The organism is Aliiglaciecola sp. NS0011-25 (assembly GCF_040370605.1).
Classification (GTDB): domain Bacteria; phylum Pseudomonadota; class Gammaproteobacteria; order Enterobacterales; family Alteromonadaceae; genus Aliiglaciecola; species Aliiglaciecola lipolytica_A.
The window spans coordinates 1-57,671 of record NZ_BAABWR010000011.1 but is presented as its reverse complement, the minus strand read 5'-3'; the positions used below and the strand labels follow the sequence as shown (position 1 = coordinate 57,671).

The window sequence follows — 57,671 nt, the reverse complement described above, 5'->3', positions numbered from 1 at the left end:
ATTGTCTTGTTGCGGCACATATCCACTGGTGTACGACATACCTCCACCGCGGGGGATAGTGATATATTTGTGTGCTGTAGCTGTTTTAACAACGTCAGCTAATTCGCTAGTAGAGCCTGGCTGAACAACGGCAATAGCAGGTTTTTCTTTAGTAAAAACATCTTGCGCATAGAGACTACAAGAATAGGAATCGGTTAAAACGTGTTCTTGACCAACAAATTTTACTAAGCTTTCTAAAACCTGTGATATATCACTTCTGCTATTCACTCTTCGTCTCCAAAAAAGTCTATTCAACTGAGCTAGTATGCGTGTTTGTTAGTGATGTTCAGTTTCAACCTGACACTATAAATCTATTGGTCGCATGCTAAATCTAATTAGTAAAGTACTATTAATATAACAATAAAGCAATGTGTTCAAGAGATTAAACCAGCGATAAAACTAGAATCGAAAAGTTAGGTGTCCATCTGCAGGCATAGTTCAACAAGCTAACTGATTCTTCCAACATAATCACATTAAACTTAAATAAATTTATCTAAATCATATCCTTAGGATTTCGTTGAGGTGCACAAATTGTGCTTTGTTAATGGCTTAAAATGAACCAAGACTAATTTATTTGAAGAAAAAGACCGAATGATATATATTTATATCTTTATTTTGTCGGTGTTATGTTATGAATCCAGATATAGATGTGGAAATTAGTGAAGTAGGCCCACGAGATGGTTTGCAAAGTATCAAACCAATTATGTCTACTAATGATAAAAAACGCTGGGTTAGTGCGTTAGCCGCGGCTGGCATTCCTGAAATTGAAGTCGGTTCATTCGTACCAGCGAGTATTCTTCCTCAGTTAGCTGATACCGCTGAAATAGTCGCTCATGCGCGCACAATTCCGGGCTTAAATGTGGCTGTGTTGGTCCCGAACTATCGGGGAGCTCAAGATGCAATAAAAGCCGGTGCACATAAAATAACTATTCCTTTGTCGGTGTCTGAAACCCATAGTTTAAAAAATGTACGCCGCACACACGCTCAAGTTATTCAAGAAGTTGCAAAAATTCGAGAACTGATTAATCAATCTGATAATCCGCAAAAACCGATACTGGAAGGTGGATTATCTACCGCCTTTGGTTGCACTTTAGAAGGAAATGTACCTGAGTCTAAAGTTTTCGAGATGGCTGAGAAATTAATTGAAGCTGGTTGTGACGAAGTGGGCTTATCGGATACCACAGGCTTCGGTACTCCGAATCAAGTGAAGCGATTAACCCTCGGGATTTGGGATCTAGTGGGCAAAGACAGACTTACAGGTATTCATTTGCACAATACTCGTGGTCAGGGACTCGCTAATGTGATGACCGCCCTCGAAGTCGGCTTGAAAACCATAGATTCTTCAATGGCAGGAATCGGCGGCTGTCCATTTGCTCCCGGTGCTTCAGGTAACATAATCACTGAAGACTTGGTTTTTCTACTTGAGGGTATGGGGTTAAAAACAGGAATCAACTATCAGCGTTTATTGTTAGCTCGAAAAATTCTGCGTGACAGTTTACCTGTTGAAGTTGATTTGTATGGCTTTACACCTGAAGCTGGATTGCCGAAGGGGTTTCAGATGGCCACAGCACAATATTAATTGATTTCACAATGTGTTTCTGCATGAAGTTGCAACTATGAAAATTAGTATAAAAAATGGAACTAGTTTCCAGCAAAATAGTGGCGAAACAATTCTTGATGCCAGTATCAATGCTGGCTATCCGATTAATCACAGTTGCCGGTCTGGTCGCTGTGGTTTTTGTAAGGTGCAATTACTTTCCGGCGAAACTTCTGCGTATCGTGCAGAGCAACTTTTACAGCAAGACAGAGATGACAATTGGATACTCTCATGTTGCCATACCGCGTTGACTGATATTGAAATTGATGCCGGTAATCTTACTCAAGTAATCATTCCTAAAGTTTGTTCGATTCCCTGTGCGATTGATGCAATTGAGTTGTTGAGCCCGACAATGTTAACGGTAACTTTACAGCTACCATTGATAGTTAAATTTATGTATCTAGCTGGGCAATACGTGGATGTATTTACATCAGAGGGACTATCAAGCAGCTATTGGTTGAGTAAAGCGAGTGTAGAGCAGCAAAAAATAGAACTACACATTGCGCACAATGAACTAGATCCTATGCATCAATATTGGTTTCATCAAGCCAAAGTCAAAGACCTTCTTAAACTTGAAGGACCTAAAGGTACCCACTTCTTGCGTGACACTGCCCATCGAGATCTGTTCTTTCTAGCGTTTGGGGCTGGTATTGCTGCTATTACAGCCATGCTAGAAGCCCATGCAAATTTAGCAAAAGACAAGCAAGCTGCAAGTATTACCGTGATTTGGCAAGGTCAACAGCCAGAAGATTTCTATTTTGATGTAGCGCAAATGGATAGTGATATTCGATTTATTCGCACGTTGTCTTCAGCTTGTCCCGCTTGGTCTGGTCAATTGGGTGAAGCGCAAGATGTTATGTTGGGTATGCAACCCCAAATGCACAATGCTGATGTGTATGCCACTGGTCCTGCTTTTAAGTTAGAGCATGCACAAAAAGTATTAAGCCAGCATGCTCTTAATCCTAGACGTTTTTTTTCACAGGCAACCTGTGAATAAGTTTGCGATCAATGTCGGTTTACTTCGGCCGTTCTTTCGTCCTAACCGAAAATGTTCACAGACTTCCAGACTTGCCCGATTCAGTAAAAAGCGCTTATTTCAGCAGTTGAAGAAATCCGAATATTAGTGCGCAAATATTGACAATTGTCATAGTGAAGTGAGTGAGTTAACGGTAGATTAAATCCATCTTGGCGCGATTATATCTGATTAAGTTTAGCTGTAATCCCATATACATCAAGCACTTGTGTTTGCAGTGCAGAGTCATACGAATTTACCCCTTCTTGTCTGAGTAAGGGTGAAGTTTAGTTTAGAAAATAGCAGAAGATATACACATAAAATCTTACTAATAATAATGTAACTTCGGAGAAAGCACTATGAAAAAAGCGAACATAAGCCTCATGATTAAGATGGCCTTGGGGGGCGTTTTAGCTTCCTCAGGTGTCGCTTTTGGGCAAGACAGTCAAACCTCTGATTTAAGCCTAGAAAAGATTACGGTGACGGCACAGCGGAAAGAGGAAAGTATCCAAAGCTCTCCTGTTTCCATTTCCGCACTGGGTCCCGAAGATATTGAACGACTACAAATTGATAATACAAAAGATCTAAGTCAGGTTATGCCCAATGTCATGATTAAGGGGGTTACTGGTGGTAGCGCCGGGATTACGCCTTTTATTCGTGGTGGAGGGGTGACCGATGGTGCACTTATTACTTCTGAGCCAGAAGTGGGTATCTACATTGATGATGTTTATCAACCTCGATCTGCGGCGTCTTTCATTGAATCCCTAGAACTAGAACGCATTGAAGTACTTCGTGGGCCGCAAGGAACACTTTACGGACGTAACAGCTCGTCAGGTGCCCTGAAAATTATTTCTCGGGTACCAGATGATTTATTCCGCTTTAAAAACGAAGTAGGGATTGGTAGCTGGAACGAAATATATGACAAATTTAGTATCAGTGGCCCGCTAAGTGATGACGAAAAGCTGCGCGGTGGCATTACCGGCATGCTGCGCAAGCGCGATGGTGGCCGCCAGTATAATGCAACATTAGATAAAGAGGTTGGTGAAGAAGACTACGCAGGTTTCCAGGGCGACTTATTTTATGAAGGTGAAACGTACACCGCAAGGTGGAAGTACTTTTATACCAATTATGAAAGTGACGGCCTATATGCATCCTCCCTTGACCCTTTTCAAGTTGATAATGAATACGACCAAATACCCTTTACCTCTGGCGAATTCGATACGGTTTTATCGCCTTTTGAATCCTCAACTGAAGATAAACAATATGGTACCAGTGTCCATCTAACCAAACAAATCAGTGATTCCATGAAGCTGTTATCGGTTACCTCATGGTCAAAGTTGCAGAATGATTGGTCTACTGGGTTCAGTGGCGGTGTGGCAAATGCGTTGTTAGGCATAGAAGGTGATGGTTACGTGGAATTATTTTCACGGGATTCCGTCAGTGATCAAAACAGTTTTAGCCAAGAGTTACAATTGCAGGGCGAGGCTTGGGAAAACCGAGTAAGTTATATTGCCGGTTTGTATTATTTTAACGAATCAGGCGAACAAATTGTCAATTCAACGGTTTTCTTCGCCCCTTCCTATGGCGATTTTGACATAGATACAAAAAGTTATGCGGTATTCGGTCAGGCTAATGTCAACTTAACAGACAAACTTGGTTTGATTGTTGGTGCCCGTTATACCCGAGATGAAAAATCCCTTGACGCTACCCTAGAAACAAGTCCGGTAAACCGTGAGGATACCTTCAAAAAATTCACGCCTAAAGTGGCCTTAAACTATCAAGCCAACGACGACTTGTTGCTTTACACAAGTTACACAGAAGGCTTCAAAGCTGGCGGATACAATAGTTTGGCGTCTACACCAGAAGGTCTTAATACGCCCTTTGAGATGCAAGTGATGGATGCTTATGAAGCGGGTTTGAAAAGTGAATGGTGGAACAACCGTTTACGTATCAATGTCGCCGGATTTTTCAATGAATATTCTAGTTTACAACAACAATCTGTAGACGAATTTGGTTCATTTATTACTGAAAATTACGATGCCGAGCATAAGGGTATCGAGGTCGAACTTAATGTTCGTTTAACCTCTAATTTGAATTTATGGGCTAACGGTGTTTCCCAAGATAGCGAATATACCGCTGTCAGTGTTAATGGCGTTTCGTCAAACGGTGGCTTGGTCGGCAACAAAATGACCAATGTGTTTGAGTTTCAATATGCAGCAGGATTGGACTATACACAAGACATTGGTGACGGAACCTTAATGTTAGGCACGAATGTTAATCATCGTGATGATTATTATTCAACAGCAGATAACTCAGAGATTGGTCATATAGAGCCAGTAACATTAATCGATGCTTACGCGGCTTACGCCTATGAACGCTGGAAATTCACTTTATCGGGTAAAAACCTTGGTAATGAAAAATACGCGTTTACCGGCTTTGGCTTTAGTTTGATTCAACCTCGTTTTATGGCCGACCCGATGACGTGGCGATTGAGTGTATCGTACGAATTATAGAAAAATCATCTGGAAAGGTTAGGACAATGTGAGAACCACATTGTCCCTTTATAACGCTTAAACACTCAACATCTAAATGTCTTTGATGTGGTGTTTGATGTAAGCACTTACTCTTTTTGAATAAAGGTGAAATTAATATGAAATCTACACAGATTATTGTGGCAGGTGCAGGCCCTGTAGGGACGGTTACCGCATATCGTCTAGCAAGTATGGGGTTTGATGTCATGTTGTGTGAAGCCGGCCCTAATTGTGCTGTTGATTTGCGCGCATCGACCTTCCATCCGCCTACTTTAGAAATGCTTGATGAGCTAGGCATGGCCGACGAACTAATCGAACGAGGACTGAAAGCGCCGATTTATCATTTCCGTGAACGGGCAACCGGAGAGGTTGTTGAATTTGATTTATCTGAATTAGAAGGTCAGGAAAAATTCCCTTACCGCTTGCAGTGCGAACAACATGTACTAGCCAGTATGGTTGCCGAAAAGTTAAATAATCATCCTAAAGCTGAAGTTCGATTTAGTCACCGAGTGGTCCACTTTGAACAGACCGACGATGGGGTTGAAGTGGCACTAGAAGGGCCTTTTTCGATTGAAAAAGTAAAAGCCAAATATTTGGTCGCCGCGGACGGTGGTAATTCAATTATTCGCAAATGGTTAGGCGTTGAATTTGAAGGCTTTACCTACCCTGAAAAGTTCTTAACCCTATCTACAAAAGTTGAGTTAAAAGACTACATCGATAACCTTGCTTACGTTAGTTACGTGTCCGATCCAAAAGAATGGATGGTACTGCTACGTGTGCCAAGTGTTTGGCGAATTTTGGTGCCTGCTAGTGAAGATCAACCAGACGAGTACTTATTGTCTGATGAGAAGAAAAACCAGGTATTCCGAGATTTAATCGGTCGTGATGATGTTGAGACTGAACATAGAACCATTTACCGGGTACATCAACGGGTAGCTAAAAAATTCAATCACGGACGAGTATGTTTGGTCGGTGATGCTTGTCATATGAACAATCCACTAGGTGGTTTTGGCATGAATAGCGGTATTCATGACGGTTGGAATTTAGCCGACAAAATCAAGTTAAACCTTACCGAAGGTCATGATGACGCTAATTTTGAATTATATGACGCTCAACGTCGTCCAGTAACCCATAGTTTTATTCAAGCGCAGACGATGCAAAACAAAAAGCTGTTAGAGCATAGTCCTGAAGAGAACCATGCAATGCGTTTACAAGAAATGCACGATATCTGCAATGACGACGAAAAACGCTTAGCTTTTCTGAGACGACAAGCCATGTTTACCAGTCTTGAAGAAGCTAACAAAATCAAATAGGAAAAATAATGAAAGACGTACTTGGATACAGAGCTAAATTTGGCGTATTAGGTCCTTCGACTAATACAATTGTGCAACCTGAATTTGATGAAATGCGCCCTGCTGGTGTCACAAATCACTACAGCCGTATCGTAATTGAAAATGCAAAAGCTGTTTCAAATGATAGTTTTATGGCCGGCACCAAGATGATTGATGAAGGTACCGAGGAAGCGGTAAGAGGCGTATTAACTTGTGCACCTGACTACTTAGTTATGGGTATGTCTGCGGTGACTTTTTATGGTGGTGCTAAAGGCGCAGAAGCCTGGAAAAAACGCATTGAAACGTTTTCAGGCTTAAGAATTTCAATGGGGTCAGAGTCACTTATTGCTGCGATGGAAGCTATTGGTGGAATTAAAAAGGTAGCCTTTTTATCGCCTTATTTCCCAGTTGCAAACAAAGAAGTTGAAAACTATTTGAGCGATTACGGATACGAAACTGTGCGTGATATTCCGTTACAACGTCCTAGCTGGTTGAGTATTGCTGAAACACCGTTTTCAATGTCTCGCGATACTGTGAAGAAACTTGATAGCGATGATGTTGATGCAATTATACAAGTTGGTACTAACCTTTGTATGGCAAGACTTGCGCCTAAATTAGAACTTGAATTAGGTAAACCAGTTATTGCGATTAATACGTCCACTTATTGGCATGCATTACGTGCATACGGCATAACCGACAAGGTTAGCGGTTTTGGACGTTTGTTAGAGGAGTTTTAAGATGGAGTATGATTACGTACCAATTAGCGAACGTGGTCAATTAAAATGGCCCGATGGTAAAAAAGTCGCTTTGATTTTAACCTTCAATCTTGAAACTTGGGATCTGACTAAGGACACCGACGAGCCTTACTATGCTGGTGGTCCAGCAGTATTGCCGGATACTTTGCCTGGTAATATTCCTGATTTTCCAAATTTCAGCTGGCGTGAATACGGTCAGCGTGTTGGCATTTGGCGTTTATACGAGCTATTTGATGAACTTAAAGTAAAAGCCAGTTGTACGACTAATGCAGTCACTTTTGAGCGTCGTGCTGCTATGGTGCAAGCTTGTTTAGATCGTGGGTGGGAATTGATTACCCATAACTACGAGCAAGGTGAATTACTTACTAATTTCGCACATCAGCCAGAAAAAGAGCAAGAAGTTATCTCTCGTTCAATCGATATGTTTGAACAATATGTTGGTAGACGTCCGATTGGTTGGTTGTCGTCGTCATTGCGCGGTACGCTAAATACGCCAGCTATTCTTGCTAAAGAAGGCTACAAGTTTTATTGCGACATTATGAACGATGATCAACCCTTTATGATCCGCACTGATAACGGCCCAATAGTGTCAGTTCCTTACTCTAATGAAATCAATGATTTCACTATCATAACTCGCCGTGGACACACTACCGACGAGTATAGAGATATTTTGATTGAAGAATTGAATGTACTGTATAAAGAAGGTGCAACTCAGGCTCGTATCATGAACGTTGGATTACACCCTCATGTTACCGGTCGAGCTTATCGGATTAGAGCGATTCGAGAGTTTATTGAATACGCAAAAACCTTACCTGATGTTTGGTGGACGACACGAGAAGAGATTGCTGATTGGTATTTAGAACATCAGCAAGAACATCATATTCCTGGTCAAATATAAGTCGAACTGAAATCCAATAAGGAGCCTTTTATGACGAATGCAATACTAAACGACGGCGTTATTCCAGAACCGCAAACTCAAGCAGTACGCGATTTACTTGCGACAACACCTGATAAGCAGCTGTTCATTAACGGAGAGTATTGTTCGCCTAAAAGTGGCCAGTATTTAGAAACCTGCGATCCTGCTACGGGTAAAATCATAGCGCGCATCGCCAATGCGAATCAGGCTGATGTGGATAATGCGGTCGCCGCTGCACAACAAGCATTAAAGGGTCCTTGGGCAACGATGACACCTATGGAACGCAGCATGATTCTAAATCGTATCGCTGATTTAGTTGATCTGCATATGGATGAATTATGCGAATTAGAGGTGCTTGACCAAGGTAAGCCATGGTTTGTGGCACGTTGGGCGGAAGTGCCAGCTGTCGCGGGACAGTTTCGCTTTTTTGCCGGACAAGCACTGACCCTTGATGGCAATACGTTGAACCCATCAGTGAATTACCAACCTGAAGGTAAACAAGTTCATGCCTGGACTGTGCGCGAACCTGTGGGAGTGGTCGCTGCCATTACCCCTTGGAATTCACCGTTAATTCTTACTGCCATGAAGTTAGCTCCAGCGCTCGCCGCAGGCTGCACCATAGTGCATAAACCCGCAGAACTAACTTCGCTCACAGCATTACGTTTGGCCGAGTTAATTACTGAAGCGGGCGTACCACCTGGGGTAATGAATGTTGTGACCGGTGACGGTGCGCAGTGTGGAAGTGTGTTAGCCAGTCATGCGGGTGTGGATAAAGTGGCTTTTACAGGTTCAACAGCTACTGGTCGCGCAATAGTCGAAGCCAGTAAGCAAAATTTAACCCGTGTTACGCTAGAGCTAGGTGGTAAATCGCCAGCCATTGTACTCCCAGATGCTGACTTAGATTTAGCTATTCCAGGCATTGCCAATGGTATCTTTTTCAATGGCGGTCAAGTGTGTGTGGCGAATTCGCGAACCTATATCCATCGTTCTATTTTCGACAAAGTTGTTGAAGGTATTGCAGCTTATGGAGCAGGTTTGAAAGTAGGGCATGGGTTAAACCAAGATACGCAAATGGGACCTGTTGTTTCTGCTCAACAAGCGCAAAAAATTGAGCAGTATATTAAAGGGGCGAAAGCTGAAGGTGCGACTATTTTAACCGGTGGTGAACGTTTCGGCAGTGCTGGGACTTTTATACAGCCCACTGTGGTTACAGGTACAAGCACCACCAGTCCTATTCATTGCCAAGAAGTCTTTGGTCCGGTAATTGTTGCAGAACCTTATGATGACATTAACGAAGCGTTGCAGTGGAGTAATGACAATGAATATGGTTTAGCGGCGAGTGTTTGGACTGAAAATTTATCGACTGCCCATCGTTTGTCTCGTCAGATACAAGCCGGAACCGTTTGGATTAATACCCATTCTATGTTTGACCCTGCGATGCCTATCGGTGGAATGAAAAACTCTGGTTATGGTCGTGACAGCGGCAAGCAAGCCATGGATAACTATTTGGAGTGGAAAACGGTGTGCGCCGTTTTGTAGTGTTAATTTACACTCTGTAGTAAATCAGAAAGCGGATATTGATGTTTCAGTATCCGCTTTTTTAATTGCCCTAGCATCTGTGTTAGACGCTAGGTTAATTGATTGTTGTTAGTTGCTAAACAACCATTTTTCAGTGGTTTTCAATTGGTCTTCAAAACCTTGGATGGCACCTTTTTGCAGCAGGGTTATTGATATTTCATCGTGCCCTTGTAACAAATTTTGGCGTCTAGATTCATCAACAGTAAATGACCAACTGTGCTCAGTTCCATAACTCACTTTACAATTTTCTAAGTCAACAGTAAGTTGAATTGCGTCATGTTGTGCCGTTAGCTTGAATAACTTATCAACTACATCTGAAGGTAAAACAACGGGTAATACGCCGTTTTTGAAACAGTTGTTATAGAAGATGTCAGCGAAGCTAGGCGCAATTACCGCCTTGATTCCATAACCTTTTAACGCCCAAACTGCGTGCTCTCTGCTTGAACCACAACCAAAGTTTTCCCGCGCAATAAGAATGCTGGCATCAGTATATAGAGGGTTGTTCAAAACAAAGTCTGGGTTAGGTCTGCGGGTTTTAGTGTCTGTCCTGACATCACCAGGATCTAAATAACGTAAATCATCAAATAACCAATCGCCAAAGCCAAATTTACTAATCGACTTTAAATATTGTTTTGGCAGGATTGCATCAGTATCGACGTTGCTGCGATCAAAAGGTAAAACAGTACCTGTGTGAGATAAGAATTTTTCCATTATTGGACTCCACCTTCAGTGATATCGACAAAATGACCAGCAATAGCTGCAGCCGCAGCCATCGACGGGCTTACAAGGTGGGTTCGTCCACCACTGCCTTGACGTCCCTCAAAATTACGATTTGAGGTAGAAGCGCAATGTTCTCCCGTCATTAAACGATCGGCATTCATCGCTAAGCACATAGAACAGCCAGGCTCACGCCATTCGAAACCGGCAGCCAGAATGATTTTGTCTAAACCTTCAGCTTCAGCTTGTTGTTTGACTAAACCAGATCCAGGTACCACCAAAGCTTGTTTGATTGTTTTGGCAACCTGCTTACCTTCAACTACTTGCGCAACAGCGCGAATATCTTCGATGCGAGAGTTGGTACAAGAACCAATAAAAACACGATCTAAGTTAATATCAGTTATTGGTTGTCCGGCGCTTAATCCCATGTAATCAAGGGCTTTTTGATAGTCTTCAGATTTCCCTTTGAACAGGTTTGGATTGGGGATTAACTGATCAACAGATATCACCATCTCTGGTGACGTTCCCCAACTTACTTGCGGTTTTATATCTTGCGCATTAAATTGAAATTCCACATCAAATTTGGCATCTGCATCACTATGCAATTCTCGCCACATAGTCGTCGCTTCTTGCCATTGTTCGTTTTTAGGCGCAAAAGGACGACCTTCAATGTAATCCTCGGTAACCTGATCATAAGCAACTAGTCCCGCTCGAGCGCCAGCTTCGATGGCCATGTTGCATACTGTCATGCGGCCTTCCATGCTTAAGCCGCGGATGGTTGAACCAGCAAACTCTATGGTAAATCCAGTGCCAGCGGCAGTGCCTATTTTACCAATAACATAAAGCACAACGTCTTTGGCAGTAACACCAGGATGCAGTTCACCGTTTACTTCTACCAGCATATTTTTGGCTTTGCGTTGCAGTAAACATTGGGTGGCTAATACGTGATCGACTTCGGACGTACCTATACCCACTCCCAATGCGGCAAATGCACCGTGAGTTGCGGTGTGAGAATCGCCACAGACTATTGTCATGCCAGGCAGTGTTAGCCCTTGTTCTGGCGAGATGACATGCACTATTCCTTGACGTATATCCTTAAGATCAAATTGCTGAATATTGAAGTCATGGCAGTTATCATCAAGGGTTTTTACTTGGATTCGCGATATGTCATCGGCAATACCTTCGATGCCTTCTTCGCGACCAGTGGTAGGTACATTATGATCTGGTGTAGCAATAACTGAGTCACGACGCCATGGTTGCCGGTTTGCTGCGCGCAATCCTTCAAAAGCCTGGGCTGAGGAAACCTCATGTACTATGTGCCTGTCTATGTATATCAACGACATGCCATCTTCAGAAGTCGTTATACAGCGACGTTCCCAAAGTTTGTCGTAAAGGGTTTTAGGGTTATCTTGTTTAACCATTTAATCTATTCTCCGGATTTCGTTTACTGGCAATTTGCATTTAAATGACTGAAACCAACCGCCGGTTTTGCAGCCATGCTTGATTTGATTTTATCTTTTCGTTACCTAACTTTAAGCGTGTTGGAATGAAGGCGTAATAGACGCTCGAAGATGGATTTCTTCTATGCAACGGGCTTCAATTTCGTCAATACTGTCACCGTGATTGGATAGTGAAATTTGGCCACCTTATTCACAAAGCGTTTCTCGTACTGTTGCTATGGCGTTTAAATCATCCTTGTTGTCAGAAATGCCAACAGCTAAAAGATGAGTCATCTTTTCATTCCCTCAGGTTTACTAAACTCAGGTTTTTAATTTATCTGGTTTATTGCTATCTGGTGTTAACTCGCTAAACACGCCATGCATATTTGTAACGATGGATATTTGCGAACTAGAGTAGCGGGCGTTGTTTTTCACGCAATGACAAATATCAATGTTGAAACACTTTCATCTGGTAAATCTGTGTTGGGGTATTGCTTGCTAACTAGGTTTTTGGATTCGAGAAGTGGTTTTAAGTGAACAATAAACGATATTGAGTGTATGGAAGCCTGATTTAGATGATAAAAATCAGGCTTTTATTTTGATTTGTTCTATTTTCTGCTTAGGGCAGTGGGTCCTTCAGTAGAAAGTAATGAGGTTAGTTGCTCTATCCCGTCAGATTGTGCGAAAAAGTAGCCATTAATCATTAATTCAGAAATTTTACTGACTTGCGTAAGTTCGGCTAGTTGTTTTGGACCAGGTAACTCTGGACGACAAATGGCACCTCCAAAATAGTGATCCACATCATCTAGCACCAGTGCGTAATGGTCGTTTGTCGATGCCGCCATCTCATAAGCATCAAGATGCGCTGACCAGTCTAACGAGGCACCCATTGGAATGTCATTAGTGCCGGTTTGAATTAAAGCTGGGACGGCTAAGCCAGAAAAACCTTGTTTATCAATTAATCCAGGCATCGCTGGTGGAGGAGAATAGGCTAATACCAATGCCACACGAGGGTCTGCTTGTGATGCATTCATGCCGTCTGGAATAGTAGCGTTTACGCCACCTTTTACTAACGCAGTTAATGCGCCATAGCTATGACCTGCGGCAATATAACGATCACCGCCATAGGTATCAGCCAATAATTGCATGTCTTCAAGTCGAGCTCGCCAAGACATACTGCGTTCAAATTTGTCACGCAAAGGGTGATCTGTTGAATCCATATGTAATGCACTATACACAGTGAAACCTTGTTCTATCCATGGTTCGATTAACGGATCATATTTCCAAGGGGCAGACAATGCGCCATGAGAAAATAGTATTACTCCTTTTTGTTCGCCTTTAGCCTGCCACTTCCAAACGGAAACGTCTCTATCATTTACTTTTAATGTTGTTGTCTGCGCTTCAAGCGCTAGAACCTGTGTACACAATGAGAACAGTATCGTTAGTGCAAATAACAGCCGATTAAATATCCGTTGTTTGTGGGGGGGAAAAAACATTTTATATACTCCTGTCAGCAGTTCTAGTTTAACGATACGAGTGATTACCTAGGTATATCACTCTTATATCTTGAATAATTTGATAACTGTCAAATCATTCAACAACAAGCTTAAATAAACGCATTTTTTGGTGCTTATATACTGATTTAACATCAAAAAAATCTGATTATTGACATTTGTTAATGCATGGGTGGTTTTCTGCAGTTAAGTTAAGCTCTTAGGCTATCAAATAGAGCACTATTTCATAGGCGATAAAAGCATATTACCCAGCCCCCAAGTATTCAAACCACAGGGTTTTCGATAACAAGGACAGGTAAATTTGAGCTATCAAAAGAATAAAAGAGGAATAATAAATGGAAATTAGCAACAAGATAATAGTCGCAGTACTAAGTGCCACCTTGTACTTAGTCAATATACCCTCTGCATTTAGTCACAGTGATGAAAACGCAACTGAAACTCATACAACTCGCACGCTATCCATGGATGATGTTAGAGCAAAGTATGCTGATAGTAACTCGAAATTTGTTGATTTGGACGGTATCAATGTTCATTACAAAGACGAAGGAAAAGGCCCCGTTATACTGCTTGTTCACGGAACATTAGGCGATTTATTTGATTGGGATGTTTGGACGCAGGAGCTATTGAAATCTGGTTTCCGTGTAGTTCGTTTTGATATTCCTGGATTTGGTTTGTCGGGCAATATTGCTAATGGTAACTATTCCGTTGATCGCACCCACACCCTGGTTGATAGCTTAATGGACCATGTTGGCGCAGAGAAATTTGGCATAGCTGGTATCTCTTATGGTGGGATGGTTGTTTTTCGATATGCCGCAACCCGCACCGATAGAGTAACGTCCATGGTACTTATCAATTCTGCAGGTATTCAGACCGCTAATGCAGTTAAAAGAAAACCAAAAACTCCGGGTGAAAAACCCAAACGTACTAGTATCTTTATGTACTCACCGGTGGTTGAAAAAGATGACATAGTCTCTTTTTACGACAACTATATTAATGACAAAAGTAAAGTTACGCCTGAATTTGTACAACGGAAATTGGACTTTTTGAATATTCAAGAGCGCGATAAAACATCCATCGCAACCTTTAAACTTTATGAAAAAGGCGATCCGCAAAGAGTCTTATCCCATGTAAAAGCCCCAAGCTTGATAATGTGGGGAACGGCAAATAAAGCGTTAGATACAAAAACCGCTAGTGCATTTATTGATGCTTTACCTAATGCGTGTTTAACCAAGTTAGTTACTTTTGAAAGTGGCGGTCACTATATTAATATTGAACGTCCAATCGAAACAGTAAAAGTTGCTCAGTCTTTTTTCCTAGATCTGAAAAGCGCCAAACTTTGTAAGTAGCCATCGCTTTGCATCAAACTAAACTGTCGGTGAGCGAAAGGCTCAGCGACAGTTTTTTATGTAAATGACTACTGAGGACAAGAACCCAGATGCCAGTTCTGTGCATCTATACTGTATAAACTGGTATTTCCCCATGTAGAGCCAGCCAGTGCTTCATCGCTACCTTGCGCAAAATAGCTAGGTGCGTACGGATTACCTGAGCTATAAGCCCTGCCTGCAGTCTTATGGTAATAATTGTAAGTAGTGAATTGCTCACAAGTTGGTTCGTCGTCACCATTTCCACCGCCATCATCATTTGAAGTACTGCATGCCTGAACTGGTCCAGTACAACTGGCGTCATCATCTTGCCACTGACACTGCTGTGCTGAAGCGGTTATTTCATTAAGTTTAAATGCATTGGTACTGTATTCTAAATAGCAATTTGCATAATTTGTGTAGTTTAATCGGCCAGCGTTTATATGTTGATCTAATGTGGCTGTTTGGCCAGCATCAATGCTGAAACTGACAGTATCCGTTGCTTGTAAGTTTGTAGAATCGGTGGCCACAATAGTGGCACTTTGCTGACCTCCGGCTAAACTGCATGCCTGAGCACTAAAGGTGTTCCCTTGCAATTGAGCCGTTTCATTTCCAGTTGAGAAGCTGACAATTACACTACTTAAATTCTGATTAACGTCTACCACTTTGCCAGAAACCGTGGCGCATTGATTATTCACAGTGGCAATAATTTCAGTTAAAACAGGAGCTGTAGCGGGGGGCGCAGGTCCAATTCTAACGGTACTCGAAGTCGCCTCAGATTGCGCTCCTAGGTCATCTGTCGCAACGGCCGTCACCAGATATAGCTCATCTGCAAGGCTGGCGCTTGAAATAGAAAAGCTGTTATTAGAGAAGGTTTGAGTACTGCTAGAATAATTATTCCCAACCGAATCTTCTATCTCGAAATCAACCTGTATCACCTGTCCATCAGGGTCACTGACTGTGCCGGTAATCAGAATTGTTCCGCTATTTTCCTGAGTATTTAAGGAATCTACCACAGGCGCTAAATTGCGGCTTACTCGCTGATTGTTGTCAGCAAAAAATTGTCCTAAATACATCGCATAGTTAATGCCTGCGCCACTGATATAAGAGCCACTCGCTCCTTGGCCTCCAGACCAAGAGTGGTCAACCCCATTTAACCACAACATTGAAACCCGGTTGTCTTGCCATAAAGTTTCATCGGCGGTTCTGCCGGCTAGGGTAATCTGTTGGCTGCTAGGGATTTGTTGTACGCCATAAACAGCGGCCATTCCTTGTGCATTTTGTTGGTTGTAACAGGTGTCAACCGTGGTGTCAGCATCTCCATGTGCTATTGACGCAATCTGTGTATCGAAATGAGAAGCAAAAGCGCCAGCATAAGTTTGGCAGCGACTGGCTACATTGGCCGACTCGCAACTTCCTAGTGCGCCACTGGAACTTGTGCCAATACTGGGGCCCGCGCTAATCCCCATTCCTGCAAAAATATCTGGGGCTAAACACGCTGTCGTATTCGCAAATGATGCCCCTGAAGAAAGTCCTGAAATATATACCTGATCATCATCAATGTTATAAGTAGGGTCACTGCGCAATGCTGTGGCTAGATTAATTAGGTTTTGATAATCAGCGGCTGTTCTTGACTTGGTCCCTTGCCAATATGACCAGCAACCAAAACCTGCTTTATTCATGGCGTTGGGCACAGCAACTACCATTCCATAAGCCTCAGCTGCTTGTTCCAAGTTTGCATTTAAATAAGTATCTATAGACTGAGTGCAGCCATGCAAAACTAACAACAATGCTCGTCCTTGACCCACGGAAGAGATGCTATCGGGGGTATAGATATGTACCTGACTAAACCCACCTACAGATTGATTATTTTGCCAACTACCGGCATTTGCACCTGAGGACAAGATTAATGTAAGCCAAAATAATCCATTCAGGATTCGAATATTTTTTAATAACATACGTTTACCTTTTTTGTTAAAAAAATGTAAACGTAGCTTAGGGGCTTGTTTGAAATTTCGCCTTAGTACTTTAGTACAGCGCAAATCTCAGCAGTCAAATCACTCAGTAAATAACTACTCAGCGGCTCTGAAAAATTAAAACAGCAGTTTTTGCCCCTGATGAGGAATGATAATTTCCAAGCCTAAGTCATTTGCTTCATCGAGTTGTTGTTTGATGTTATGACGAGGATTGACACCTTTAGCCAGAGTATACTTAATATGACTAATCACCACTTTAAGGTTGTTTAGCGGCGTTTCGCCATCAATTTTGGAGGCAAAATTATGTAACTCTTGGATTAACAATTTCGGGGTTAGGTGGCCAAATAATAAGTTGTGTGGACGTTCATTTTCAAAAGATACTTCAATTACCATACCGCGCAATTGTTTATGCTTTATTTGCTTTGCAAGGTATGTCCAAATTGCTTCGAGTTTACCCTGTTTCTCTACAACATCGGGTCCGGTATCACCAAAATACACAAACATATCACTGCCATTTTCAATTACAAATGCACTGGACTCAACAGGGTGGCTAAGACTAAAGGCGGTTACCACAAGATCTGTGTCTTCAATGTTTATGGGTTTGCCAACAGGCAGATCAACAACATGGTATTTGTTCAACATTGGTGGAATACCACGATCGGTGAAATTCGCCCAAGCTTTACCGTTAAAGTAGGTTTCGCCAATCATATTGTTCACCGATGCCAACCCATAGATATTTTTACTCGTGTCTTCGGGGGATGCGACCAACATGCCATTTATATGATCAAGGTGGGCATGGCTGATTAAGTAACCCTTAACATGTTCTCTTAAAATGGTTCCCGCTGTTGTCCAGTTGTCATTTTGCTTAATAGGTAAGTCAGCGAAAGCGTTTTGTTGAACACTTTGATTAATACCGTTCACTATTGTCCCTGCATCTAACGCGACATAGTGAGAACTATTGAGTGAACGTAATAAAAATGCACTTAAATTACCATCCTCAATGCCACCACTATCGCCTAAAACGATAAGTTCAAATGCGGAAGATTGGGATGTTTCGGCCATGCCTGCATGTTGATGTGCAAAAGTCTGAAACGAGATGATTAGTGTTAAGGCTAGTAGCTGTTTAGTAAGGCTTGCAAAATTTTTCATTGTTATTGAGCTTGCTGTCGTGAGCTTGAATAATGATCTAAAAAAATGTCGACGGTTTGCTCTATTACAAAACGTTTTTCATCTTCGCTAAGTTGCGATTGTAACTTAAACACCAAGGGCCAGAAACACCGTCCTTTGACTAAGTCGTTTAATTGATCAACTGCAAAATTTATGTCTTTGATAATCAGTGTATTGTCTTTTACGGCAGCTTTAATAAAACGGTGAACAGCAGTCTCCAAGCTAACAAGCCTGTCGATTCCTTTTTTTAGGGTGTCTTGTTCATAAAAAAAGCTTCCTATGGCAACACGAACTAATTCTATGTGTTGTTCGTCGCTCATCGAGTTCACTTGTTCTTCAACTAATTTCACAAATTGCTCATACATCGGCTTATCTGGCTGATAAACCACAGCGCTTTTGAGAAATGATGTTTCCCACTTATCAGTTAACAGATGCATGACTAATTCGGCTTTAGTGGCAAAATGATTATATACAGTCCGTTTCGACACACCGGCAATCTCAGCAAGCCGGTCCATGCTTGTAGCTTGTACGCCAAACTCTTGAAAGGCGCTTTTGGCAGCTTCCACAATTGCTTCACGTTTTATTTCACTACGGCTTTTTTTTGCTGTCTTCATAAACCTCTGCAACTTACTTTAACAATATTACTATTTTCAAATATGCATCATACATTTGTAGTTTACTTTCAACTAATTGATAATGTAAACTACACCGAGTAGTTTACTTTTAAGCTATGCATTTATCAATAGTTCCGATCAGTTATATTAAATAGAGAAGTTCCTGCAATGAGATTATTTTTACGTGCACTGCCTGCCCGTTTTTTATTAGCGCTTTCAGTGGTGTTGCTGAGTGCTTGTGGTGAAGAAAGCCAACAACAATTTCAGCCCGAAAAACCCCGCGTGGTGAAACTGACTCCAGTTATATCGGCATCCATTCAAAACCAATCTACGTTTCCTGCCGTCGTCTCGCCAGTGAAAACCATCGACTTGAGTTTTGAAGTTACCGGGCGCTTAATTCAAACAGATATTGTTACCGGGGAAAATGTTGAAAAAGGACATTTGCTTGCTAGTTTAGATCCAAAACCCTTTGAAAGAAGAGTAAAAGAGCAACAAACTCGACTGCACCAGGCCGATCGAGAGTTGAGTCGAATTGAGTCAATGTTTGATAAAAAGCTGGTATCCCAAAGTAATCTAGATGATGCAAAAACAGAATACGAGTTGGCTGAAATCGATTTATCCAACGCACTACAAGATCTTGAATACACTAAGTTACGTGCGCCATTTGACGCGCTGGTTGCGAACCGTTTAATTGATAACAATAGTTTTGTCACAGCCGGTCAATCCTTAGCTCAACTGCAAGATGTATCCCGTATCTATTTTAATATTAATGTTCCAGAACGTGTGTTATCGGCCAATGAAGGACGCAAAATAATTAAAGCGCAGGCGTCGATACTTGGTAATCCGGATAAGTGGTACGACTTAGTCTACGTAGAGCATTCCACTCAGCCAGATGCGGTTACGCAAACCTACCAAGCCGTGTTCGCATTGGAAGGTCAAAATCAAATTCAGGTAACTCCCGGCGCAAGAGCGATGGTAAATGTGACAGTGGAAACGCCGAATAACAGTGGTAGTTTGCTTATCCCATTCAGAGCGCTTGTCGGCAATGACGCTGATGGCTTTTTTGTATGGCGTTATGTCGCTGAATCCCAAACTGTTGAAAAAGTGCAGGTCAATGTGCACAGCATCGAGGACGCTACAGTGGTCGTTGATGGTGAACTAAATGAGCATGATTTTGTTATTTCGGCTGGGGCTACATTGGTGAAGGCGGGTATGAAGGTCGAACCATACCACGGAGAAAAATAATATGGATATTGCTCGCTATGCTATGCGCACGCCAGTCAATATCTGGCTGTTTATTGTAGTCTTCATTTTAGGTGGTTTAATTGCGCTGTCTGAAATTGGGCGTCTTGAAAATCCTGCGTTTACTATTAAACAAGTCAAAGTCATTACTGCATTTCCCGGAGCAAGTGCTCAACGAGTTGAAGAAGAGGTCACAGAACCCCTTGAAATAGCAATACAGCAGATGTCTCAGTTGTATCGATTGACCTCTATTTCTTCGCCTGGACAGTCTGAAATTACGGTTGAAGTGCAACGTCACTATGACAGCAAAATGTTACCGCAAATTTGGGATGAGTTAAGAAAACGACTAGGTGACATGAGCGGATCACTACCTGTTGGTGCGCAAGAACCTCAGGTGTTCGACGATTTTGGTGATGTATACGGTTTATATTATGCCTTGGTTGCGCCAGATTTTACGCCTTTTGAAATGCGCGAATTTGCCCGCATTATTCGCAGACAATTGTTGACCACTGAAGGTGTGGCAAAAGTGGAAGTGAATGGTGTAATGCAAGAACAAGTCGTTGCTTATATCGACCCTTATCTTATTGCCGGATTAGGGATGAGCTTTCCAGACATCATCAGTCTGTTTGAAGATAACTTAAAACCCTTCAATAGTGGCCGTATTCAAGTGGACGGCAAGAAAATTCGACTTCTTGTGGAGAATCCAGCGGATCGACTTGAAGAGCTCAGTAACTTGTCTTTAGTCATACCTGGTACTAATCGTTCCGTGCGTATTAAAGATATTGCAAGGTTAGAATTAGAACCAGCTGAAATCCAACCTTCAATGATCCGTTATCAAGGCAGCGAAGCTATCACACTTGCGGTATCTGCGATTGATGGTGTGAATATCGTAGAGGTTGGGCAACATGTACGCAAAACCGTAGATGGTTTGCTTGATGAACTGCCGCTGGGAATGACACTGACACCCATCTATGACCAAGCCAAAATCGTGGATGATTCTGTTGGTGGGTTTATTACCAATCTTATTATGTCAGTGGTAGTTGTAAGCTTGACTCTTTGGTTGTTTATGGGCTGGCGTTCAGCAACGGTAGTGAGTTCAGTACTTGTTATCACCGTGTTAGGTACTGTGATGATAATGTGGCTGATGGGAATCCAGCTACAGCGCATTTCACTAGGCGCTATGGTCATTGCAATGGGGATGTTGGTCGACAACGCTATTGTAGTAGCTGAAGGTATGATGCTGAAAATTAGAGGCGCGACTAAACCTGAAGATGCCGCAAGTTACGTTGTAAAGCGCACCCAATGGCCTTTGCTTGGGGCTACGGTTATTGGTATTGCCGCGTTTTCTGGGATCGGTTTATCTGATGATGCCACTGGTGAATTCTTATATTCACTATTCGTGGTGGTATTAGTGTCACTCTTGTTGAGCTGGGTATTAGCCGTAACTGTTGTGCCTGTGCTGGGCGGCTATGTTTACAAATCCGAAAAGGTTGTGGGTACGCAGCAGAGCCTCAGTGGAATTCAAAAAGGGTTCTTGCACATATTACATAAAGCGTTGAGGTTTAGATGGGTTACCTTAATATCATTGGTACTTATCACCGTTATTGCTTTTGCAAGTTTTGGCTTTGTTAAACAGGGATTCTTTCCGTCCTCCAATACCCCCATATTTTTTATTCATTATTGGGGTCCTCAAAATCAGGATATACGATACACCGAACAGAAAATTGAACTTGCTGAAAAACGCATTTTGGATTTTGAAGGGATCGAATCTGTTACTAGTTTTGTTGGCCGTGGAGCAGACCGTTTCACTTTAACTTATGCGCCGCAAGCTAATAATGAAAGCTATGGCATGTTATTTATTCGGGCTAAAAGTCTAGACGTTATAGAGCAGTTGGCACCCGCTATATTGGAAAAGATAAAACCTGTTGATCTGAATGCTGAATTTTACTTGGAACGCATGCAATTCGGACCAGGCTCTGGCGCAAAACTGCAAGTGCGCTTTTCCGGCCCTGATCCATTGGTTCTGCGTGATCTGGCGGCCCAAGCTATCGATATATATCAGCAAGACGGTGAGACTCGAGACATTCGTCATGACTGGCGTGACAAAGGATTAGCGTTAAATGCCCATTATGATGAGTTTAACGCTGGTATGTCTGGGATTTCACGGGCTGATTTTAACGACGCGATTCAATATGCTAGCGACGGTTTAAGTTTAGGGCAGATTCGTGATGGAGATTATTCGTATCCAATAAAAGCCAAAATGGCGACAGCTGGGCAGACACCCATTGAAGCAATTCAGAACAATCAGGTGTGGAGTTCACAACAACGGGTCTACATCCCATTCCAGCAAGTGTCTAAAGAACTAGAATTGGTCAACGAAGAAGTTCTCATTCAACGTCGCAACCGGATTCGTACTATAACGGTGAATGCCGAGCCTGATTTTGGTCAAACAGCAGGTGAAGTATTTGATCGTATTCGTCCCGTAATGGAAGCAATTGATTTACCCGATGGTTATCATTTAGAGTGGGGCGGAGAATATGAAAGTTCGCAAGAAGCCCAAGAAGCCTTAGGTAAAGGTTTGCCCGCAGGGTTCTTGGTGATGTTCTTAATTTCGGTGTTACTGTTCGGCCGAGTAAAACAACCACTAATTATTTGGATGGTGGTGCCTATGGCAGTTGTTGGTGTAGTTGCAGGCCTGTTGGCAGCCGATATGCCGTTTGGTTTTATGTCGTTGCTCGGCTTTTTGAGTTTATTCGGTATGCTAATAAAAAATGCCATTGTTTTGATTGAAGAAATTGACTTATTAATTGACGAGGGACAGGTTCCCAAACTCGCTATTACTAATGCCAGTTTAAGTCGTTTGAGACCCGTTTCATTAGCCGCAATCACCACGATTTTAGGTATGGCACCTCTTTTGTTTGATGCGTTTTTTGCTGACATGGCAGTGACAATTATGGGGGGATTGGCTTTCGCCACTGTACTCACGTTAATTGCTGTGCCCGTGTTGTATAGTGTATTTTTCAATATTAGCTACAGAAAATAATCCGTAGATTTAGAAACTCCTCAGCTTGATCAAAAATGCCAGTTAGTTACCTAACTGGCATTTTTTATTGAGAAAGTTACCAAGATTCTCGAATTTATCTATCTTTTAGAGTGTAAATAATTGACCTTGTTTGATCTTGTTTTTATTTTTAAGCAAGCTATTATTAGCATTCCATTGTGAGGATAAAATGTACAACTACCGCAACACAATAAAGAGTAATTTACTCACCTTACCAAATTAAGCCGAGCGTATTCCTTACGCTCGGCGATACTTTCCTGTTCGTTAATTTAAGTTAGTTAGTAACGTTAGCAAGCGTAATACGCCTGCTCATTAAAATATTCATATTTCCAAATCCTGGTTTACCTTTTAACGTCAATATTTACCGACGCTAGTCACCGTATTCAACTGAATAGGTTAGCGCAGTAGTGGTTTTTATATTGTCTGAAGTTGAAAGGTTAAACATAAAACAGAAACGATAATTTCAAACCAAGGTGCACGGCAAAGTGCCGTTAACCGATCTCAATGAAAGAGGTGATTTATGCAAAATAAACCTGAAATATTTATTTCAACTTCTGATTTAGCCATGCTTGAGGAACAACTTGAAGCGTCAAAATTGCCTGAAGAATTAGTCGCTGCCTTAGAAGATGAACTTGCCCGAGCAACCGTTATTGACGGTAAAAATATGCCAGAAGATGTAGTGACTATTGGCAAACAAGTGACCTTCAAAATACTAGATAGCGATAAGTTGTTTACAAAAACCTTATGCCTTCCCGCCGATACGGCCAAGCATGCAGATAGCATTTCAGTTTTCGCTCCCATAGGTTCAGCTTTATTAGGCTTAAGAGCTGGTCAGAGTATTGACTGGCAAACTCAACGTGGGCAGCAGTCAGTGCAAATAGTACAAGTGAATACTGGATCTAGCTAAACATCTTATTGTCTTCGTAAAGCTCGTGGAAATGGGTTCTATGGGCTTTTTTTGCAGTTGATTTGTGCTTAATTCATCACATTCAAAGTTTCACTGATTCTGCAGCTACAAAAAAACTTAACGGAAAATATAGGGTTACGATTGATGACATACACAAATCAAACTATTTCAGACTTAAAACAAACCAGCCCAGCTCAGGCGGAGTTCTATCAAGCCGTTGAAGAAGTGCTGAACTCCTTGGATCCCATTTTGGAATCCAACAGTAAATATCGTCAACAAGCAATTATTCAACGTATAGTCGAGCCGGAACGGCAGATTATGTTTCGCGTTCCTTGGATTGATGATAATGGCGACATTCAGGTCAATAAGGGGTATCGGGTTGAGTTTAATTCTGCCCTTGGACCCTATAAAGGCGGCTTAAGATTTCATCCTTCGGTGAATGCTAGCATCATAAAGTTTTTAGGCTTTGAGCAAATTTTTAAAAACTCCCTTACTGGTCTATCTATTGGCGGAGGTAAAGGTGGAGCAAACTTTAATCCTAGAGGACGTTCCAATAATGAAATTATGCGTTTTTGCCAATCTTTTATGAGTGAACTTTACCGTCATATTGGCCCAACTACAGATGTTCCTGCGGGCGATATTGGCGTGGGCGCAGCTGAAATAGGTTATATGTTTGGTCAATATAAGCGCCTAACTGGGCGTTACGAAGGGATCCTAACTGGAAAAGGTCTGCTTTGGGGAGGTTCATTAGCACGTAAAGAAGCCACTGGATACGGAACAGTGTATTTTGCAGATAATATGCTAAAAGCCAGAGAAGACAGTTTAGAGGGGAAAACGTGTTTAGTTTCAGGGGCGGGTAATGTGGCAATTTATGCAATGGAAAAACTTTATCAGTTGGGGGCTACGCCCATCAGTTGCAGCGATTCTTCAGGCACTATTTATCATCCCAATGGTATCGACCTAGAATTGGTAAAGCAGCTCAAAGAACAGCAACAAGCCAGTTTAATTGCTTATATTGAAAAGTATTCTAATGCTAAATATACGCCGACTTCAGATTATCCATCAGACGGTCATGCAGTTTGGCGTTATTGCGCTGATGCTGCATTTCCATGCGCGACGCAAAATGAGTTAACCAAGTCAGATGCTGAAGAATTACTCGCTAATGGTTGTCACTTGGTTTGCGAAGGGGCCAATATGCCATCCACTCAAGAGGCTGCCGATTTGTTTGTTGCATCTGATATCGCTTATGGCCCGGGCAAAGCCGCTAATGCTGGTGGTGTGGCAACAAGCCAACTGGAAATGGCGCAAAATGCGAGTATGCAGAAGTGGACGTTTGAACAAGTTGATCAGCAACTACAGCACATTATGGAAAACATTTTTGTGACTGCAAATGAGACAGCCAAAGAATTTGGCCAGGCTGGAAATCTCGTTCTTGGTGCCAATATAGCCGGCTTTCGCCGTGTTGCGGATGCGATGATCGAACAAGGTGTTGTTTAGTCAATCAGCATAGATTACTGATACTTCTATTCTGCTTTTTATGCCATTTAGCAGAAAAAGTGTGAGAAATGACTCAGCAACATGAAACAGCCAAAGAGAGTCGCTGCGAGAATCCATTTTTTAGTACAATTTATAGTCAGTTTTCCTCGACTTTTCGTGCATATTTATATATAGTGCGCGCCGTTTTGAACTAAGTAGTATTGCGCAGCGACATTGGGCTTTTATTGTGAACCTTGGTTTGTTTTTGTTGCTTTTTTACTATTTGGAATTTCGTTTTGATATCTACCGCAAACATCACTATGCAGTTTGGCGCTGAGCCACTGTTTGAAAACATCTCTGCTAAATTTGGCAATGGCAATCGTTATGGCTTAATTGGCGCTAATGGCTGTGGTAAATCCACACTTATGAAAATTCTCAGTGGCGATTTAGCACCTACCTCTGGCAACGTTTCTGTTTCACCTGGTCAAAAATTGGGTAAGTTAAGCCAAGATCAGTTCGCGTTTGAAAAATATTCTGTGGTTGATACCGTTATTATGGGTGACATGGAGTTATGGAAGGTTAAACAAGAGCGTGATGAAATTTACGCCAAACCTGAAATGAGCGAAGCTGATGGTATGCATGTGGCTGAATTAGAAACCCTTTATGCTGAAATGGACGGTTATACTGCTGAATCACGGGCAGGCGAGATTTTGTTAGAAGCGGGTATCGATGAACATTATCACTACGGTTTGATGTCACAAGTATCACCAGGTTGGAAAGTCAGGGTGTTACTTGCACAGGCTTTATTCGCCAATCCAGACATATTATTACTCGACGAACCTACCAACAACTTGGATATTTATACTATCAATTGGTTAGCTGAAGTGTTGAATCAGCGTAAGTCCACCATGATAATTATTTCCCATGATAGGCACTTTTTGAATTCCGTGTGTACCCACATGGCAGACATCGACTATGGTGAATTACGTATTTATCCAGGTAATTATGAAAAGTATCAAGAAGCTGCTTCACTTATTCAAGAGCAATTGTTGCGAGAAAATGCCAAGAAGAGCGAAGAAATAGAAGAATTACAGGCTTTTGTTGCACGCTTTTCTGCCAACGCCTCGAAAGCTAAACTGGCAACTTCTCGTGCGAAAAAAATGGATAAGATCCAATTGGATGAGGTGAAGAGCTCGAGTCGTCGTACACCGCGTATTCAATTCAAACAACATCAAAAACTGCACAGACAAGCTCTGATTTTAGAAGATATGAGTTTTGGTTTTGAAGAAGAGCCCTTGTTTAAAGACGCTAATCTGTTATTAGAAGCGGGTGCAAAGTTAGCCATTATTGGTGAAAACGGTGTGGGTAAAACCAGTTTCTTACGTTGTTTGATGGATAAATTGAAAGCGGAAGGTGTGGTTAAGTGGTCTGAGAATGCCACTGTCGGCTATTGTCCTCAAGACAGTTCAGACGATTTCGATTGTGATTTAAGCCTTTTTGATTGGATGTCTCAATGGCGCACGCCAAAACACAACGATTTGATGGTCCGAGGTTTATTGGGCAGTTTGTTATTTAGCGCAGACGACTTCAATAAAAAAGCGAAAGTGTGTTCAGGTGGTGAGAAAAATCGTTTGTTATTCGGTAAGCTGATGATGGCTGACTTAAATGTGTTGGTGATGGATGAGCCTACTAACCACATGGATATGGAAGCGATTGAAGCACTTAACAATGCTTTGAAAGATTTCGATGGCACTTTAATCTTTGTAAGCCACGACCGCGAATTTGTTTCCTCTTTGGCGACTCGTGTTATTGAGATTAAAGATCAACAAGTAATTGATTTTCAGGGCACTTATGAGGAATACCTTTCTCATCAAGGGTTACAAAAAGCAGTAGCTTAAGACCGAACTCAGACAATATTGATGAATCAAAAGCGCGCGAATTAGGGCGCGCTTAAATCAATAACTTCATTCGTTGTTGAGTTTTAGGTTTTTCGGTATTACATAATGCTTGCGTAAAATGTTATCAATTTCGCCTTCCTGTTTAAGTGATTTTATTACTGCATTTAGTTCCGGTAACAGATGACTCAGTTCTCGACGAAGGCGTAAAACGATATCGCCATGGGAATGAACACTGGCGAGTGATATTTTGACATTATGTTTTTTGGCCCAGTGACGAGCGGTTAAATTTTCTAGAATGGCGACTTCAAAACGGCCTCTTTTTAAGCCCCTAATTAATCCATCTTCTGTGCTAAAGTCGATTCTTGTAAACATATCATCATCGAAGTAACTATAGCCTGCAATAGTACCTACATGTTTGTCATAAATGGCGTGAGGATCTGCATATTTCTCGGCGTTTTCTTGTAAGGTGACATTGTATTCGGTTAATTCAAAAATCATAATGGATTGCACATATTCATCTCCCATATCACCATTTTTAAACCAACTCGGGCTCATAAAATCGATATCTAATTGATTTTCTTCGAATACTTTTGCTGCTCGTTTGGGCGGATAATAATAAAACTCATAAGAGTAGCCAGCCTTTTCCAATATTAAGTCAATCACTTCTGCGAAGATGCCGGGGTTTGCATCATCGCCGGAGTATCCATAGGGAGTCCAAGATTCGGTGCCAATTAAGTTGTATTTTAATGTGATTGATTTTTTATCGATTGCCTGAGAAGTTGAAACCATTCCAAAATAAGCCAAAACAAAGAATAGCATCCAAGCCAAAAGCTGGGTTCTAACAGAGGATATCTTGAAAAAACTGCAACAAGTCATAAAACTTACTCGTGTCCAAGAGTGAATTGTGAAATTAAGTGAAGTTGAAACTTCATTTATTCTACATAATACGTCATAAATTTATTTTTTCCTGTTTGATTAGCCGTTATTGTCTAATAAACTTCCACTGCGACTTAAAAATCAGTGTTGCATCAGTTTATGTAATATTTAAAAGCAAATTTGTTAGCTTCGTAAAGTTTACGTAAATTCAATTTTTTATTGCTGCAGAACTTGTACACTACCTTTATTATTTTAATCAAAATGCACAAATTACATGGACTTATGTTGTCACCTTTTTCTCCTATGAACAAAAAAATAAAGGGAATTTCGCTATTATTTATTTTGGCGTTGTTGCATGGGTGTGCTTCTGTCAAGTTAGACCAAGACAAAGAAATCCCAGCATTACCCAATGAGTGGCAGTTTCAGCACAGCGCCAATAAAATCGACGATAACTGGTTAGCAAATTTCACTTCTGATGCAAATAACCAACATTTAACCTCGTTGCTTAATGAAGCTATTCAAGCAAATCAGGCTATTCGCGCTCAAGCCTATTCTGTAGACATCGCTGAGCAGAGTCTGACTATTGCTAAAAGTAATTTTTGGCCATCACTGGATGCATCTTTTGATGCGTCTCGAAGTCGTAGTAGCGGTAATAGTTTTAGCCTAGAAGCTCAACTTTCTTATGAACTTGATATTTGGGGGGCGTTGTCGGACGCAGAGCGTCAAGCAAAGCTCAATTATTTGCAGGCTAAAGCTGAATTAGAAGAGGCAAGATTGCAGCTCGCTGGCAACGTTATTGTCGCTTATGCGAATGCGTCTAGGGCTTTTCAGCGGGTTGAGCTGGCCGCTCAACAAGTTCAAAATTCAACTGACAGTCTAGACATTATTGAACGTGGTTATCGGGCCGGCCTAAACGAATCTTTAGATGTATACCTTGCTCGTAATGAACTTAACAGTGATAAATCCACACTTGCAACAAACCAGCAAACATTACTGGAGAGTGTACGAGCTTTGGAACGGTTGTTAGGGCGCTACCCTGATGCAAAACTGGATGTAACTCAAGTATTGGCATTGCCTGATGTGGATGTTGCAGTCGGTTTACCTTCTGAGTTGGTGACCCGCAAACCAGCCTTACAAGCCAGTTGGCTGGCGTTAATGGCACAAGATGCAACCCTTGCCATTGCACATAAAGCTCGTTTCCCTGCAATCAATTTGGCCGCTAGTGTTGGTCCCTCAAGTGATTCTCTATCCGATTTACTATCAGCTTCCGCAGGCTGGTCGTTGATTGGCAGTATCTCAGCTCCGATTTTTAATGCGGGTAAACTGCGCGCCAACGAAGAGATTGAGTTGTTAACCTTAAAAAGTCTGGAAGAAGATTATTTAGATTCGGTGTTGAATGCATTACTCGATGTTGAAAATGCATTGTCTGCCGAGGCGAGTTTAGTTGAACGTTATCAAGCGACCCAAAAAGCGGCTGAAAATGCGCAATTTGCAAATCAACTGTCTTTCGAACAATACCAAGCCGGCCTAATTACTTACACCACAGTGTTAGAGGCGCAAGCAAGACTTATTACAGCCCAAAACAACCTTATTGATATTAAAACTGACTTAATTGCGAATCGAGTGCAACTGCATGTTGCCCTTGGAGGAGGAATGAACCTCTACGCCCCTATTCAAGAGCTTTGATTAAATGGTAATTTCTAAAAAAATCGTACTGCCCATTGTTGTTTTACTTATCACTGTAGTTACCGTGTTGATCATCTACAACAACCCTCCCCAAGCTGGCCGTCAAAAGCCATCTAGTGCGGCAGTGTTAAGTGTCGAAACGCAACTATTGCGACCTCAACGTTTTCACATCACTTTGGATAGCTACGGGGTAGTTACTCCGCGCACACAAAGCACCTTAATGTCGCAGGTGGCTGGGCAAGTCGTGTTTGTCAACGATGGTTTTCGCACCGGCGGATTCTTCCAAAAAGGTGATTTGTTAGTCGCCATAGATGATAGCGACTATCTTGCTGAAGTAAATATCGCCAAGGCGAATCTTATTACTGCGCAACAAAATTTAGCTGAGGAGATGGCTCGGTCTGAACAAGCTAAAATAGATTGGCAGCGCTTAGGCGGTAAACAAAAACCAACAGATCTAGTTTTACGAATACCGCAACAGGAAAGTGCGCAAGCTAATTTGACCTCTGCAAAAGCACAATTGTTAAAAGCTGAATTATCGCTAAAACGGACTAAGATAGTCGCGCCTTACAGTGGGCGTGTGGTCACCCAAAACGTCGATATCGGCTCGGTTGTTTCCAACAATACTGAGTTGGCGAGCATTTATGCGACTGACTATTTAGAGGTTCGATTAGCGATTAACAATAGTGATTTAGGCTTTGTGAATTTACCGGAAGCGAATATCGACAATACAATCTCTACGCCACCTATCAATGTGACTTTCACATCTGATCTGATTGGTCAGCAGAGTTGGACAGGTAAAATTGTGCGCACCGAAAGCGCTATAGATTCTGTTTCGCGACAATTGTACGTGGTCGCGCAAATAGATGATCCCTTTAATCAGGCTATCGAAAGGGGCGTCTCGATTAAAATAGGTGAGTATTTAACCGCAGAAATAGATGGCCGAACAATCGAAGAGGCTATTGTTATACCGGTAACGGCTATCTATCAAGGGAGTTATGTTTATATTGAAGAAGATGGTGTACTGCTGAGAAAAGAAGTACAAATTGCATGGCAAAATGATCGCCAAGCCTTAATTAAATCTGGCTTGGAAGGCGGTCAAGCGTTAGTTATAACGCCACTGGGACAAGTTAGTTCTGGAACCGCTGTTTCAGTAATAAATCAAGATGGAAAAAGCACTAAAAGGCTTAAAAATACTGAGCGTAAAGGCAAAGAACGATCTAAAAATCCTAACCTAAGACCAGACAAATCAAATAGTCGTCCTGGATCTAACTCTGCAGCGCAGAAGGAAGGGTAAATGATTGCTTGGTTTGCAAGAAATTCGGTTGCCGCGAATCTGCTAATGATCACCATCATTGGTGCGGGTCTATTGAGTCTGTCGAATCGAATTCCTCTGGAAGTTTTTCCTTCCTTTGAAGTCGATGTGGTGTCAGTCAGTGTCACCTTGGATGGGGCAACGCCAGAGGATATCGAGCAGGGCGTTACTATTCGCATTGAAGAAGCGGTGCAAGACCTCGAAGGTATCACTAAAATCATTAGTCAGTCTTCTGAAGGGGGCGGAAGTGTTACCTTTGAACTTGATAGTGATTACGACAGGCGCGATTTACTTGCCGATATAAAAAGTAGAGTCGATGCCATCAATACATTTCCAGCCGAAGCTGAAAACCCGGTTGTAGCCTTAGCCGATCGCAAACGAGATGTGATTACGGTAGCTGTCACAGCTCCTTACAGCGAGAAGGAAGTGCGTGAATATGCTGAGAAGGTGCGAGATGAGTTACTAGCTATTGATGGTGTTACCCAAGTAGAGTTAGATGGTATCCGCAATTATGAAATTGCCATCGAACTTAGTCTAGATAAAATCCGAGAGCTTGATTTAACCATTAGTCAAGTATCTGATATTATTGATAATAATAGTGTCGATGTGTCTGCAGGTAATTTACGTACTGAAAGTGGCGATGTACTGATTCGTTCAAAAGGCCAAGCATACCGAAAGGACGAGTTTGCATCTATTCCAATCAAAACTAATTCAGATGGCTCAATTATCCGCTTACAAGATATCGCTAATATTCAAGATGGCTTTGAAGAAACGCCGGTGCGAACGCGATTTAATGGTCAGCAGGCAGCATTTATTGAGGTTTATCGAATTGGCCAACAAAGTGCCATAGAAGTCGCCGATAAAGTAAAAAATTACATAGACGAACATCAACAGAGTCTGCCCAAAGGTTTTACTTTGAGCTACTGGGATGACGACTCTATGATTGTTAAAGGGCGTATTTCTAGCTTGGTTTCAAATGCGATTCAAGGCGGAATTCTAGTCCTTATTCTACTCACGTTATTTTTGCGTCCATCTATCGCATTTTGGGTATTTATTGGTATCCCTGTGGCATTCATGGGGGCGTTTATACTGATGCCAGTTTTTGGTGTGACGCTAAATATGATGAGCGTATTTGGTTTTATTTTAGTGTTGGGGATCGTTGTCGACGATGCCATTGTTACCGGTGAAAATATTTACACCCACTTAGGTACTGCCAAATCAGGCGAGCAGGCTGCCATTGAAGGGACACTTGAAGTCGCTAAGCCGGTTACGTTCGGCATTTTAACTACTGTAGCGGCATTTCTGCCATTAGCTTTTATTGAGGGGCGAAGGGGGGATGTTTTTGCTCAGATTCCCTATGTAGTAATTCCCGTTTTGCTGTTATCCCTTATCGAGTCCAAGTTTATTTTGCCTTCACACTTGAAGCACTTGAAACTGAGAACTGAAAAAACCAAACAAAGTAAATTGGATTACTACCAGCAAAAATTTGCCGACGGATTCGAGCAGGCCATACTGCGCTATTATCGACCTGCGTTGGTAAAAACACTGCGTTATAAGTGGACTACCATAATGACTTTCAGTGGTATTTTTGCAATTATTTTAGTGCTTATTCTCAGTGGTTGGACGCGTTTTGTATTCTTCCCTCGAATCCCTAGTGAAACAATAACGGTATCCTTAACCATGCCAACAGGCACTGCATTTGAAATCACTAACAAATATATTGTGAAAATAGCCGATGATGCCCGAGAGTTGCAGGAAAAATACACCGAGGAAGATACCGGTGAAAGTATTATCTTAAATATTTTAGCCACCACCGGTGGGCGTGGCGGGACGACTAATGCCGGTAGTGTAAGATTTGAAATTACACCACCAGAATCGAGAGCTTCGACTATTACATCCGCTCAATTGTTGAATGAATGGCGCAAGATGATTGGGGATATTCCTGGGGCTGAAGCGCTAAGTTATCGGGCCGAGTTAGGTCGTTCATCAGACCCTATCGATGTGCGATTGAGTGCTAACAATGTCGCCACTTTGGAACAAGTCGCCGACAAAGTGATAGAACGACTAAACACTTACCCTACAGTATATGATATCGCCGATAGTCTTTCTGATGGCAAACAAGAGTTGCAAATCGAACTGAACAAACAAGGTGAATCACTGGGTTTAACTAGAGCTAATGTAACCGGACAAATCCGCAATGCGTTTTTTGGTGCGCAAGTACAGCGTATTCAGCGTGGCCGAGACGATATAAAAGTGATGTTGAGGTTACCGTTAAGTGAGCGACAATCGTTATCGAGCTTAACCAATTTGTTGATTGATGTGGGTAATGGCGAGACGGTTCCTCTGTCGAGTATTGCGACTCTTACGCCGGGACAAAGCCCGTCGTCAATTCGTCGAATTGACCGTTTAAGGACAATTAGTGTTACTGCTGATGTAGATAAAAACAACACTAACATGACGGTTTTACAAGAAGATTTAAATCAATATATAGCTGACTTATTGATCCAATATCCTGGTGTGAGCTACGAGTTGGAAGGGGAAGCGGAGGAACAAAGAGACTCCTTCGGTTCTTTGACGACTGGTTTAGTTATCGTACTATTTATTATTTATGCGCTCTTAGCAATTCCATTTAAATCATATACACAACCACTTGTGGTGATGAGTGTGATTCCTTTTGGTGCGATAGGCGCGATAGCTGGACATTGGATAATGGGAATGGATCTCACTATCTTTAGCCTTTTAGGACTCTTGGCCTTAGTTGGCATAGTGGTAAACGATTCGTTAGTTCTTGTTGATTACATTAATAAAAAACGTGAGCTGGGTATGGACTTATTAAAGGCTATTCTAACCGCTGGCTCGTCCCGATTCAGGCCAGTAATGTTAACCAGTTTGACCACTTTTATTGGTTTAATGCCATTATTATTTGAAAAATCGACACAGGCACAATTTCTAATTCCTATGGCGGTTTCTTTAGGTTTTGGGATTTTATTTGCCACTTTTATCACGCTGATTTTAGTACCAATAAACTACTTAATACTCGAATCAGTTAAGCAGCAATCGTGGTTAAAATAAGCGCGAATATGTAACCTAAGGGAGTGCAAAATTAGCCACTAAATAACATTTAGTGGCTACTTCATTTGCGCTCTTTTAGCGTTCTTCGCGGCATGATAGCGGGGATTGACAAGTTGATACCTTTAGCGACAACAACAATCAAAAATTTATTGTTTATGGGCTACTTTTTCGCCTGGGGCATAAAGCCTTTCGGTATTAAATGCGCAACTGATTCACATTCTGGATTTAGCCAAACAGGCAAAGGAAAACGAGCCAGCATCTTTTCTGAAAATTGCAAAGCTGGGCCATCTATCAATCCATTTTCACGGTAGTATTGGTAAGACAAACTATCCCCCAAACTATAGTTCACTCGGCCTATCATAACCATCTGATAACTTTGCATCAACGAATCAACACTGACTAACTGGGCGCCTGCTTGGGTTAAGCGTTTCATTACTGGTTGTTCGTCAGATACCCTAAGAACACTGATGCTTTTGCCTGATAGCTCATTTATCGACTGCCAATCAAAAGGGGTGGATTCTGCAAGTCGATATAAGCCTAATGCAACATGAGGCATATCCAACATGATATAGGGCTGATTCTTATTGCCTTGCATGGTGTGCATGCTAATACACCACTCGCCAGACCCCATGATTCGTTCCGCTCTGGCAGTTGGTACCACAAAAGGGTCGAAATCGTAATTGACGGGCAGTTGATGCTTTTTTGTATAAGTACGCAGTGCATCAAACATCAATCCACCATTTTTTATCTTTTGGGTGCTGTATGGGGGAAATTCTGCACCGAGAACGAGTACTTTAATTGTTTCTTTTGAAGCTAGTTCAGAAGCCGCTGAAAATTTTCCATAAAAAATCAGGACTAACAAAAGTATGCATTGTGTAATTATTTTAGACATCGTTGAGCAGGGCTAATCCATTAAAACCTGAAGTATAGCCTACTATAACTGATGAGTTGCCATATGCACATAACGCAATCAAGTAGTTTTCACTAGTAGTAACTGAATATCAATAAGTTACCTAGTAAAGATGAAGGGGAATTAGGGGGATTTTAGGTTAGCGTTTTTATTAAATATAAAAAAGCGGCAATTAAGCCGCTTTTGCATTTGTAGGGCACATGCTTATTTTAATTATTTTTTAACAGGTGCTGGTTTTTGTTGGCGGGCATAGTTTTCTAAACTTGATAAACTCGGGCCATACCATTCTGTTGGCGCTTCGAAATACTCAGGGTAGTGTTTTTCAGCATAGGCGCGTATTTTAGGTGAAAGGATTTCCGAACTATTATAGCCACCCATCTCACAGTCGTAGAAACAATGTCCTTCGGCTTGTCCCATTAACATCCACGGTAGCCAAGGGGTGATTCGACTCCAAGCTCCAGAGTATTGAATGCTGGTCAAGTCTGGATTGGCTAAGTCGTCTTTATTGATAACGTAATTAAACATCTCAGAAACACGATTCATTGGACCTGAAGATTCTCTTGGCCATGTATCTGGTTGCAATGCATTAGGATAAAATAAATGAATATGCCTATTTAATGTGACGGTATTGTTTGGTGTTTCTTTCCAGGGGTAGAGCATGGGGATCTTTTTCTTCTCGGTTTTAATCAAACCACCATAAGAAGGACCCTCAGGAACATAGGGAGTCAGTTTATAGTTGAATGGGTCGTTTGCAACAGGCACCACTTTCACGGTTTCGTTGGTATATGGATTCGTCCATTCTTCTAATACGTCGCCAGTTTCTAAATCCGTATAAAAACCAACTTCTTTGAGCACTTTTCCGTATACGCCATTGCCTTCGTCAATTAAACGGGCATATGAAAATCCTTCAAACCCAAACAAAGGTTTAACTTTTTCATTAGGGCGAACGCCATTCACTATACCGGCAAAATAACCAAATTTTTGTTTACCAAAATCAAGATCACCTTGTAAACGAGCCATGGCATCACGATTCCATTCAGGATCGTGGTAAGGCAATGCACCAGATGCTTTAAAAGGCTTAGCTGGGCGATCAGTTGCGCAACCTGCTAATGCCAGTGTGCCGGAAGCTGCAACACCACCACCAATCAAAATTTTACCTGAATTAAGCAGAAAATCTCTGCGCTCAGAAGTGTTAGTTTTTAGCTTTTTAGAATCCATAATATCCTCGGTCATCAGCTATGTAATGCTTGCGAATACCTAAGTTGTTATATTGGGCACAACACTAGTATTCGTTAACGTTTATCAAGTATTTAATCTTGTCAGTAATAAGTACTAATTTAATTTGCAAACTTATTTTGCAATGGCTTTAGATTAGGGGCTGCAAAATACAAGGGCATTAACAAATGTCAAAAACAGCCTATCTTTTTGCATATTAGAAAGGTTTGCATTCAATCATTTATGGCATTTAGGTGTTTTATGTTTAGGGGGAGCAGAATTACACGCAAGGTTGCTCATTATTTAATCATAACGCTAGTAAATCTTTTGCATCACATAATATATCTTTGGCTAATACCCAATGGGTTCTCACTGGATTGCAGTGGTTAAATGTAAATTCCTTCAAAGCCCTATGACAATTATCAATGTTGAGATTGTTGATTAGTGGAAAACTGAATGCGTAATTTATGTATGAAGATATGAATTACGTTGTTCCATTCGGCTTACAGGAGAGCTTAAATAATGACAACTTATCTAATTACTGGCGCTAATCGAGGCTTAGGTTTTGAGCATACTAAACAAGCCCTAGCGGCTGACGAGAGCGTTATTGCAACTTGCCGAGAACCAGAAAAAGCAACTGAGTTGTTGGCATTAAGTGAGCGTTATCCAAAGCTGAGAATAGAGCAACTTGACCTATCTGAACATGATTCCATAGCGGCTATCGCTAAACGTTTAGATGGTGTGGCCATTGATATTTTGTTTAATATTGCTGGTTTGTTCGGTGGTGGTTGGTCGAATCAGGCTGATCGCTATAAACAGTCATTGGCGGGTATGGATTACGCCCTTTGGCATGAAATAATGCAAGCCAATGTATATGGCCATTTTGAGTTGATTGCAGTTTTATTGGCTAATCTTGAAGCGAGTACACGAAAAACCATCATTATGATGTCATCTGATTTAGGTTCTATCGCCAATAATCAACTTGGGATGGCTCACGCTTATCGTTCCAGTAAAGCAGCCTTAAATATGTTAACAAAAGGTCTTTCTATTGAATTAGCGCCTAATAAGATCACTGTTATTTCACTTGCTCCAGGGTGGGTGAAAACAGATTTAGGAGGTGATGATGCTCCTTGGGAAGTAGACGATAGCGTCAGACACCAGCGTGATGTTATTGCCAATTTAACTCCCTCTGCAACGGGGAAATTCATAGATTTACTTGGTAAATCAGTGCCGTGGTAAGGGCAAAAATCATTGTATTACCCGCAAAGATAAATACTTTTTAAGCCTTAACGTTAGTTTATGCTGCCCATTTCCTCCACTGCTTTGAGGTTAAGAATGCTGATAGTATTGGGTGAGATGACCGAAATGAGTCCATCTCCTCTTAGTTGGCTGAGGGTGCGGCTGACAGTTTCTACTGTTAGCCCTAAATAATCGGCTATATCTGTTCGCGTCATCGGTAATTCTATTTTTTCTGGTTTGGCACCAGGCAGGCGATTAAGTAATTGTTTCAACATAAAACAGACGCGTTCATAGGCTTTTAATTGACCCAAAAGGTAAACTTGTTCAAAGGTATGAGACATGACAACTGAACGGATTTCTTTCAAGTTTTCGCCTAACGTTGGAAGCTCTTCGGAGAGCGCCAAAAGGTGTTGACGTTTAAATTCGTAAACGGTCAGATTACTTAGACTTTTGACGCCATATTGGTAACTGTCAGAATTGGATAAACCAATGAAGTCGCCAGGATAAACGAACGCAAATATTTGACGACGTCCATTGCTCGCTATTTTTTCCATTATCCCTACACCAGAAACAATATTATATAGCCTGTCGGAAGGAACATGTTGCATAAAAAGGTACTGTTGTTTGGCAAGTACTTTCAACCTAGCGCTGTTTGATAAGCAGTCCAGGTCTGGCTTGCTCATGTGCTTGAATAATAGACAATCATCTCCAAAGCTAATGCTTTTATAGGGACTAGTTAATTGCACCATTGTTGAATCTCTCTCTATTATTTTGGGTTGTTTAATGAGTAAATGAATTACGCTACTCAGTAACCCATTTTGACGGAAAATTTCTTTCCGAATTACCACACTATTCAATGGATGCATTAAACAATTCTGCTGAAGCTCGTGAGTTAGTCGCCAAGATACGTCAGGCAGATGGTATTATCATTGCCACTCCAAGTTATCATGGCTCAATTTCTGGATTAATAAAAAACGCCATTGATTATTTCGAAGAAACGTCTAAGGATTCCCGAGTTTATATGGATGGTCTTCCGGTTGGGATTATTGTGACAGCTTATGGTTGGCAAGCAATAGGATCGACACTTGGCTCAATGCGCTCAATTGTACATGCATTGCGCGGTTGGCCTACACCTTTTGGAGCTGGTATTCGAGTAACCCCAGGTATGTTTAAAGACGGTACAGTTTATGATGCTAACGTAGACACTCAACTAACATTGGTTGGCAAGCAAGTGTTTGATTTTGCGAAACTACATTGCACTCCAACGTCAATTTAGTGATATCAAAACCGCACTCAGCACGAAGCTAATTTAGTTTTGCGTTTGATAAGTTTATGCCCCACAAATGGCATTATTTAGTTTAATCATATTACACGCCTTGCAAGGCCGATAAACTCAAATTGTTTCTTCTTTGCTAATACGTATTATGACGCTTTTTTTAAGCGTCAAACTCTTTTAATCCTTAATAAGCCGTACTGCAATTATCTCAGATTGCATATATTTCAACTTTCGAATTTATATTGACAATAATTATCAATGCGTGCAAATATAGATTTTTGCATAGCTATGCAAAAATGCTGATTAGCCAATTCTGGCTGATAAAAACAAGCTTAATTAAGGTCTGAATATGATTTATCAAATAGTACAAATGGACTTTAGGCGAGTGTTCATTAGCGGGCATTTTTGCGCAGCGCTAAAACGTTGTCATAACTATCTAATTGTTGGTTTGGTAAATGAGTGAAAATCATAAACAAGTGGCCGCGGCCAGCGATGTAGCCAAACTCGCAGGCGTATCCCAGTCCGCGGTATCCCGCACCTTTACTGAAGGAGCGAGTGTTTCGCTAAAAACCCGTAACAAAGTAATCGAAGCGGCGCAGCAATTAGGTTATCGACCTAATTTATTGGCTCGCAGTTTACTCAAAGGTAAGTCCAATATTGTTGGCGTGGTTTTAGGAAATCTGGAAAACCCGTTTTATTCTCAGATACTTGATGTGTTATCAACCAGTTTATCGGCGGGTGGTAAAAGGCTGTTGGTCTTTACCGTTGGAGCCAATGCTGAAGCTGATGCGCAGATAGATGAAATGCTTCAGTACCGAGTTGATGCCTTGATTCTTATGTCGACCACCTTGTCTTCCTCACTCGCTAAACAATGTCAAAGTGCCGGTATTCCCGTTGTCTTTTTAAACCGCACGGGACAATTTCCCGAATGCTGGGCAGTGACAGGTGATAACCAGCGTGGCTCACACTTAATTGGTAAGCACTTAATCGATTGTGGTTATCAGCGAATCGCCTTTATGGCTGGTTATGTTGATTCGTCTACCAGCTCAGAACGAGAGCAGGCATTTAGCCAATACATACAAGAACAAGGGCGGCCAGCTCCAATTCGCGAAGTAGGACATTTTAGCCGTCAAGGTGCATTAGCAGCGGCAAGACGACTATTAGCGCTACCACAGCCGCCAGATGCCATATTTTGTGCCAATGACCATATGGCTATGGCTTGCCTTGATGTCGCAAAATTTGAATTTGATTTAGAGCCTGGTAAAGACATCGGCATCGTCGGTTTTGATGACGTAAGCGCCGCTAGCTGGCCGAGCTTTGAATTAACCACTTTTAGTCAACCGGTGGCACTGATGGCACAAAAGGCCGCCGAGCTAATTATAAACCCTGCACTTGTGAGTCAACAGGCAGAACATTTTGTCGTACCAGGGGAGCTGCTTATTCGTGGCAGTACCGTTGGTAAAACGAAGTAAAACAACAAGCACAATTAACAAACTAGGATAATAGAATGGCCGTTTGGTTAAAACGCGGAGCAACCGCAGAAGTAAAAGCTGATGCTGATCGTAAAGTCAGAGATATTGTAGAAAGTACCTTAGCCGATATCGATCAACGTGGTGATGCCGCAGTGCGAGATTTGTCGATAAAATTTGATGGTTGGGATCGTGAAGATTATCGACTCTCAGCTAAAGAGATCCAAGCCTGTATTGATACCTTGTCGAAACAAGACTTAAAAGACATCGAGTTTGCTCAAGCACAAGTCAAAAATTTTGCCACCATTCAACGCCAATCGATGCAAGACGTAGAAGTGGAAACTATGCCCGGAGTTATTTTGGGCCACAAAAATGTGCCAGTTAACGCTGCTGGTTGTTATGTACCTGGCGGTAAATATCCGCTTTTGGCCTCTGCTCATATGTCAGTTATCACTGCAAAAGTGGCTGGGGTTAAACGAGTCATAACCTGTGCGCCACCTTTCAAAGGTAAACCTGCACCGGCGATAGTCGCAGCTCAGGCGTTGGCGGGAGCTGATGAAATATATGCTTTAGGCGGTATTCAAGCTGTGGGCGCGATGGCATTAGGTACGCAAACTATCGATCCTATCGATATTCTTGTTGGCCCTGGAAATGCTTTTGTGGCTGAAGCCAAACGCCAGTTATTTGGTCGCGTCGGTATCGATTTATTTGCCGGTCCAACGGAAACATTGATTATTGCAGACGAGTCGGTTGACGGTGAAATATGTGCTACCGATATCCTTGGTCAAGTTGAACACGGCCCTGATAGTCCGGGTGTTTTATTAACCAACTCTGAAAAACTTGCCCGTGAAACTATGGCTGAAATTGAACGCCTATTAGAGATATTGCCGACCGCAGATATCGCGCGCAAAGCGTGGGAAACCTACGGTGAAGTCATAGTCGCAGAAAGTTACGAAGAAATGGTACAAATTGCCGATGAACTTGCGTTTGAGCATGTTCAAGTGATGACCAGTGACCCGGACTATTTCTTGAATAACATGACAAACTTCGGTGCCTTGTTCCTTGGTCCACGCACCAATGTGTCCTTTGGAGATAAGGTGATTGGTACTAACCATACATTACCAACCAAAAAATCGGCTCGTTTCACTGGCGGATTGTGGGTCGGTAAATTCTTGAAAACCTGTACCTATCAAAAAGTCATCACTGACGAAGCATCCGCTTTGGTGGGTGAGTATTGTTCACGTTTATGTAACTTGGAAGGTTTTTCTGGTCATGGTGAACAAGCGAATATACGTGTTCGTCGTTATGGTCATAGAGATGTGCCATACGCAAGTGCCGTTGTTCCTTCTGATAAAACTCGCGCCTGAGGTGAATTGTGACTGAGATTAGCTTACCTAAACTTCCAAATATGCGACTAGATGGACGTCGTGCGCTAGTGACGGGGGCTGGTCGAGGTATTGGCATGGCAATGGCTGCTGGTTTAGCTGAGGTTGGTGCGCATGTGACCTTAGTTGCCCGTAGTCAGGGCGAAATAAGTGCGGTGGCTGCGGCCATCGTCGCTGCTGGTGGTCAGGCTGAAGCTGTGTGTTTGGATGTTACCGATTTACAACAAGTCGAGGTCTTTTTCGAGCAGCGCCAAGGGTTTGATGTTTTGATTAATAACGCGGGTACTAATCGTCCGAAAGGGATGATGGATGTCACTGAAGATGACTACGATGCAGTTTTAAATCTGAATCTCAAAAGTGCGTTTTTTGTTGCACAGGCATGTGTGAAAAAAATGGTCGCGTCAAATATTAAAGGTTCGCTTATACATATTGGTTCGCAAATGGGTCATGTTGGCGGCCCTAATCGGTCGTTATATTGCGCTTCAAAATGGGCCTTAGAGGGAATGAATAAAAGCCTAGCTCTAGATCTTGCAAGTTATGGCATTCGCTCCAATACCATAGCGCCAACCTTTATTGAAACACCCTTAACCAAGCCGTTTTTTGAAGATCCGTTATTTTTACGCTCGGTATTAAGCAAAATTAAATTGGGTCGATTAGGACAAGTGCAAGATTTGATGGGCGCTGCAGTATATTTGGCTTCGGATGCTTCTTCGTTAGTCACTGGAACCAGTATAGTGGTGGACGGTGGTTGGACAGCCGATTAGTTTGCCACACCCCCTGCCACTGCTTTGCTAGCTGCTAATTTCTGTTAGAAGATGGCCCAGTGCGTCCTCACATTAGACTTCTACTCATCTGGATCACCCTCTCGGTTCCGCTAATTTATTTTGTATCTCATTATTAATATGGATTATATTGCGTTGTGCAGCCTTGAGTAAAATGAAGCCTTAGGTTTAGATTATCCAATTGGAGAGAACAGCGCAGTGAGCAAAACATCGAACTGGCCCCTCAGTAGCCACAGCGAACGAATGGTGTCGCCCGTTGTTATTCGCCAGCAACTACAACAACATCCACTTACTCAAGATTGTTACCCTTTGGCAGTGGGCCGCTACGAAAAAGCGCTTTTTCATGAAATGTCACGAAATAGGCATGACGACAATATCTTGATTTATTGCTTTTCGGGCAAAGGTTTTTTACGTACTAGTGACTGGAGCGGCGAGATACAAAGTGGTGAGCTGGCGTTATTGCCTAGGGGAGTGAGTCATAGATATTGGGCAAATGCCGATGATCCTTGGTCGATTTATTGGTGTCACTTTTCCGGTCATCAAGCTCAAGAATATGTCTTTAATATGGATTATAAAAAGCAAATGCCGATCCTTAAAATCGGGCATTCACCCCAACTAATGGCACAGTTTGCCTCAGTGCTGGCCGAATCAAGCACAGGTTACAATACGCCAGCTATGATCTATGCTGCCAATATGCTTAAACAATTACTTGCTTATATCGGTAAGCTGGCGCAGCAAGTTAACACTCCCGAAAGGCAGCAATTTAACCTCGATATTTTACAAGCTTATATGTTGCAGAACCTGAATAAATCAATTGATCTGGATGCATTGGCAAAGCAGGTGAATTTGTCTAAATTTCATTTCAGTAAGAAATACAAAGAAGCGACGGGTTTTTCACCGGTTCAACACTTTTTAAAAATGAAAGTGGAATATGCCAGCTACTTATTAGAAACCAGCGAATTAGCGATACAGGGTATCGCTTCACGGGTAGGTTATGATGATAGTTTGTATTTTTCTCGATTATTTAAAAAACACACTGGGTTGTCGCCTTCAGAGTATCGAAAACTAAAGCATAGTTAAGTGATAATGCCTTTGGTTATTCTTGCTTAACGTCTTATTGGCACTACCGCAGTCGTCAATTTCGACAAACAACTAAGTTTACCTTGATCGTTCTCTAAGCGAATTTCCCAGATTTGTGAGCGAGAACCTAAGTGAATAGGTCTAACTGTTGCCGTTACTAAACCTGAGGATACCGAACGTATATGACTGGCATTGACTTCCTGACCAAACACTTGAAATAAGCTTGTGTCGACACAGTAGTAACCAGCTATGCTTCCTAAGGTTTCTGCAAGTACCACATTTGCGCCTCCATGGACTACACCGTATGGCTGAAAAGTGCGTTCATCCGCTGGCATAGTTCCACGTATAAAGTCGTCACCCACTTCCGTTACTTCCAGCCCAAGTGAGCGATTAATCTGACCTTTGGCTAACATTTGATTTAGATCTTCAACCTGTGGTTTTGCAAACCAGATACTCATTGCTTTACCTCAATAATCATCACAAAACATAAATTCCATCATACTAGCCTAGTGACGGTCAAATTAGTGTCACTTATAACGGACTATTTTTAGCCGTATGTATTTGAATAAACTGGTTTTATTAGTCTTGATATAATTGCATTATGCTGGAAAAGTCCAGAGCTCCATTGCCTTTTGACTTGTGCATCGAATACAGTGATTTTGCTTGCGAACCCATGGGCGCTGGTGAGCCACTTTGATGGCTAATGTCCATCGCCAAGCCTAAATCTTTGTACATCAAATCAACCTGGAAGCCTCCTTGATATCCGTTAGACGAAGGCACTCCTTCCATCACATTGGGATAAGGATTATATTTTTGTAACGCCCAATTATTGCCAGAGCTTTGTAACATTATTTGCGATAACACTGCGGGATCTAGGCCATTTTTTACGCCCATATTAAGTGCTTCCGCAGTGCCTGCCATTAGTACTGACAGCAACATGTTATTACAACATTTTGCGATTTGACCTGCGCCACTAGCGCCTGCATGAAAGATGTTTTGACCCATGTTCAATAAAATCGGTTTAGCTTGGGCAAATTGTGCATCTGTCGCGCCAACCATAAACGCTAAGGTACCTGCCACTGCGCCAGCCACACCACCAGAAACTGGAGCGTCAACAAAGCTTAATCCGCGCTGCTCGGCAATTTCACATACACGTTTTGCAGTTGCTGCATCAATCGTTGATGAATCAATGATTAAGACGTCTTTTTTAACCACATCAAACAATGGTTGCGATGACGATACGTAAAGCCCTTCAACATGCTTCCCAGAAGGCAACATTGAGATCACTACATCTGACTCTTGAGCCGCCTCAACCGCGCTGCTTGCGGCTAAACCACCTTTTGTTACGACATGTTTAATCGCCTCAGAAGATAAATCGAATACTTTAACAGTGTGACCAGCGTTAACTAAATTGATGGCCATTGGACCACCCATATTACCTAAACCTATAAAACCAATAACGGCCATGACTTTGTCCCTTACTAATATAACGTTAAACGGTGAAAAATCATTTCAATTCAATAGTGGTATTTACACCGGTATCAATATCATCGTCGAACCATCTTGCTGTGATGGTTTTTGTCTCAGTATAAAACTTCACGGCTTGCTTACCATAAGCGTGTTGATCACCGTAGAACGATTTTCGCCAACCAGTAAACGAAAACATCGGGAGCGGCACAGGGACTGGGACATTGATACCCACCTGTCCGACCTTTATCTCGTGTTGATATTTACGAGCAACTGCGCCAGAAGAGGTATAAATGGAGGTGCCATTGCCATAAGGGTTTTCATTAATTAGGTTAATGGCTTCTTCTAAGGTGTCCACTTCCAATACAATCAATACCGGACCAAATATCTCTTGTTGGTAAATTGACATGTCGCGAGTGACATCGGTGAACATCGTTGGACCAACCCAATTACCATCGGGATATCCAGCAACTTGATAGTCACTACCATCGAGTAAACAGGTTGCCCCCGCATCTTTGCCTTCTTGAATCAGCTTCAACACCCGTTGTTTCGCTTGTGGATTGATCAAAGGACCATAACCGGCTTCAGGATCATCCCAAACACCAGGTTTGACCTTCGCCAATGCATCACGCATTTCACCAATCCATTGCTTTGTTTCACCTACCAACACGACTACCGAAATCGCCATACAACGTTGTCCGGCAGCGCCAACTGAAGCTCCAGCAATACCATTAATAACTTGGTTTTTTGATGCATCAGGCATGACGACCATGTGATTCTTAGCGCCAGCAAAGGCTTGTACTCGTTTTAGGTGGTCGGTACCGGTACGGTAAATATGTTCACCCACAGCCACTGAGCCTACAAAGGAAATCGCCGGTGTATCTTTATGTTCCAATAATTGATTAACAGCATCTTTTCCACCGTGCACAACTTGTAATAAGCCGTCAGGTGCACCTGCTTGTTTAAATAGTGCCGCCAATCGCATAGGCGTGAGTGGATCTTGTTCTGACGGTTTAAGTACAAATGTGTTACCGCAGGCAATTGCCATGGGGAACATCCACAACGGGATCATCGCTGGAAAATTAAAGGGGGTAATACCGACGCAAACACCTAAAGGTTGCGTGATGCTGTAACAGTCAATCTTGTTAGCTACGTTTTCAAGAATCTCACCCATACTCAATGAGGCGATATTGCAGGCATGTTCAACAACTTCGATACCCCGCCATACATCCCCTTTGGCATCAGCAAAGGTTTTTCCGGTTTCTTTAGCCAGTAAGCTGGCAAGTTCATCATGATGCTCTTTAAGTAAAGCTTGGTAACGCAACATGAGTCGCGCTCTGTCACCAACTGGCACATCTTTCCAAGTTTCAAACGCTGCTTTGGCTGCGTTCACTGCATCTTCGACTTCTTGCGAGGTGGCGAGAGGGACTTGAGCAATCACTTGTTGGTCGGCTGGGTTGGTAACATCCAACCAGTGTTGGGTTTTACTTTGGACTAGCTCACCATTAATTAGCAATGGTACTTTGTGTATTTGTTCGGACATAACAATTCTCAAGTATCGTATCAATACTTTAAGATTAGCATATCTGGCCGAACTAGAAGATTGATAATCTTGTGAACATTATGGACTATCTTGCGATCATAAATGAGGGATTGTTAGCAGTTTTGTTGCGCTCACGCCGATGGCGATTTGCCCATAAACTGGCAATATCGCCTTGCTCGGTCAGTGAAAGTTAATTTGTTAGTTTAACCTTTGGAAAAAATTGAACGATCCTTGGTCACCGATTTTTCTAGAAAAATTAATGCCAAGTTCAATCAATTGAGGTGCATTATTGTACTGTTTAATGACTTTTTTCAGTTCACTGACCGCGCGTTTTGTTTGGTCAACGCTATCTAATGCAATAAAGTAAACATAAGCGTATTGAACATTTTGCGAGTCCCATTTTATAGCCTGTTTAAATGACTTTATAGACTGCAATTTTTGTTGCTGACGAATTAAATGCAAACCTTGCGCGTAGTGTAATACTGCTGATTTAGGGTTGGCTGTTAGCCCTTGTTGAAGGGTTTGTGCAACTTTATCGGTTTGTTGTGATGCACGATAAATATCCACCAAATTAACGTAATTGATATCAAAGTAAGGATCGACTTCAATTCCATGTAAAAGTGCATCTATCGCTTGCTGGTTTTGTTGAAGTTTCATATACACTTGGCTTTGGTTAAGGTTCCCTTCACCGCGCCACTGGGTTAATTCATTGCTGCTAAGTAAAGCGTCTAATGCTTGTTTGAAAACTGGGGTTGCTTCGAAGCCCAAGTTAATTAGGTTACTGGCCGCAAAAACGCGTACCGCTTTATATTGATCGCTGAGCAGTGTTTGATAGCTTTTTAAACGTTCTGCTGGTGGCAGTAATTGGCCTATTCTGGCAGTGGCCAAGCGAATCAAATCATGCTCTGAGCTTACCCATTGTTGAATGTCTGCGTCGCTCAACTGTTGAACTGAATTAGGTAACATAGAGATGGCGCTGGCGCGTTTTATCACACTCAGTTGTTCGTCGTTAATTAATGCAAAGTGTGCTTGCAACGGAAGGTAGCCCTGATGCATCAGGTCGATATAAGCCTGTTCCCCTTGAGGTAACGATTTAGGTTTACCGTGCCATTGTTGCACATTTTTAGCTGCCCACTGCGCAGACTGGTCTTGATGGCATTGATTACAAGCATTCGGCGTTCCATAGGTTACCGACAAATCTGGACGAGGAATGGTTAAACTGTGGTCACGTCGATCATCTACACCCATGTAAGTGGTTTCTGGCATATGACAATTAACGCATTGTGCGCCAGCGGAGTCCATCGGGTGACGAATATGTTCAGGCTGCTGGTATTCTTGAGGACTGTGACATTGCAGACACAAACCGTTGCCTTGCACTTTAATTTTCATACTGTGTTGGTTGTGGCAGTCAAGACAATTGACCCCAGCGGCAAACATTTTACTTTGCAAAAATGAGCCGTATACATAAACCTCTTCTTTGATATGTCCATCGGCATGATACAAAGGAGGCGATAACAGCGTGGGCGAAAATTGGTCCAAAAATGCTGTTTCAGGGTTGATTCCATCAGTAAGCGGGGCACGTAAAGAGTGGCAAGCAAAACAGCTATCCATAAATTTATTATCGCGAGGAGGGCCTTGCCAATGAGCTACTTTATCCTCTTTACCCCGTAACCAATTGCCAAACTCCCGTTGCTCTTCTTTGTTTAACAGTGACTTAGTGCTTGTGGTTTGCCTGGCGTTTGTTTTTGGATGTTCAGTCATCTCACCATGACAAGATTGACAACCCACATTGATATTGTCCCAATGTGTATCGAAACTATCTTCGGCTACGTTGTAATTGCGTTTAAGTCCGTCTGAATGACAGTCGGCGCACATACCGTTCCAATTTTGCAAAGGTTGTTGCCAATGCAAGCGGTCATTGGGTTTAATGTCTTCTTCAGGATAAATGGGGTACCAACGCTGGCCACCATTTTGTTTTGTTCTTGAATCCCAAGCAAAGGGGAAAACTTGTAATCGACCACCTTCTTTTTCGATAAGGTATTGTTGCAGCGGATAATGGCCAAAGGTGTATTTTACTTCATAGTCATGGGTGCTTGAGTTTTCAGTAAAGCTAATTCGATAAGTATCATTTTTTGTATAAAATTTGGCGTGCTGTGAATAATGCTCTGTTTCAACGCCAGAAAAGTCGCCCAACACACTATGTTTGTCGGCAATTGCCATCGCCTTCGCATGGTCTGATTGTTGCCAATCTGACACTGCTTGCTGATGGCAGCCGACACAGTCTTTTGCCTCAGCAGCAGCGCTCACATTGTTGCTGCTGGTGAATAGAAAAAACGCTATAAATAGGGACAGAAATTTCATGCAATTTTCTCTATTTTATGAATTTAGTGTGAAAAAACGTGGCTAGTATAACCTTATTTTTTAACAAAAAACATCACACTTAAATCCACAAAGTACATGATTTTGTATGTATTTATAGCTCCTGTTAGGTAACTGAGTTAAATCAACTTATTCAGAATATTACGGATTTTATCCGGTGCTTCAACAGATGGTACATGGCCTACATTTTCAAGCTCAATAATGTCACTAACGCCCATTATCTTTGCCAACGCTCGGACTAGATCTGGTGGGGTGGCTACATCGTCTTTACCGGCAATGAAGTTTTGCGGTATATTAAGTGAATGAAGCTTACTGGCTTGATCTCTTTTTCCAAGCCACTCACAAAGGGCTGCATAAGAAAAATCATCAGTAGCAGCTAAACTTTGCTGCCAATGTTTTGCTAAATTTGGATCTCGTTGTGTTGATGTGGGGCTAAACCATCTGGCCACAATGTCGGCGCTCATTTGTTGCAGACCAACTTCTAGTACTGTTTTTTTGCGCTCTAGCCAAGCCTCAGGCGTACCAATTTTGGCACCTGTATTGGTTAATGTGAGACTGAGCAAGCGAGTAGGGTGGAATATTGCAAGTTGTTGCCCGATGGTGCCACCAATTGAGGTTCCAACGTAATGAAATTGACTAATATCTAATGCATCACACAGGTTAAGCAGTTGAGTAACCAAATCAAGCTCACCAAGAGGGGCTGCATCTTTAGCGATAGGCTGACTTTTTCCGTGACCAGGCAAATCCCACCTGAGTACATAGAAATCGTTGGCCATTGCTTGGGCAACTTGATCCCAAGCATCAAGGTTCATCCCCAGAGGATGCGCTAAGACCATTGGCGGTTTTGCAGCAGAGCCTAAAGTCTCAAAATGTGTGGAAGTATCTATATTTTTCATAATTTAACCTATGCTCGTTCAATTAACATTGCGATGCCTTGGCCTACACCAATACACATTGTACACAACGCATACTTTTGTTGACTTTGCTGTAATTGAAAAGCTGCTGTTTGTACTAAGCGAGCCCCTGACATCCCTAATGGGTGCCCCAAAGCAATTGCGCCACCATAAGGATTAATTCGCTCATCGTCGTCTTCTAATCCAAGTTCTCGGATACATGCTAACCCTTGTGCAGCAAAGGCTTCATTTAGTTCGATAATCGCAATATCTTGCAGCTTGATTTTAGTTCTGGACAGTAATTTTTTGACCGCGTTTACCGGGCCTATACCCATATATGCTGGTTCGACCCCTGCAGTGGCCATCCCGATTACCCGAGCTACAGGTTGTAAATCATAGCTATTTACCGCTGATTCACTAGCAACAATCATGGCTGCAGCCCCGTCGTTTATTCCCGACGCGTTGCCCGCTGTGACACTTCCATTTTCTCGAAATGGCGTTTTTAATTTTGCTAGCGCTTCTAATGTGGTCTCTGGACGTAAATGCTCATCTTCGGTAATTTGCACGGCGTCACCGCGTCTAGGTTGATAGCTAATAGGTGTAATTTCTTTAGCAAAACAACCTGCAACTTTCGCCCGCTGGGCTTTTTGCTGTGAATTATATGCAAAAAGGTCTTGATCGGCCCGCGAAATCTTATAGCGTTCTGCAACATTTTCAGCCGTTTGCGGCATGGTTTCAGTGCCATACAGTTTGTTAAGCTGGGGATTGATAAACCGCCAACCCATAGTAGTGTCTTGCATTGTTTGTGCGCGATCGAACGCAGCGCTTGGTTTACCCATTACATATGGCGCTCGAGACATCGACTCAACACCGCCTGCAAGATAGATCTCAGCCTCAGCACTTGCGATGGCTCTAAACGCAGTACCTATTGCATCCATACCCGAACCGCACAAGCGGTTAATGGTTGTTGCCGGTACTTCAACGGGTAATCCTGCTAGTAGCGTAGACATGCGAGCAACATTTCGATTGTCTTCCCCAGCCTGATTAGCACAGCCAAATATTGCATCATCAATCTGTGAGGTATCTAATTTAGGCATGTCGGCAAGCACGGCTTTAATTACTTGCGCTAACATATCGTCGGGTCTGACATTTGCCAACGCGCCACCGTATCGACCAATCGCTGAGCGTTTAGGAGAGCAAATAAAAACTGACATTACACTTCTCCTTGAGCGCTGTGAGCGCGTTCGGTTTTTTCTTTCAATTGACGCAGAACATCCAGCTCTTGTTCATTCGGTGACGGGGTGGTGGTGAGCGCTTCCGAAAACTTAATCGGCCATCCGGTGGCGTTAATAACCTGCTCTTTAGATACACCTGGATGCAGGCTAACTACCACTAATTCTTTAGTGTTAGGATCTGGTTTGAGAATACATAAGTCGGTGATTACAACAGTTGGGCCTTTGCCTATCTGCGGATGTTGTTCTCGTACCTTTCCATCGCGACCAAAGCCTACAGTAGTGACAAAATCTACCTGCTCTACAAAAGTACGAGTAGAGTGTTTTACGGTAATAAAGACTTCTTTTGCATTCGTTGAGATCTCTGGTGCGCCGCCGCCTCCTGGTAAACGAACTTTAGGGTTGGCGTAACTTGTTTTCCCTAGTTTCGATGTCGTACCATCATTTGCCGCGATTACGGTAGTATTCAAATTTGCATATTTATCAATTTGCGCAGTGCCTAAAAATCCCACATCAATGTGACCGCCTTGTAACCAGTATCTAAACATCTCTGGTACGGATACGGTGGTTAATGCAGATTCACACAGTTCACCATCACCAATAGATAAGGGCAAAATTTCAGGTTTAGTTTGAATCGTGCCTGATTCATAAATTAAGGTAATATCTGGCGCATGTGTCATGCGTGCCACATTGGCAGCTTCACTAGGTAAACCAATGCCTACAAAACAGGTCATATTATTTGACAATGCACGGGCTGCGGTCACTGTCATCATTTCAGCAGGGGTGTAATTAGCAGTCATGTTAGTTTGCTCCTGTTTGCAGAATTTCGTCTTGTAACCATTGCTTAAAACGTTCTCTATCTCTACTGATTGCATCCCAATCGAGATAATATTGATTATCACGTTGGTAGTAGCCATGGGCGTAGGAAGGGTGAGCGCCCTTAGGTACAACTGCAATATGATCAATCGTCCATGCTGGTAACACACATGAGTTTGGTCCAGCGTTGAGGTCATCAACTATTTCTTCAACGGTAACAATACTGCACTTTGAACTCAGTACGACCTCTTTCTGTACACCGATAATCCCTTCAATTAAGACATTGCCATGCCTATCAGCTTTCTGCGCATGGATGATACCTACATCCGGTTTTATAGCCGGAACACAGGCTAATTTTTCACCGGTGAATGGACATTCCACGGAAGATATGGATTCATTGACATCGGGTAATTCACTGCCGATATAGCCTCGAAAAACAGCCATAGGTAGACCCGCAGCGCCTGCTTCATATGCATTGGCCATAGCTGCATGGCTATGTTCAATAGACTCTAAGGCATTGGGGTAATCATTTTGAAATGCATCTCGTAAACGGTGTAATGATCCGACACCTGGGTTCCCACCCCATGAAAAAATTAGTTTTTTTGCACAACCTGCACCCACTAATTGATCATAGATTAAGTCTGGGGTCATTCTTATTAGGGTTAAATTACGTTTTTGCTGGCGAATAATCTCATGTCCTGCTGCAAATGGAATAAGGTGTGTGAAACCCTCCAATGCAACGGTATCACCATCGCTTACAGATTCAGATATTACTTGTTGCAGTGAATTGAAAATTGCCATTCTTTCCTCTTGTTCGCATTACAAACATATATTCATTATGCGAACAATGTAATGTACACTGTGTTAATCGTCAAGTCATAACCGTGCTAAAAAGCATTAAAAATGATTACGAAGTTGATAAAAAAGGTTTTAATTCTTTGGATTAGATAGAATGACAAATAGCTTAATGAAGAGAATGAAGGGCGCTTTAACGTGAATGAAGAAAAAATATCAGTAGATCATCGGGATTATGTGGGTGCGTTAGCTTCGGGGCTTGAAGTCTTAGGCTCTTTTGATGTGCAGCATAAAAAAATGACACTGTCTGAAGTCGCGCAAATCACAGGTATGGACAGGGCGAAAGCTCGTAGGCTTCTATTAACTCTACATGCGTTAGGATACATCGCCAAAGATGGGCGTCAGTTTATGCTGACACCTAAAGTATTGCGCCTTGGTTACGCATTTAATGCCACCAATGACCATCTCGATGTCGTGCAACATTACTTGCAATCAGTCACAACTGAGCTGGGCGAGTCTTGTTCTTTGTCGATACTCGACAACCAAGAAATCATATATTTGGTAAGGTCGTCGGCTGCCCACCGATTAATGGCGATTAATTTAACCCCAGGTACTAGATTACCGGCAGCTTATACGTCGATGGGCAGAGTGTTGCTTGCTCAATTGTCTGAAACCCAACAGAAAGCGTGGCTGCAGACGGCCGAACTTTATCAGCATACAGAAACCAGTATTGTGGATAAAAAAGACTTTTTGAACATGCTGAAAGAGGTCAAACAGAACGGGTTTTGTGTGGTTGACCAAGAATTGGAATTAGGTCTACGATCCCTCGCCATTCCCGTGTTTGATTATCATGGAAAACTACTTGGGGCGGCCAATATAAGCACCAATTCTCTGCGAGTCAGTATCGAAAAGCTTATTAACGAATATTCACTGGTGTTAAAAGATGCCGCTAAACAGATTTCTGCGCATGCTAAATAGCCGGTTTGAATTGTTTATTATGGCCTAAATCTAATACTGCTTACGAATACCGACCGTTTTTTTGATTCTCAACTAATTCATCCAGTATTTGTGTCGCAGCTTGCATTATTTCGCTATAGGGCTCTTTTCGTCGGCTGCAAATGACAGGGCTAGTTATGGATTTATCTTCTAGTTGCACCAGCACTACATCATCTCTCGTCATGCGTTTAACTTGTTCAGGCACAAGCGCAAAGCCCATTTCTGAGGCCACCAATGCCAACGCCGTTTGAATATCATTTACCTGTTGTGCAATACGTACGTTCAATCCGTTACGAGAGAATAAATCAATACAAATGTCGGCAAATGTCGGGCTTTGACCAGCTGGATATAGGATCATAGGTAACTTTGCTAATTCAGCCATGGTGATGGTTTTTGATGCCAACGGGTGTTCTTTATGCAGTGCCACTAACATCGGCTCTTGTAACAAGGTTGTCTGTTCAATTTCTGGATCGTTTATATAGATGCGTCCTAAACCGATATCAATTTTGCCGGTTTTGAGTGCGTCTAATTGGTCACGGGTTTTTAATTCGTACAATATAATTTCAGCTGTGTTGTTCTGCCTTAACCTTCTAACCATGGTCGGAAATTGACCATAAAAAACCGATGGTACAAATCCAATACCAAAAACAATTTTGCCACTTTCGGCCACTCGACGTGTATCTTCTATGGTTACCGATACCTTAGATAGGATTTGTTTAGCATGTTGCCAAAAGTATTGGCCGGCCGGCGTCAAAGTTAATCCACGTGGATGGCGGTTAAACAAAGTGACACCGATCTCTTCCTCTAACTGTTTGATTTGTCTGGTTAAAGGTGGCTGAGCGATGAAGAGTTTTTTAGCCGCGTTGGTTAAGTTTAACTCCTCAGCTACCGCACAGAAATAGCGTAGATGCCTTAGTTCCATCATACCTCCAAGGTATTGCTCGCAACCAATTCAATATTGGTAAGCACTCAAAATAGCATTTAAATTAAATAAACTTTAACTACATGGTAACAGACGATTAACATGAGCAAGATTGCAAGTATCAATACTTTTATTGTCGATATTCCGACAATTAGACCACACAAACTGTCGATGACCTCGATGTCAGTACAATCAATGGTGATTGTACGCATCCGTGATAATAACGGTTTAGAAGGTATAGGTGAAGGTACTACTATTGGTGGTTTAGCTTATGGACCTGAAAGCCCCGAAAGTATTCAAACGAATATCGACAAATATTTTTCGCCACTCATTATCAATCAGCCAGCAAGCAATATCAATGTGCTGATGCAAATGCTGAATCAATCTATCCGCGGAAATTACATTGCTAAATCAGCAGTAGAGACCGCTTTGTTGGATTTGAAAGGCAAGCAGTTAGGTGTTCCTGTTTCTGATTTATTAGGTGGTGCTTGTCACGATAAAGTGGACTGTCTTTGGGTATTGGCCTCTGGAAATACTGAAAAAGATATCGAAGAAGCCAAAGCAATGATTGCGCAAAAAAGGCATTGCCACTTTAAGATGAAAATTGGTGCTAGAGCACTCGAAGCAGATATTGAGCACGTCATAGCCGTGAAAAAAGCTCTTGGCAGTAACATCAGTATTCGCGTGGACGTGAATCAGGCGTGGAACGAAGTGACCGCGGTAAAAGGTATGGCAGCGCTACAAGATGCAGGCATTGATTTAGTTGAGCAACCGACACCGGCTAAAGATTTTGCCACTTTAGTGCGATTATCCGAAAAATTTAATATTCCGATTCTTGCCGATGAATCTATTGCAGACAAACAAGACGCCTACATTCTTGCCAAGCAGGGCTTTGCTGGCTCAGTGGCACTCAAAATTGCAAAAGCAGGCGGGCTTAAAGGCGCACTCGATGTTGCTACTTTGTGTTCCGCTGCTGGAATCGATGTTTACGGTGGAACCCTGTTGGAAGGCTCAATAGGCACAGCCGCCGCCTTACACGCATGGTCGACCATCCCTAATATGCAATTTGGCACAGAAATGTTTGGCCCTTTGCTTTTAAAAGACGATTTTATCAAAAACCCACTTCAGTATCGTGATTTCGGTGTTGAAATTCCTACGCTTCCAGGATTGGGACTTGAGATTGATGAAGATAAATTTACTCACTACATGCGTAAGTAACGCGAGGATAAAAATATGTTATTTCAAGTAAATATGACCGTAATTCCACCAAAAGATATGCCTAAAGAGCAATTTGACGAAATAAAAGCAACAGAAAAGAAATATGCCGAGCAGCTTCAGCAGCAAGGTATTTGGAAGCACCTTTGGCGCGTTGTAGGGCAATATGCCAATGTGAGTATTTTTGAAGTAAAAGATAATGCGCATCTCCATGAGATTTTGATGGGGCTTCCTTTATATCCCTATATGGAAATGACCGTGACTCCTTTGTGTGATCACCCTTCTTCCATTCATTAATCATAATCAATTAGCGTACTTGGAGATTTTTATGAGCGTTAAAACAATGCAAACAGAAGCAGTACAAACCCTACTAAAAAAAGCGGCTGGACTAGATAAAGAAGGCGGAAACCCGCGTTTTAAAACCATAATGCATAGGTTTTTATCAGACATTTATCAAATGATAGAAGACTTGGACATTACTCCAGAAGAGTTTTGGCAAGGCGCTAATTACTTAAATGAGTTAGGTACAAACAAAGAAGCGGTATTGTTAGCGCCAGGTCTTGGATTCGACCACTATTTAGATATTCGCGAAGATGCAAAAGATGAGTTAGCAGGCATCGCTGGTGGTACTCCTCGCACAATTGAAGGGCCACTTTACGTAGAAGGTGCACCTATTATCCAACAAGGCGAAAAAATGGATGATGGTAAAACACCAGGCCAAGAAATGTTGCTACATGGTCGTGTTACCGATGAAGAAGGAAACCCAATCGCCGATGCAATGGTCGATATCTGGCATGCAGATACGAAGGGCGCTTATTCATATTTTGATCCAAGCCAAAGTGAATTTAACTTACGTCGCAGAATTCGTACCGACAAAGATGGGAAATATGTTGTGCGCTCAATCGTGCCAAGTGGATACGGATGCCCTCCAGGCGGATCTACCATGAAAGTGCTTGAAAACTTAGGTCGCCACGGCAACAGACCTGCTCACATTCACTACTTTGTATCTAAACCTAACTTTAAACACCTTACCTCGCAAATTAATTTAGCCGGTGATGAATACACCTATGACGACTTCGCTTTCGCCACACGTGACGAACTGGTTGTTGATGCAAATCCGGTTAATGATGCCAAACTTATTAGTGAACATGGTTTTGCCAAAGAATACCTAGATGTTGAATTTAACATCGAACTTGTTAAAACCACTGAAGAATCAATCCAGCAAGCCCATCCTCGTGCCCGAGTATCCTTAGAACAAGCATAAGTTTATTCTTTGGTGATGCAAAAAGTTTACAAAAAGAAGGTTACTAAAGCCTCGGAATGTAAACGCATTGAGCCCATTTGGGCTCTTTTTTTATATTTTTTGTAGATGCTTTAACCTATATGCCTTTTATTAAACGACTAGTTGCTCGTTAATCTCCTCTTCTAACTAATCTGCTTTATTTCACATTGATTGATGCAAAGGGGCGCTCTGTATTTATTGATTTGCGGCTGAGTGCTGTATCGCACAGACTAGCGTCCATTAAAAGGTCAGTTTAGGGTGTAATGGTCAACTCTTCTTGGACACTTTATTAGGCACTTTTCATTAATTTCATCTCATATTCAACTGGTGAGATGTTTCCCAGTTTATGGTGTCGTCGTTTCTGGTTATAAAATGGTTCGATATAATCAATAATATCCGCTTGGGCCTGGTGACGAGTTTGATACCTTCGGTAGTTAACTCTTTCAGACTTTAAACTTCTAAAGAAACGTTCCGTAACGGCGTTATCTAGACAATTTCCTGCTCGACTCATGCTTGCCTGGATTTCAAATTCACTCAAACACTTCTGGAACGAATCACTGGTGTATTGAGCGCCCTGATCCGAGTGGAATATGACTCCTGTCATAGGCTCTCTTTTATTAACTGCTAAACGTATAGCGCGGGTTGTTAACTCAGTATTGGGTTTATCTGAGAATGCCCAGCTAATAATCTTTCTCGAG

The 57,671-nt window shown here is 42.1% G+C and carries 46 protein-coding genes and 1 pseudogene (1 of these 47 running past the window's edge); 26 read left to right on the top strand and 21 right to left on the bottom strand.

Annotation, left to right across the window (positions count from 1 at the left end; all coding sequences use genetic code 11):
- A protein-coding gene (locus ABWV72_RS11120) for an FAD-binding oxidoreductase (RefSeq protein ID WP_353370565.1) crosses the window boundary here: on the bottom strand, positions 1-267 show its 5' portion. Its footprint begins 1,314 nt before the window's first position; the window shows 267 of its 1,581 coding nt (coding positions 1-267); its start codon is at positions 265-267; its stop codon lies beyond the left edge, outside the window.
- Positions 268-670: 403 nt separating this feature from the next.
- Here ABWV72_RS11120 and ABWV72_RS11115 point away from each other — a divergent pair, with 403 nt between their 5' ends.
- The 7 genes from ABWV72_RS11115 (at position 671) to ABWV72_RS11085 (ending at position 9,720) form a co-directional block, all read left to right on the top strand.
- The gene (locus tag ABWV72_RS11115) at positions 671-1,618 is read left to right on the top strand and encodes a hydroxymethylglutaryl-CoA lyase (protein WP_342806223.1); all 948 of its coding nucleotides are present in this window, start codon (positions 671-673) and stop codon (positions 1,616-1,618) included.
- 37 nt (positions 1,619-1,655) lie between these two features.
- Positions 1,656-2,633: a 2Fe-2S iron-sulfur cluster-binding protein gene (locus ABWV72_RS11110; RefSeq protein ID WP_353370562.1), complete on the top strand. Its 978-nt coding sequence runs from the start codon at positions 1,656-1,658 to the stop codon at positions 2,631-2,633.
- 374 nt (positions 2,634-3,007) lie between these two features.
- Positions 3,008-5,161 (top strand): TonB-dependent receptor, encoded by a 2,154-nt coding sequence (locus ABWV72_RS11105; protein WP_216049308.1) that lies wholly within the window; start codon positions 3,008-3,010, stop codon positions 5,159-5,161.
- Positions 5,162-5,298: 137 nt separating this feature from the next.
- Positions 5,299-6,492: an FAD-dependent oxidoreductase gene (locus ABWV72_RS11100; RefSeq protein WP_353370560.1), complete on the top strand. Its 1,194-nt coding sequence runs from the start codon at positions 5,299-5,301 to the stop codon at positions 6,490-6,492.
- An 8-nt stretch (positions 6,493-6,500) separates the two neighbouring features.
- Positions 6,501-7,247 carry a maleate cis-trans isomerase family protein gene (locus ABWV72_RS11095; protein ID WP_353370558.1) on the top strand — a complete coding sequence of 249 codons (747 nt, stop codon included), beginning with the start codon at positions 6,501-6,503 and terminating at the stop codon, positions 7,245-7,247.
- 1 nt (position 7,248) lies between these two features.
- Positions 7,249-8,163, top strand: coding sequence for a polysaccharide deacetylase family protein (locus ABWV72_RS11090; protein WP_353370556.1), 915 nt, complete (start codon positions 7,249-7,251; stop codon positions 8,161-8,163).
- Positions 8,164-8,193: 30 nt separating this feature from the next.
- The gene (locus tag ABWV72_RS11085; protein WP_216049304.1) at positions 8,194-9,720 is read left to right on the top strand and encodes an aldehyde dehydrogenase family protein; all 1,527 of its coding nucleotides are present in this window, start codon (positions 8,194-8,196) and stop codon (positions 9,718-9,720) included.
- Positions 9,721-9,828: 108 nt separating this feature from the next.
- On the opposite strand, the gene leuD is transcribed toward ABWV72_RS11085, so the two are convergent.
- The 3 genes from leuD to ABWV72_RS11070 form a co-directional block, all read right to left on the bottom strand.
- A complete protein-coding gene (gene leuD / locus ABWV72_RS11080) occupies positions 9,829-10,470 on the bottom strand; it encodes a 3-isopropylmalate dehydratase small subunit (RefSeq protein ID WP_216049303.1) in 642 nt (213 codons plus the stop codon).
- Entirely contained in the window at positions 10,470-11,897 is a 1,428-nt protein-coding gene (gene leuC / locus ABWV72_RS11075; RefSeq protein ID WP_353370553.1) for a 3-isopropylmalate dehydratase large subunit, read from the bottom strand. The genes leuD and leuC overlap by 1 nt, the downstream gene beginning before the upstream one ends.
- A 626-nt stretch (positions 11,898-12,523) precedes the next feature.
- A complete protein-coding gene (locus ABWV72_RS11070; protein ID WP_216049301.1) occupies positions 12,524-13,411 on the bottom strand; it encodes an alpha/beta hydrolase family protein in 888 nt (295 codons plus the stop codon).
- Positions 13,412-13,764: 353 nt separating this feature from the next.
- On the opposite strand from ABWV72_RS11070, the gene ABWV72_RS11065 reads away from it, so the two are divergent.
- Positions 13,765-14,775, top strand: a complete 1,011-nt coding sequence (locus tag ABWV72_RS11065) for an alpha/beta fold hydrolase (RefSeq protein ID WP_353370550.1) — start codon at positions 13,765-13,767, stop codon at positions 14,773-14,775.
- 68 nt (positions 14,776-14,843) lie between these two features.
- Here the strand turns inward: ABWV72_RS11065 and ABWV72_RS11060 are convergent, their stop codons facing one another.
- The 3 genes from ABWV72_RS11060 to ABWV72_RS11050 all read right to left on the bottom strand — a co-directional run bounded on the left by ABWV72_RS11060 (position 14,844) and on the right by ABWV72_RS11050 (position 18,547).
- Positions 14,844-16,748, bottom strand: coding sequence for an extracellular catalytic domain type 1 short-chain-length polyhydroxyalkanoate depolymerase (locus ABWV72_RS11060; protein ID WP_353370548.1), 1,905 nt, complete (start codon positions 16,746-16,748; stop codon positions 14,844-14,846).
- 135 nt (positions 16,749-16,883) lie between these two features.
- On the bottom strand, positions 16,884-17,915 hold the full coding sequence (locus ABWV72_RS11055) for an MBL fold metallo-hydrolase (protein ID WP_353370546.1): 1,032 nt from the start codon (positions 17,913-17,915) through the stop codon (positions 16,884-16,886).
- 2 nt (positions 17,916-17,917) lie between these two features.
- On the bottom strand, positions 17,918-18,547 hold the full coding sequence (locus ABWV72_RS11050; protein ID WP_216049297.1) for a TetR/AcrR family transcriptional regulator: 630 nt from the start codon (positions 18,545-18,547) through the stop codon (positions 17,918-17,920).
- A 168-nt stretch (positions 18,548-18,715) separates the two neighbouring features.
- On the opposite strand from ABWV72_RS11050, the gene ABWV72_RS11045 reads away from it, so the two are divergent.
- From ABWV72_RS11045 to ABWV72_RS11025, 5 genes are all read left to right on the top strand, one after another.
- Entirely contained in the window at positions 18,716-19,792 is a 1,077-nt protein-coding gene (locus ABWV72_RS11045) for an efflux RND transporter periplasmic adaptor subunit (RefSeq protein ID WP_353370544.1), read from the top strand.
- A gap of 1 nt (position 19,793) precedes the next feature.
- Positions 19,794-22,832, top strand: a complete 3,039-nt coding sequence (locus ABWV72_RS11040) for an efflux RND transporter permease subunit (RefSeq protein ID WP_216049295.1) — start codon at positions 19,794-19,796, stop codon at positions 22,830-22,832.
- A 538-nt stretch (positions 22,833-23,370) separates the two neighbouring features.
- On the top strand, positions 23,371-23,757 hold the full coding sequence (rnk, locus tag ABWV72_RS11035; protein WP_216049294.1) for a nucleoside diphosphate kinase regulator: 387 nt from the start codon (positions 23,371-23,373) through the stop codon (positions 23,755-23,757).
- Positions 23,758-23,901: 144 nt separating this feature from the next.
- Positions 23,902-25,254, top strand: a complete 1,353-nt coding sequence (gene gdhA, locus ABWV72_RS11030) for an NADP-specific glutamate dehydrogenase (protein ID WP_353370541.1) — start codon at positions 23,902-23,904, stop codon at positions 25,252-25,254.
- 275 nt (positions 25,255-25,529) lie between these two features.
- Entirely contained in the window at positions 25,530-27,131 is a 1,602-nt protein-coding gene (locus ABWV72_RS11025; RefSeq protein WP_342806244.1) for an ABC-F family ATPase, read from the top strand.
- A gap of 66 nt (positions 27,132-27,197) precedes the next feature.
- Here the strand turns inward: ABWV72_RS11025 and ABWV72_RS11020 are convergent, their stop codons facing one another.
- Positions 27,198-27,920: a substrate-binding periplasmic protein gene (locus ABWV72_RS11020; RefSeq protein WP_353370539.1), complete on the bottom strand. Its 723-nt coding sequence runs from the start codon at positions 27,918-27,920 to the stop codon at positions 27,198-27,200.
- Between the two features lie 369 nt (positions 27,921-28,289).
- On the opposite strand from ABWV72_RS11020, the gene ABWV72_RS11015 reads away from it, so the two are divergent.
- The 3 genes from ABWV72_RS11015 to ABWV72_RS11005 are packed head-to-tail and all read left to right on the top strand — an operon-like array spanning position 28,290 to position 34,077.
- Positions 28,290-29,693 carry an efflux transporter outer membrane subunit gene (locus ABWV72_RS11015; RefSeq protein WP_353370537.1) on the top strand — a complete coding sequence of 468 codons (1,404 nt, stop codon included), beginning with the start codon at positions 28,290-28,292 and terminating at the stop codon, positions 29,691-29,693.
- A gap of 4 nt (positions 29,694-29,697) precedes the next feature.
- Complete coding sequence (locus ABWV72_RS11010) at positions 29,698-30,987, top strand: efflux RND transporter periplasmic adaptor subunit (protein WP_252729297.1); 1,290 nt, start codon at positions 29,698-29,700, stop codon at positions 30,985-30,987.
- Complete coding sequence (locus ABWV72_RS11005) at positions 30,988-34,077, top strand: efflux RND transporter permease subunit (RefSeq protein ID WP_216049290.1); 3,090 nt, start codon at positions 30,988-30,990, stop codon at positions 34,075-34,077.
- 160 nt (positions 34,078-34,237) lie between these two features.
- On the opposite strand, the gene ABWV72_RS11000 is transcribed toward ABWV72_RS11005, so the two are convergent.
- Positions 34,238-34,939 carry a transporter substrate-binding domain-containing protein gene (locus tag ABWV72_RS11000; RefSeq protein WP_342806252.1) on the bottom strand — a complete coding sequence of 234 codons (702 nt, stop codon included), beginning with the start codon at positions 34,937-34,939 and terminating at the stop codon, positions 34,238-34,240.
- 261 nt (positions 34,940-35,200) lie between these two features.
- Positions 35,201-36,205: a DUF1838 family protein gene (locus ABWV72_RS10995; protein WP_342806253.1), complete on the bottom strand. Its 1,005-nt coding sequence runs from the start codon at positions 36,203-36,205 to the stop codon at positions 35,201-35,203.
- 519 nt (positions 36,206-36,724) lie between these two features.
- Here ABWV72_RS10995 and ABWV72_RS10990 point away from each other — a divergent pair.
- On the top strand, positions 36,725-37,441 hold the full coding sequence (locus tag ABWV72_RS10990; protein WP_342806254.1) for an SDR family oxidoreductase: 717 nt from the start codon (positions 36,725-36,727) through the stop codon (positions 37,439-37,441).
- A gap of 53 nt (positions 37,442-37,494) precedes the next feature.
- Here the strand turns inward: ABWV72_RS10990 and ABWV72_RS10985 are convergent, their stop codons facing one another.
- Positions 37,495-38,124, bottom strand: a complete 630-nt coding sequence (locus ABWV72_RS10985) for a Crp/Fnr family transcriptional regulator (protein WP_353370674.1) — start codon at positions 38,122-38,124, stop codon at positions 37,495-37,497.
- Positions 38,125-38,258: 134 nt separating this feature from the next.
- Between ABWV72_RS10985 and ABWV72_RS10980 the strand changes: the two are divergent.
- From ABWV72_RS10980 to ABWV72_RS10960, 5 genes and pseudogenes are all read left to right on the top strand, one after another.
- Positions 38,259-38,717 (top strand): annotated as a pseudogene (locus ABWV72_RS10980) (NADPH-dependent FMN reductase); the annotation flags it as partial.
- Between the two features lie 455 nt (positions 38,718-39,172).
- Positions 39,173-40,189, top strand: a complete 1,017-nt coding sequence (locus tag ABWV72_RS10975; protein ID WP_353370533.1) for a LacI family DNA-binding transcriptional regulator — start codon at positions 39,173-39,175, stop codon at positions 40,187-40,189.
- Positions 40,190-40,224: 35 nt separating this feature from the next.
- Positions 40,225-41,553, top strand: coding sequence for a histidinol dehydrogenase (hisD, locus tag ABWV72_RS10970; protein ID WP_353370531.1), 1,329 nt, complete (start codon positions 40,225-40,227; stop codon positions 41,551-41,553).
- Between the two features lie 8 nt (positions 41,554-41,561).
- Complete coding sequence (locus ABWV72_RS10965) at positions 41,562-42,335, top strand: SDR family NAD(P)-dependent oxidoreductase (protein ID WP_216049261.1); 774 nt, start codon at positions 41,562-41,564, stop codon at positions 42,333-42,335.
- Between the two features lie 216 nt (positions 42,336-42,551).
- A complete protein-coding gene (locus ABWV72_RS10960) occupies positions 42,552-43,433 on the top strand; it encodes an AraC family transcriptional regulator (protein WP_216049260.1) in 882 nt (293 codons plus the stop codon).
- A gap of 26 nt (positions 43,434-43,459) precedes the next feature.
- On the opposite strand, the gene ABWV72_RS10955 is transcribed toward ABWV72_RS10960, so the two are convergent.
- From ABWV72_RS10955 to ABWV72_RS10920, 8 genes are all read right to left on the bottom strand, one after another.
- Positions 43,460-43,891 carry a hotdog fold thioesterase gene (locus tag ABWV72_RS10955; protein ID WP_216049259.1) on the bottom strand — a complete coding sequence of 144 codons (432 nt, stop codon included), beginning with the start codon at positions 43,889-43,891 and terminating at the stop codon, positions 43,460-43,462.
- Between the two features lie 121 nt (positions 43,892-44,012).
- Positions 44,013-44,900: a 3-hydroxyisobutyrate dehydrogenase gene (mmsB, locus tag ABWV72_RS10950; RefSeq protein WP_342806259.1), complete on the bottom strand. Its 888-nt coding sequence runs from the start codon at positions 44,898-44,900 to the stop codon at positions 44,013-44,015.
- Positions 44,901-44,940: 40 nt separating this feature from the next.
- Entirely contained in the window at positions 44,941-46,431 is a 1,491-nt protein-coding gene (locus ABWV72_RS10945; protein WP_216049407.1) for a CoA-acylating methylmalonate-semialdehyde dehydrogenase, read from the bottom strand.
- Between the two features lie 210 nt (positions 46,432-46,641).
- Complete coding sequence (locus tag ABWV72_RS10940; RefSeq protein WP_353370528.1) at positions 46,642-48,804, bottom strand: ammonia-forming cytochrome c nitrite reductase subunit c552; 2,163 nt, start codon at positions 48,802-48,804, stop codon at positions 46,642-46,644.
- 137 nt (positions 48,805-48,941) lie between these two features.
- Positions 48,942-49,718, bottom strand: a complete 777-nt coding sequence (locus tag ABWV72_RS10935; protein ID WP_353370526.1) for an alpha/beta fold hydrolase — start codon at positions 49,716-49,718, stop codon at positions 48,942-48,944.
- Positions 49,719-49,726: 8 nt separating this feature from the next.
- Positions 49,727-50,929: a 3-oxoadipyl-CoA thiolase gene (gene pcaF / locus ABWV72_RS10930; protein WP_342806264.1), complete on the bottom strand. Its 1,203-nt coding sequence runs from the start codon at positions 50,927-50,929 to the stop codon at positions 49,727-49,729.
- Positions 50,929-51,747, bottom strand: a complete 819-nt coding sequence (locus tag ABWV72_RS10925) for a CoA-transferase subunit beta (RefSeq protein WP_342806266.1) — start codon at positions 51,745-51,747, stop codon at positions 50,929-50,931. Before ABWV72_RS10925 ends, pcaF begins: the two co-directional genes overlap by 1 nt.
- A gap of 1 nt (position 51,748) precedes the next feature.
- The gene (locus ABWV72_RS10920) at positions 51,749-52,564 is read right to left on the bottom strand and encodes a CoA transferase subunit A (protein WP_353370523.1); all 816 of its coding nucleotides are present in this window, start codon (positions 52,562-52,564) and stop codon (positions 51,749-51,751) included.
- Between the two features lie 192 nt (positions 52,565-52,756).
- Between ABWV72_RS10920 and ABWV72_RS10915 the strand changes: the two genes are divergently transcribed.
- Positions 52,757-53,536, top strand: a complete 780-nt coding sequence (locus tag ABWV72_RS10915; protein WP_353370521.1) for an IclR family transcriptional regulator domain-containing protein — start codon at positions 52,757-52,759, stop codon at positions 53,534-53,536.
- Positions 53,537-53,576: 40 nt separating this feature from the next.
- Here the strand turns inward: ABWV72_RS10915 and ABWV72_RS10910 are convergent, their stop codons facing one another.
- Positions 53,577-54,479, bottom strand: a complete 903-nt coding sequence (locus tag ABWV72_RS10910) for a LysR family transcriptional regulator (RefSeq protein WP_252729292.1) — start codon at positions 54,477-54,479, stop codon at positions 53,577-53,579.
- Positions 54,480-54,578: 99 nt separating this feature from the next.
- Here ABWV72_RS10910 and ABWV72_RS10905 point away from each other — a divergent pair, with 99 nt between their 5' ends.
- Genes ABWV72_RS10905 through catA form a run of 3 tightly spaced genes read left to right on the top strand, consistent with a single transcriptional unit; the run spans position 54,579 to position 56,955 of the window.
- A complete protein-coding gene (locus tag ABWV72_RS10905) occupies positions 54,579-55,694 on the top strand; it encodes a muconate/chloromuconate family cycloisomerase (RefSeq protein ID WP_353370517.1) in 1,116 nt (371 codons plus the stop codon).
- 15 nt (positions 55,695-55,709) lie between these two features.
- Complete coding sequence (catC, locus tag ABWV72_RS10900; RefSeq protein WP_216049230.1) at positions 55,710-55,988, top strand: muconolactone Delta-isomerase; 279 nt, start codon at positions 55,710-55,712, stop codon at positions 55,986-55,988.
- Between the two features lie 31 nt (positions 55,989-56,019).
- Positions 56,020-56,955 (top strand): catechol 1,2-dioxygenase, encoded by a 936-nt coding sequence (gene catA, locus ABWV72_RS10895; protein ID WP_342806272.1) that lies wholly within the window; start codon positions 56,020-56,022, stop codon positions 56,953-56,955.
- Between the two features lie 307 nt (positions 56,956-57,262).
- On the opposite strand, the gene ABWV72_RS10890 is transcribed toward catA, so the two are convergent.
- Positions 57,263-57,671 (bottom strand): IS3 family transposase (locus ABWV72_RS10890; RefSeq protein WP_353370514.1); only part of this gene is annotated, 409 nt, incomplete at its 5' end.

Coding starts and splice junctions, on each gene's coding strand:
- ABWV72_RS11015 (WP_353370537.1), top strand. CDS start 28,290: ATGTTGTCACCTTTTTCTCCTATGAACAAAAAAATAAAGGGAATTTCG.
- ABWV72_RS10910 (WP_252729292.1), bottom strand. CDS start 54,479: ATGATGGAACTAAGGCATCTACGCTATTTCTGTGCGGTAGCTGAGGAG.
- ABWV72_RS11110 (WP_353370562.1), top strand. CDS start 1,656: ATGAAAATTAGTATAAAAAATGGAACTAGTTTCCAGCAAAATAGTGGC.
- ABWV72_RS11055 (WP_353370546.1), bottom strand. CDS start 17,915: ATGAAAAATTTTGCAAGCCTTACTAAACAGCTACTAGCCTTAACACTA.
- leuD (WP_216049303.1), bottom strand. CDS start 10,470: ATGGAAAAATTCTTATCTCACACAGGTACTGTTTTACCTTTTGATCGC.
- ABWV72_RS11005 (WP_216049290.1), top strand. CDS start 30,988: ATGATTGCTTGGTTTGCAAGAAATTCGGTTGCCGCGAATCTGCTAATG.
- ABWV72_RS10955 (WP_216049259.1), bottom strand. CDS start 43,891: ATGAGTATCTGGTTTGCAAAACCACAGGTTGAAGATCTAAATCAAATG.
- ABWV72_RS11085 (WP_216049304.1), top strand. CDS start 8,194: ATGACGAATGCAATACTAAACGACGGCGTTATTCCAGAACCGCAAACT.
- ABWV72_RS11065 (WP_353370550.1), top strand. CDS start 13,765: ATGGAAATTAGCAACAAGATAATAGTCGCAGTACTAAGTGCCACCTTG.
- mmsB (WP_342806259.1), bottom strand. CDS start 44,900: ATGGCCGTTATTGGTTTTATAGGTTTAGGTAATATGGGTGGTCCAATG.
- ABWV72_RS11020 (WP_353370539.1), bottom strand. CDS start 27,920: ATGGTTTCAACTTCTCAGGCAATCGATAAAAAATCAATCACATTAAAA.
- hisD (WP_353370531.1), top strand. CDS start 40,225: ATGGCCGTTTGGTTAAAACGCGGAGCAACCGCAGAAGTAAAAGCTGAT.
- ABWV72_RS11115 (WP_342806223.1), top strand. CDS start 671: ATGAATCCAGATATAGATGTGGAAATTAGTGAAGTAGGCCCACGAGAT.
- ABWV72_RS11090 (WP_353370556.1), top strand. CDS start 7,249: ATGGAGTATGATTACGTACCAATTAGCGAACGTGGTCAATTAAAATGG.
- ABWV72_RS11060 (WP_353370548.1), bottom strand. CDS start 16,748: ATGTTATTAAAAAATATTCGAATCCTGAATGGATTATTTTGGCTTACA.
- ABWV72_RS11095 (WP_353370558.1), top strand. CDS start 6,501: ATGAAAGACGTACTTGGATACAGAGCTAAATTTGGCGTATTAGGTCCT.
- ABWV72_RS10985 (WP_353370674.1), bottom strand. CDS start 38,124: ATGAGCAAGCCAGACCTGGACTGCTTATCAAACAGCGCTAGGTTGAAA.
- ABWV72_RS10925 (WP_342806266.1), bottom strand. CDS start 51,747: ATGACTGCTAATTACACCCCTGCTGAAATGATGACAGTGACCGCAGCC.
- ABWV72_RS11105 (WP_216049308.1), top strand. CDS start 3,008: ATGAAAAAAGCGAACATAAGCCTCATGATTAAGATGGCCTTGGGGGGC.
- catC (WP_216049230.1), top strand. CDS start 55,710: ATGTTATTTCAAGTAAATATGACCGTAATTCCACCAAAAGATATGCCT.
- ABWV72_RS11100 (WP_353370560.1), top strand. CDS start 5,299: ATGAAATCTACACAGATTATTGTGGCAGGTGCAGGCCCTGTAGGGACG.
- ABWV72_RS10905 (WP_353370517.1), top strand. CDS start 54,579: ATGAGCAAGATTGCAAGTATCAATACTTTTATTGTCGATATTCCGACA.
- ABWV72_RS11040 (WP_216049295.1), top strand. CDS start 19,794: ATGGATATTGCTCGCTATGCTATGCGCACGCCAGTCAATATCTGGCTG.
- ABWV72_RS11010 (WP_252729297.1), top strand. CDS start 29,698: ATGGTAATTTCTAAAAAAATCGTACTGCCCATTGTTGTTTTACTTATC.
- ABWV72_RS11045 (WP_353370544.1), top strand. CDS start 18,716: ATGAGATTATTTTTACGTGCACTGCCTGCCCGTTTTTTATTAGCGCTT.
- catA (WP_342806272.1), top strand. CDS start 56,020: ATGAGCGTTAAAACAATGCAAACAGAAGCAGTACAAACCCTACTAAAA.
- pcaF (WP_342806264.1), bottom strand. CDS start 50,929: ATGTCAGTTTTTATTTGCTCTCCTAAACGCTCAGCGATTGGTCGATAC.
- ABWV72_RS11050 (WP_216049297.1), bottom strand. CDS start 18,547: ATGAAGACAGCAAAAAAAAGCCGTAGTGAAATAAAACGTGAAGCAATT.
- ABWV72_RS10920 (WP_353370523.1), bottom strand. CDS start 52,564: ATGGCAATTTTCAATTCACTGCAACAAGTAATATCTGAATCTGTAAGC.
- gdhA (WP_353370541.1), top strand. CDS start 23,902: ATGACATACACAAATCAAACTATTTCAGACTTAAAACAAACCAGCCCA.
- ABWV72_RS10975 (WP_353370533.1), top strand. CDS start 39,173: ATGAGTGAAAATCATAAACAAGTGGCCGCGGCCAGCGATGTAGCCAAA.
- leuC (WP_353370553.1), bottom strand. CDS start 11,897: ATGGTTAAACAAGATAACCCTAAAACCCTTTACGACAAACTTTGGGAA.
- rnk (WP_216049294.1), top strand. CDS start 23,371: ATGCAAAATAAACCTGAAATATTTATTTCAACTTCTGATTTAGCCATG.
- ABWV72_RS11070 (WP_216049301.1), bottom strand. CDS start 13,411: ATGTTTTTTCCCCCCCACAAACAACGGATATTTAATCGGCTGTTATTT.
- ABWV72_RS10940 (WP_353370528.1), bottom strand. CDS start 48,804: ATGAAATTTCTGTCCCTATTTATAGCGTTTTTTCTATTCACCAGCAGC.
- ABWV72_RS10935 (WP_353370526.1), bottom strand. CDS start 49,718: ATGAAAAATATAGATACTTCCACACATTTTGAGACTTTAGGCTCTGCT.
- ABWV72_RS10990 (WP_342806254.1), top strand. CDS start 36,725: ATGACAACTTATCTAATTACTGGCGCTAATCGAGGCTTAGGTTTTGAG.
- ABWV72_RS10995 (WP_342806253.1), bottom strand. CDS start 36,205: ATGGATTCTAAAAAGCTAAAAACTAACACTTCTGAGCGCAGAGATTTT.